Source organism: Herbidospora cretacea, from assembly GCF_001570605.1.
In the GTDB taxonomy this organism is placed as follows: domain Bacteria; phylum Actinomycetota; class Actinomycetes; order Streptosporangiales; family Streptosporangiaceae; genus Herbidospora; species Herbidospora cretacea.
Map to the genome: position 1 here is coordinate 1 of NZ_BBXG01000013.1, position 56,204 is coordinate 56,204.

General features: G+C 71.0%; 58 protein-coding genes (1 of these 58 running past the window's edge). 27 read left to right on the plus strand and 31 right to left on the minus strand.

Annotation, left to right across the window (positions count from 1 at the left end):
- The first annotated feature begins 67 nt into the window (after positions 1-67).
- Entirely contained in the window at positions 68-1,651 is a 1,584-nt protein-coding gene (locus tag AW270_RS24040) for an IS1182 family transposase (RefSeq protein ID WP_061297594.1), read from the plus strand.
- Positions 1,652-1,705: 54 nt separating this feature from the next.
- Here the strand turns inward: AW270_RS24040 and AW270_RS24045 are convergent, their stop codons facing one another.
- From AW270_RS24045 to AW270_RS24060, 4 genes are all read right to left on the minus strand, one after another.
- A complete protein-coding gene (locus tag AW270_RS24045; RefSeq protein ID WP_061297637.1) occupies positions 1,706-3,553 on the minus strand; it encodes a multicopper oxidase family protein in 1,848 nt (615 codons plus the stop codon).
- A complete protein-coding gene (locus AW270_RS24050) occupies positions 3,550-3,999 on the minus strand; it encodes a DUF6220 domain-containing protein (RefSeq protein ID WP_061297639.1) in 450 nt (149 codons plus the stop codon). The genes AW270_RS24045 and AW270_RS24050 overlap by 4 nt, the downstream gene beginning before the upstream one ends.
- Positions 4,000-4,146: 147 nt before the next feature.
- Complete coding sequence (locus tag AW270_RS24055; RefSeq protein WP_245674830.1) at positions 4,147-5,637, minus strand: MFS transporter; 1,491 nt, start codon at positions 5,635-5,637, stop codon at positions 4,147-4,149.
- 45 nt (positions 5,638-5,682) lie between these two features.
- On the minus strand, positions 5,683-6,252 hold the full coding sequence (locus AW270_RS24060; RefSeq protein WP_061297643.1) for a hypothetical protein: 570 nt from the start codon (positions 6,250-6,252) through the stop codon (positions 5,683-5,685).
- A gap of 191 nt (positions 6,253-6,443) precedes the next feature.
- Here AW270_RS24060 and AW270_RS40650 point away from each other — a divergent pair, with 191 nt between their 5' ends.
- Genes AW270_RS40650 through AW270_RS24070 form a run of 3 tightly spaced genes read left to right on the plus strand, consistent with a single transcriptional unit; the run spans position 6,444 to position 8,244 of the window.
- Complete coding sequence (locus AW270_RS40650) at positions 6,444-6,620, plus strand: hypothetical protein (protein WP_218009328.1); 177 nt, start codon at positions 6,444-6,446, stop codon at positions 6,618-6,620.
- Entirely contained in the window at positions 6,617-7,642 is a 1,026-nt protein-coding gene (locus tag AW270_RS24065; RefSeq protein ID WP_218009329.1) for a sensor histidine kinase, read from the plus strand. The genes AW270_RS40650 and AW270_RS24065 overlap by 4 nt, the downstream gene beginning before the upstream one ends.
- Entirely contained in the window at positions 7,639-8,244 is a 606-nt protein-coding gene (locus tag AW270_RS24070; RefSeq protein WP_061297645.1) for a response regulator transcription factor, read from the plus strand. The genes AW270_RS24065 and AW270_RS24070 overlap by 4 nt, the downstream gene beginning before the upstream one ends.
- A 10-nt stretch (positions 8,245-8,254) precedes the next feature.
- Here AW270_RS24070 and AW270_RS24075 read toward each other — a convergent pair whose 3' ends face one another.
- Together AW270_RS24075 and AW270_RS24080 are read right to left on the minus strand one after the other, a co-directional pair.
- Positions 8,255-8,887: an LppX_LprAFG lipoprotein gene (locus AW270_RS24075; protein ID WP_061297647.1), complete on the minus strand. Its 633-nt coding sequence runs from the start codon at positions 8,885-8,887 to the stop codon at positions 8,255-8,257.
- Positions 8,888-8,912: 25 nt separating this feature from the next.
- Complete coding sequence (locus AW270_RS24080) at positions 8,913-9,368, minus strand: MarR family winged helix-turn-helix transcriptional regulator (protein ID WP_061297649.1); 456 nt, start codon at positions 9,366-9,368, stop codon at positions 8,913-8,915.
- Between the two features lie 60 nt (positions 9,369-9,428).
- Here AW270_RS24080 and AW270_RS24085 point away from each other — a divergent pair, with 60 nt between their 5' ends.
- Positions 9,429-10,367: a cation diffusion facilitator family transporter gene (locus AW270_RS24085; protein WP_061297651.1), complete on the plus strand. Its 939-nt coding sequence runs from the start codon at positions 9,429-9,431 to the stop codon at positions 10,365-10,367.
- Here AW270_RS24085 and AW270_RS24090 read toward each other — a convergent pair.
- Positions 10,364-11,002, minus strand: coding sequence for a 4'-phosphopantetheinyl transferase family protein (locus AW270_RS24090; RefSeq protein ID WP_061297653.1), 639 nt, complete (start codon positions 11,000-11,002; stop codon positions 10,364-10,366). The genes AW270_RS24085 and AW270_RS24090 overlap by 4 nt on opposite strands.
- Before the next feature lie 84 nt (positions 11,003-11,086).
- Between AW270_RS24090 and AW270_RS24095 the strand changes: the two genes are divergently transcribed.
- Positions 11,087-11,755: a L,D-transpeptidase family protein gene (locus tag AW270_RS24095; RefSeq protein ID WP_169807369.1), complete on the plus strand. Its 669-nt coding sequence runs from the start codon at positions 11,087-11,089 to the stop codon at positions 11,753-11,755.
- Here the strand turns inward: AW270_RS24095 and AW270_RS24100 are convergent.
- Entirely contained in the window at positions 11,749-13,074 is a 1,326-nt protein-coding gene (locus AW270_RS24100; protein ID WP_061297656.1) for an aminopeptidase P family protein, read from the minus strand. The genes AW270_RS24095 and AW270_RS24100 overlap by 7 nt on opposite strands.
- Before the next feature lie 147 nt (positions 13,075-13,221).
- On the opposite strand from AW270_RS24100, the gene AW270_RS24105 reads away from it, so the two are divergent.
- Positions 13,222-13,650, plus strand: coding sequence for a CBS domain-containing protein (locus AW270_RS24105; RefSeq protein WP_061297658.1), 429 nt, complete (start codon positions 13,222-13,224; stop codon positions 13,648-13,650).
- 48 nt (positions 13,651-13,698) lie between these two features.
- On the opposite strand, the gene AW270_RS24110 is transcribed toward AW270_RS24105, so the two are convergent.
- Positions 13,699-16,998 carry a S8 family serine peptidase gene (locus AW270_RS24110; RefSeq protein ID WP_245674831.1) on the minus strand — a complete coding sequence of 1,100 codons (3,300 nt, stop codon included), beginning with the start codon at positions 16,996-16,998 and terminating at the stop codon, positions 13,699-13,701.
- 146 nt (positions 16,999-17,144) lie between these two features.
- Here AW270_RS24110 and AW270_RS24115 point away from each other — a divergent pair, with 146 nt between their 5' ends.
- Positions 17,145-17,399: a Smr/MutS family protein gene (locus tag AW270_RS24115; RefSeq protein ID WP_061297662.1), complete on the plus strand. Its 255-nt coding sequence runs from the start codon at positions 17,145-17,147 to the stop codon at positions 17,397-17,399.
- Positions 17,400-17,910: 511 nt separating this feature from the next.
- On the opposite strand, the gene AW270_RS38980 is transcribed toward AW270_RS24115, so the two are convergent.
- Positions 17,911-18,063, minus strand: coding sequence for a hypothetical protein (locus tag AW270_RS38980; protein ID WP_156045872.1), 153 nt, complete (start codon positions 18,061-18,063; stop codon positions 17,911-17,913).
- Positions 18,064-18,300: 237 nt separating this feature from the next.
- Here AW270_RS38980 and AW270_RS24120 point away from each other — a divergent pair, with 237 nt between their 5' ends.
- Positions 18,301-18,648 carry a hypothetical protein gene (locus AW270_RS24120; protein ID WP_218009330.1) on the plus strand — a complete coding sequence of 116 codons (348 nt, stop codon included), beginning with the start codon at positions 18,301-18,303 and terminating at the stop codon, positions 18,646-18,648.
- A gap of 132 nt (positions 18,649-18,780) precedes the next feature.
- Here AW270_RS24120 and AW270_RS38985 read toward each other — a convergent pair whose 3' ends face one another.
- Positions 18,781-19,125, minus strand: a complete 345-nt coding sequence (locus tag AW270_RS38985; protein WP_157522505.1) for a hypothetical protein — start codon at positions 19,123-19,125, stop codon at positions 18,781-18,783.
- 468 nt (positions 19,126-19,593) lie between these two features.
- Positions 19,594-20,430, minus strand: coding sequence for an alpha/beta fold hydrolase (locus AW270_RS24125; protein ID WP_061297665.1), 837 nt, complete (start codon positions 20,428-20,430; stop codon positions 19,594-19,596).
- Between the two features lie 411 nt (positions 20,431-20,841).
- On the opposite strand from AW270_RS24125, the gene AW270_RS24130 reads away from it, so the two are divergent.
- Both AW270_RS24130 and AW270_RS24135 read left to right on the plus strand, forming a co-directional pair.
- Positions 20,842-21,315, plus strand: a complete 474-nt coding sequence (locus AW270_RS24130) for a hypothetical protein (RefSeq protein WP_061297666.1) — start codon at positions 20,842-20,844, stop codon at positions 21,313-21,315.
- 484 nt (positions 21,316-21,799) lie between these two features.
- Positions 21,800-22,096: a VOC family protein gene (locus AW270_RS24135; protein ID WP_245674832.1), complete on the plus strand. Its 297-nt coding sequence runs from the start codon at positions 21,800-21,802 to the stop codon at positions 22,094-22,096.
- Here AW270_RS24135 and AW270_RS24140 read toward each other — a convergent pair.
- From AW270_RS24140 to AW270_RS24180, 9 genes are all read right to left on the minus strand, one after another.
- The gene (locus AW270_RS24140) at positions 22,093-22,482 is read right to left on the minus strand and encodes a cupin domain-containing protein (protein WP_061297668.1); all 390 of its coding nucleotides are present in this window, start codon (positions 22,480-22,482) and stop codon (positions 22,093-22,095) included. The two genes, AW270_RS24135 and AW270_RS24140, sit on opposite strands and share 4 nt — an antisense overlap.
- An 11-nt stretch (positions 22,483-22,493) precedes the next feature.
- Positions 22,494-22,874 (minus strand): dihydroxyacetone kinase phosphoryl donor subunit DhaM, encoded by a 381-nt coding sequence (gene dhaM / locus AW270_RS24145; protein WP_061297670.1) that lies wholly within the window; start codon positions 22,872-22,874, stop codon positions 22,494-22,496.
- Entirely contained in the window at positions 22,874-23,461 is a 588-nt protein-coding gene (gene dhaL / locus AW270_RS24150) for a dihydroxyacetone kinase subunit DhaL (RefSeq protein ID WP_245674833.1), read from the minus strand. Before dhaL ends, dhaM begins: the two co-directional genes overlap by 1 nt.
- The gene (gene dhaK, locus AW270_RS24155; RefSeq protein WP_061297672.1) at positions 23,461-24,453 is read right to left on the minus strand and encodes a dihydroxyacetone kinase subunit DhaK; all 993 of its coding nucleotides are present in this window, start codon (positions 24,451-24,453) and stop codon (positions 23,461-23,463) included. The genes dhaL and dhaK overlap by 1 nt, the downstream gene beginning before the upstream one ends.
- Before the next feature lie 55 nt (positions 24,454-24,508).
- Positions 24,509-25,060 (minus strand): class F sortase, encoded by a 552-nt coding sequence (locus AW270_RS24160; protein WP_061297675.1) that lies wholly within the window; start codon positions 25,058-25,060, stop codon positions 24,509-24,511.
- A gap of 11 nt (positions 25,061-25,071) precedes the next feature.
- Positions 25,072-25,473: a hypothetical protein gene (locus AW270_RS24165; protein WP_061297677.1), complete on the minus strand. Its 402-nt coding sequence runs from the start codon at positions 25,471-25,473 to the stop codon at positions 25,072-25,074.
- Positions 25,474-25,563: 90 nt separating this feature from the next.
- Complete coding sequence (locus AW270_RS24170; protein ID WP_061297679.1) at positions 25,564-26,226, minus strand: response regulator transcription factor; 663 nt, start codon at positions 26,224-26,226, stop codon at positions 25,564-25,566.
- Positions 26,223-27,599: a sensor histidine kinase gene (locus AW270_RS24175; protein ID WP_063819317.1), complete on the minus strand. Its 1,377-nt coding sequence runs from the start codon at positions 27,597-27,599 to the stop codon at positions 26,223-26,225. The genes AW270_RS24170 and AW270_RS24175 overlap by 4 nt, the downstream gene beginning before the upstream one ends.
- Positions 27,600-27,611: 12 nt before the next feature.
- The gene (locus tag AW270_RS24180) at positions 27,612-27,878 is read right to left on the minus strand and encodes a hypothetical protein (protein ID WP_157522511.1); all 267 of its coding nucleotides are present in this window, start codon (positions 27,876-27,878) and stop codon (positions 27,612-27,614) included.
- A gap of 120 nt (positions 27,879-27,998) precedes the next feature.
- Here AW270_RS24180 and AW270_RS24185 point away from each other — a divergent pair, with 120 nt between their 5' ends.
- The 4 genes from AW270_RS24185 (at position 27,999) to rox (ending at position 32,768) form a co-directional block, all read left to right on the plus strand.
- On the plus strand, positions 27,999-28,772 hold the full coding sequence (locus tag AW270_RS24185; protein WP_061297683.1) for a cyclase family protein: 774 nt from the start codon (positions 27,999-28,001) through the stop codon (positions 28,770-28,772).
- Positions 28,769-30,445 (plus strand): thiamine pyrophosphate-binding protein, encoded by a 1,677-nt coding sequence (locus AW270_RS24190; protein WP_061297684.1) that lies wholly within the window; start codon positions 28,769-28,771, stop codon positions 30,443-30,445. The genes AW270_RS24185 and AW270_RS24190 overlap by 4 nt, the downstream gene beginning before the upstream one ends.
- 28 nt (positions 30,446-30,473) lie before the next feature.
- Positions 30,474-31,229, plus strand: coding sequence for a lysophospholipid acyltransferase family protein (locus tag AW270_RS24195; protein WP_061297686.1), 756 nt, complete (start codon positions 30,474-30,476; stop codon positions 31,227-31,229).
- A gap of 132 nt (positions 31,230-31,361) precedes the next feature.
- Positions 31,362-32,768: a rifampin monooxygenase gene (rox, locus tag AW270_RS24200; RefSeq protein WP_061297688.1), complete on the plus strand. Its 1,407-nt coding sequence runs from the start codon at positions 31,362-31,364 to the stop codon at positions 32,766-32,768.
- 7 nt (positions 32,769-32,775) lie between these two features.
- Here the strand turns inward: rox and AW270_RS24205 are convergent, their stop codons facing one another.
- Positions 32,776-33,627, minus strand: coding sequence for a hypothetical protein (locus AW270_RS24205; RefSeq protein WP_061297691.1), 852 nt, complete (start codon positions 33,625-33,627; stop codon positions 32,776-32,778).
- A 418-nt stretch (positions 33,628-34,045) separates the two neighbouring features.
- Here AW270_RS24205 and AW270_RS24210 point away from each other — a divergent pair, with 418 nt between their 5' ends.
- From AW270_RS24210 to AW270_RS24230, 5 genes are read left to right on the plus strand one after another with little or no spacing between them, the layout of a single operon-like run.
- Entirely contained in the window at positions 34,046-36,241 is a 2,196-nt protein-coding gene (locus AW270_RS24210; RefSeq protein ID WP_218009332.1) for a discoidin domain-containing protein, read from the plus strand.
- A gap of 58 nt (positions 36,242-36,299) precedes the next feature.
- Complete coding sequence (locus tag AW270_RS24215; protein ID WP_061297695.1) at positions 36,300-37,583, plus strand: DUF1996 domain-containing protein; 1,284 nt, start codon at positions 36,300-36,302, stop codon at positions 37,581-37,583.
- On the plus strand, positions 37,580-38,125 hold the full coding sequence (locus AW270_RS24220) for a DUF305 domain-containing protein (protein WP_063819323.1): 546 nt from the start codon (positions 37,580-37,582) through the stop codon (positions 38,123-38,125). The genes AW270_RS24215 and AW270_RS24220 overlap by 4 nt, the downstream gene beginning before the upstream one ends.
- 10 nt (positions 38,126-38,135) lie before the next feature.
- Positions 38,136-38,996, plus strand: a complete 861-nt coding sequence (locus AW270_RS24225) for an LLM class F420-dependent oxidoreductase (protein WP_061297699.1) — start codon at positions 38,136-38,138, stop codon at positions 38,994-38,996.
- Positions 38,997-39,016: 20 nt separating this feature from the next.
- Complete coding sequence (locus tag AW270_RS24230; protein ID WP_063819318.1) at positions 39,017-40,054, plus strand: YihY/virulence factor BrkB family protein; 1,038 nt, start codon at positions 39,017-39,019, stop codon at positions 40,052-40,054.
- On the opposite strand, the gene AW270_RS24235 is transcribed toward AW270_RS24230, so the two are convergent.
- Positions 40,038-40,469 carry a DUF3592 domain-containing protein gene (locus tag AW270_RS24235; protein WP_061297702.1) on the minus strand — a complete coding sequence of 144 codons (432 nt, stop codon included), beginning with the start codon at positions 40,467-40,469 and terminating at the stop codon, positions 40,038-40,040. The genes AW270_RS24230 and AW270_RS24235 overlap by 17 nt on opposite strands.
- A 54-nt stretch (positions 40,470-40,523) precedes the next feature.
- Positions 40,524-40,907, minus strand: coding sequence for a pyridoxamine 5'-phosphate oxidase family protein (locus AW270_RS24240; protein ID WP_061297704.1), 384 nt, complete (start codon positions 40,905-40,907; stop codon positions 40,524-40,526).
- Between the two features lie 151 nt (positions 40,908-41,058).
- Between AW270_RS24240 and AW270_RS24245 the strand changes: the two genes are divergently transcribed.
- Positions 41,059-41,535, plus strand: coding sequence for a DoxX family membrane protein (locus AW270_RS24245; protein WP_174549888.1), 477 nt, complete (start codon positions 41,059-41,061; stop codon positions 41,533-41,535).
- Here AW270_RS24245 and AW270_RS24250 read toward each other — a convergent pair.
- From AW270_RS24250 to AW270_RS24260, 3 genes are read right to left on the minus strand one after another with little or no spacing between them, the layout of a single operon-like run.
- Positions 41,528-42,373, minus strand: a complete 846-nt coding sequence (locus AW270_RS24250) for an ROK family protein (protein WP_082801801.1) — start codon at positions 42,371-42,373, stop codon at positions 41,528-41,530. The two genes, AW270_RS24245 and AW270_RS24250, sit on opposite strands and share 8 nt — an antisense overlap.
- Before the next feature lie 15 nt (positions 42,374-42,388).
- Entirely contained in the window at positions 42,389-44,041 is a 1,653-nt protein-coding gene (gene pruA / locus AW270_RS24255; protein WP_061297706.1) for an L-glutamate gamma-semialdehyde dehydrogenase, read from the minus strand.
- The gene (locus tag AW270_RS24260) at positions 44,041-44,952 is read right to left on the minus strand and encodes a proline dehydrogenase family protein (RefSeq protein ID WP_061297708.1); all 912 of its coding nucleotides are present in this window, start codon (positions 44,950-44,952) and stop codon (positions 44,041-44,043) included. Before AW270_RS24260 ends, pruA begins: the two co-directional genes overlap by 1 nt.
- A gap of 83 nt (positions 44,953-45,035) precedes the next feature.
- Between AW270_RS24260 and AW270_RS24265 the strand changes: the two genes are divergently transcribed.
- Complete coding sequence (locus tag AW270_RS24265) at positions 45,036-46,049, plus strand: PucR family transcriptional regulator (protein ID WP_245674834.1); 1,014 nt, start codon at positions 45,036-45,038, stop codon at positions 46,047-46,049.
- Between the two features lie 304 nt (positions 46,050-46,353).
- Here AW270_RS24265 and AW270_RS24270 read toward each other — a convergent pair whose 3' ends face one another.
- The 3 genes from AW270_RS24270 to AW270_RS24280 form a co-directional block, all read right to left on the minus strand.
- Positions 46,354-47,397 (minus strand): glycosyltransferase, encoded by a 1,044-nt coding sequence (locus AW270_RS24270; RefSeq protein WP_061297714.1) that lies wholly within the window; start codon positions 47,395-47,397, stop codon positions 46,354-46,356.
- 116 nt (positions 47,398-47,513) lie between these two features.
- A complete protein-coding gene (locus AW270_RS24275; protein ID WP_061297717.1) occupies positions 47,514-48,314 on the minus strand; it encodes an MEDS domain-containing protein in 801 nt (266 codons plus the stop codon).
- 9 nt (positions 48,315-48,323) lie between these two features.
- Positions 48,324-50,099 (minus strand): SpoIIE family protein phosphatase, encoded by a 1,776-nt coding sequence (locus tag AW270_RS24280; RefSeq protein WP_061297719.1) that lies wholly within the window; start codon positions 50,097-50,099, stop codon positions 48,324-48,326.
- A 68-nt stretch (positions 50,100-50,167) separates the two neighbouring features.
- Between AW270_RS24280 and AW270_RS24285 the strand changes: the two genes are divergently transcribed.
- Complete coding sequence (locus tag AW270_RS24285) at positions 50,168-50,863, plus strand: GAF and ANTAR domain-containing protein (protein ID WP_245674835.1); 696 nt, start codon at positions 50,168-50,170, stop codon at positions 50,861-50,863.
- Here AW270_RS24285 and AW270_RS24290 read toward each other — a convergent pair.
- Entirely contained in the window at positions 50,860-51,201 is a 342-nt protein-coding gene (locus tag AW270_RS24290) for an STAS domain-containing protein (protein ID WP_245674836.1), read from the minus strand. The two genes, AW270_RS24285 and AW270_RS24290, sit on opposite strands and share 4 nt — an antisense overlap.
- A gap of 190 nt (positions 51,202-51,391) precedes the next feature.
- Between AW270_RS24290 and AW270_RS24295 the strand changes: the two genes are divergently transcribed.
- From AW270_RS24295 to AW270_RS24310, 4 genes are all read left to right on the plus strand, one after another.
- Entirely contained in the window at positions 51,392-52,168 is a 777-nt protein-coding gene (locus tag AW270_RS24295) for a SigB/SigF/SigG family RNA polymerase sigma factor (RefSeq protein ID WP_061297727.1), read from the plus strand.
- Between the two features lie 101 nt (positions 52,169-52,269).
- Entirely contained in the window at positions 52,270-52,686 is a 417-nt protein-coding gene (locus tag AW270_RS24300) for an ATP-binding protein (RefSeq protein ID WP_061297730.1), read from the plus strand.
- A gap of 20 nt (positions 52,687-52,706) precedes the next feature.
- Entirely contained in the window at positions 52,707-54,053 is a 1,347-nt protein-coding gene (locus AW270_RS24305) for an NAD(P)/FAD-dependent oxidoreductase (protein ID WP_061297732.1), read from the plus strand.
- Between the two features lie 6 nt (positions 54,054-54,059).
- A protein-coding gene (locus AW270_RS24310) for an AAA family ATPase (protein WP_061297736.1) crosses the window boundary here: on the plus strand, positions 54,060-56,204 show its 5' portion. 1,980 nt of this gene lie beyond the right edge of the window; the window shows 2,145 of its 4,125 coding nt (coding positions 1-2,145); the start codon lies at positions 54,060-54,062; the stop codon falls past the right edge of the window.

Here is a 56,204-nt window from a genome sequence, read left to right on the forward strand (position 1 = left end):
CTAGAAGGCCGCTGAAGATCTTGTGTTCTGGCCTCGTTCTTTCGGGACTGAGGCCAGAGTGGTTGACATGCAGGGTGAGTGGGCCGGAGAGCTGGTCGGGCCGGATGTGTGGCAGACCTGCCGGGAACTGATCCCGGCCGGGAGCGTGTTCGCGTTCCTGGCCGAGCATCGCCAGGCGCTGTTCCCGGCGGAGATGTTCGCGGACATGTATCCCTCGCGCAACGGGCGTCCGAGCATGCCGCCGGACATCTTGGCGGCCGCGGTGGTGCTGCAGACCTTGCAAGGGTTGTCGGACGTCGACACCGTGCAGGCATTGCGGTGTGACCTGCGGTGGAAGGCGGCCTGTGGGCTGGGGTTGCATGACACCGCGTTCGATCCGTCACTGCTGACCTATTTCCGGCGGCGGCTGGCCCGCTCCCGCAAGCCGAACCGCCTGTTTGAGGCCGTCCGTGAGGTGGTCGCGGCGACCGGAGTACTCAAGGGCAGGCAGCGGCGGGCGCTGGATTCGGCGGTGCTGGATGACGCGGTGGCCACGCAGGACACCGTCACACAGTTGATCGCCGCGATCCGGCGGGTGATCCGTCACGTGCCCGGCGCCGCGCAGGTCGCGGGCATGTCCTGCACCGCGCATGACTACGACGATCCGGGCAAGCCGCGCATCGCCTGGGATGACGGGCAGGCCCGGGCCGCGCTGGTGGACGCGCTGGTCACCGACGCCATCCGCTTGCTGGCCGGCCTGCCCGAACAGCCGCTGGGCGAGCGGGCGGCCACCGCGGTGGGCCTGCTGGCCCTGGTCTGCGGCCAGGACGTCGAACCGGCCGACGACTCCAACGGCCGCGACGGGCGCTGGCGCATCGCCCAGCGCACCGTCCCGGACCGGGTGATCTCCACCGTCGACCCCGAATCACGGCACGTGCACAAGACCCGGACCCACCGCCAGGACGGCTTCAAGGCCCACGTCGCGGTCGAACCCGAGACCGGCCTGTTCACCGCCGTGGCGCTGCGACCCGGATCGGGCGCCGCCCATCACGAGGCCGCCCTCGCGCTGGACCTGCTCGCCGCCGAAGACGGCATCCTGGACGTCTTCGGCGATGCCGCCTACTCCACCGGGCCTTGCCGCCACGCGCTGACCTCGGCAGGGCATCGCGCGGTGATCAAACCCGCGCCGCTACGGCCGGCCGTGCCCGGCGGGTTCGACCTGGACGACTTCGCCATCGACACCAACGGCAACACCGTGACCTGCCCGGCCGGGCACCGGGTCCCGCTGTCGGCGCCCTCCGGCCGCCACCTGCAGCGCAAGGCGTTCTTCGCCAGCCGGTGCGTCGGCTGCCCGCTGCGCCCGCGCTGCACCACAGCCAAAGCCGGGCGCATCCTGACCATCCGCCCCCACCACGACGAACTGGCCGCCGCCCGCCGCCAAGCCGCCACCGATCCGGCCTGGCAGCAGGATTACCGGCGCTGGCGGCCCCCGGTCGAACGCGCCATCGCCTGGATCGTCGCCCGGGGCAACCGCCGATTACGGTATGTCGGCGCCATCAAGAACAACGCCTGGCTCCACACCCGCGCCGCCGCTCTCAACCTGCGAACCCTGATCAACCTCGGACTCACCCACACGAACGGGTCCTGGACGCTGGCCTCAACGACCATCTGAGAAATCGCGAACCGCGCAACGTCGCCGCACGCGAACAAGATTTTCAGTGGTCTTCTAGGCGGGGTGGTTGCCCGCCGGGCCGCCGATGTCGTAGGGGGTGGTGATCCCCTCGTACGCGAGATGGAACTCCATGCCCTGCACGGCGTGGGCCAGGTCGTGGCAGTGGGACATCCACAGGCCCGGGTTGTCGGCGGTGAGCGCGACCTCCCAGACCTCGCCCGGCTCGACGTCGAACGTGTCGACCAGCATCCCGTTGGCCGGGCGGCCGTCGCGTGAGAGCACCTCGACGTGGTGCCCGTGGGGGTGCATCGGATGCAGGTCGCCCGAACGGTTAACAATGGTGATCCGGACGCGTTCGCCCTCCCGGACGACCGGCGTCGGGATGTTCGGGTAGCCCTTCCCGTTGACCGTGTGGGCCAGCCTCGGCACCCCGTCGACCATGGCGAACGTCTTGTCCAGCACCCAGACGATCTCCCGGTCGAACGTCTCGCGCGTCTGCGGCCGGCTGCCGTAGGAGGTCACGTCGAGGAGGTCGCCGGTCGCCGGGGCCGCCTGACCGTTGATCGCCAGGCCCGGATGGCCCTCGACGCTGAGCAGCACCGGTCCGTCGGGCATGGTGAAGGCCAGGTCGTAGCGTCCGCCGGCGGCGAGCCTGAGGCGCCGGTCGCGGAGGTCGGTGGCCCCGGCGACGTCCCGGGCGTCGACCGATCGGAGCCGAAAGGTCGTGCCGGACAGGCCCAGGGTGATCGGCAGGCTGTTGGTGTCGGCGATCCGCAGTCTGACCGGGGTGCCGGGCGGGATGGTGGCGCTGACCTGCCGGTCGGTGGCGGGTCCGTCGTCGAAGGCCATCGTCTGGACGTTCCCGTACGCGTGCAGCGCCACCGTGTGGTCGCCTTCGGCGGGCTCCACGACGAGCAGGCCGAACAGGCCCTTGGCCACGGCGACGCTGGAGTTCTGGTGGGAGTGGTACCAGTACGTCCCGGTATCGTCGGCCTTGAAGCGGTAGACGTGTTCGCCGCCCGGCTTGACGGCGTCCTGGGTCACGCCGGGCACGCCGTCCTGGGAGGCGGGCACGTCGTAGCCGTGCCAGTGGATCGTCACGCCCTGCCCGCCGGGCAGTTCGTTCCGCAGCGTCACCTCCAGGGTCTCGCCCTGCCTCACCCGCAGCGTCGGCCCCGGGTTCTGGCCGTTGAACGACCACGTCTCCACGGTCCGGCCCCCGACGGTCACCTCGGCGACCTGGGCGGTCAGGGTGAATTTCCGTGCGTCGGCGTCGGACGGCCCGCTGAGGGAGGCCAGCGAGACGCCGGGGCCCGCCGCGTCGTGGCCGGTGTGCATCGGCTGGCCCGACAGGCTGCCGGTGACCGCCCACACGACGCCGGTCAGCGCCACCGCGAACCCGGCGATCCGCCACCGGTCGCCGCCCCCGCCCGCGACCAGCCGCCATGCCAGCGCCGCCGCGCCGCCCCCGACCAGCATGATCACCACGACCGCCGACAGGGTCACCGGGTAGGAGACGATCACGTCGCAGGCCACCCCGGCGACCGCGCCGATCGCCGTCAGCGCCAGCGGGTAGGCCGCGCGCGGGTCCCGCCGCCTGCTGACCAGGGCCGGGACGGAGGTCGTGAGGGCGTACAGCATCGGGACCAGCAGCAGCGGCAGGGCCAGCACGATCTTCTCGGCGACGAACCACCAGCCGGCCCGCATGAGCACCAGCGTCAGCGCGACCCGCACCCCGCTCACGACGACCGCCCCGGCGCTCAGCGCCAGGGCGGCCAGGTAGAGGCGCCGGTCGTGCGGCGGCCGGAACGCGGCGTAGGCGAACCCGGCCGCGGCGGGCCACAGGACGGCGGCCACGACCAGGACGATCTGATCGAGGCCGCCGGCGAGCGCGGTGGTCACGCGACGGCGGCCGCGGGCGCGGGAGCGGCCTTGGTCAGGGCGCGGGCCTTCTTCAGCAGCACGACCGACGCCCACAGGATCGCGACCCCGTCGAGGGCGTGGAAACCGAGCACGACCAGGCTCGCGGTGCTGGTGCTGTCCTCCGTGGCGCCCAGCAGCCCGGCGAGCTCGAAGATCACGAACAGCTGCACCACGACGAGCAGCAGCGGGGTGATCGACAGCAGGATCAGCCGCCCCCCGGCCTTGGCGACGGCGGCCACGATCGTGGTCAGGATCGACAGGAGCGGCAGGACCATCGTGCCGTTGAGGATGTGCGGCATGATCGCGGCGTCCTCCGCGCCGAACGCGGGTGTGGGCCGCTCGAAGGCGCCGAAGGTGGCGAAGTAGAACTGGGCGATCACGGAGACGAACATGAGCACCGTGAAGCCGAAGAAGACCTTACGCATATGGGATCCCCCAGACAGAGTGGTGTCGCTGGCGCCAACTGTGGGCCAGGGGGTGTCCCGAGCGCATGGGACGAGCGTCCTGAACGCCCGGGATCACGGTCTTCTTCGATCCTTGACCGGGTCTGTTCGGGAGGCTTGAGTATCCCCCTACTCCATCGCGAGAGCCACCACGGCGCCGACGCCGCAGAGCACGGCGGTGATGAGGAAGATCTCCGAGTATTCGGTGTGCAGGGCCGCCTGCACCGCCTGGGTGTAGACCTCAAGCTGTTTCTGGTACGTCTCGGGCGTCACCCCGAACGGCAGCGGGGTGTCCAGGTCGGCGGTCAGCGTCTGGAACCGGTGGAACCCGTAGGCCGACAGCGCGGCCACCCCGAGCAGCATGCCCATCATCCGCGCCACCACGACGGCGGCCGAGGCGACGCCGTGCTGCACGGCCGGGACGGTCTTGAGCACGGCCGAGCTGACCGGCGCGATGACCAGCCCCAGCCCGAGCCCGGCGACGACGAGGTCGACGTCCATCGACAGCCCGCCCGGCACGACCGGCCATTGGCTGATCCGCACGTAACCGGCGGTCGCGACGACCATCCCGGCCACCGTGACCCACTTCTCCGGATATCGCCGCGCCAGCGCGCCCCCCGCGAAGGCGGCCACCGCGAGCGCGACCAGGAACCGCGTCAGCACCAGCGCCCCACCGGTCGCGTCGACGCCGAGGAGCGTCTGCGCGACGAGCTGCACGTCGACGAGCGTGACGAGCAGCGCCGCCCCCGCCAGCAGGCTCACCGTCAGGGTCGCGAACACCGGCCGTTTCCGGATGCCCGCGAGATCGAGGATCCGCGTCCGGGTGTGCCGCTCCCAGAGCACGAACACCACCAGCACGACGGCTCCGGCGATGATCGCCGGCACCCCCCATGAGGGCAGCACCTGTTTGCCGGGCTCGGGGTTGTAGAGCCCCGCCACGAGCAGCCCCAGCCCCAGGGCCAGCAGCACCCCGCCCGGCACGTCGACCCTGGTGGCGCCCCGGGTCCCGGCCGGTACGTAGCGGTGGACCGCCACCGCCGCCAGCGCGGTCAGCGGGAGGTTGATCCAGAAGATCGTCCGCCACCCGTCGAGGAACCCGACGTGGACGACCGCGAGCCCGGCCCCGTAGAGAGGCCCGAGCACCGCCCCGAGCTCCTGCGCCGCCCCGACCGCGCCGAGGGCGGTCGGCCGTCTGCGGGCGTCCCACAGGTCGCCGATGAGCGCCATCGTGATCGGCAGCAGCGCCCCTCCGGCGACGCCCTGCACCGCCCGCCCGGCGGTGATCAGCGGGATCGAGGAGGCCAGCGCCGTGACCAGCGACCCGAGCGCGAACCCGGCCAGGCAGGCCTGGATGACCGCCCGCCGCCCGAACCGGTCGGAGAGCTGCCCGAGAAGGGGCATCGCGGCGACGTAGCCGAGCAGGAACCCGGTGACGACCGGGGTGACCCGCTCCAGCCGGTTGACCGCCACCCCGGCCGAGGCCGCGATGTCGACCAGCACGGTGACCACCACATAGGCGTCGAGCGCGGCCAGCAGCACGGCGGCCCCGGTGACGCCGAGGATCACGCGCCGGTTCGCCGATCCCGCGACGACCCGGGACTCCTCCTCCACAGATTCCACGAGGCCGAGGCTAGCCCCTCAAATCGGGGAGGACGCACGCGCGAATCACCATTTGAAGATCAACTCGATCGCGATCACGACGTCGATGACGCCGCACCATTCGGCGAAGGACCGGGCCACCACCTCGTCCCGCCGGAGGTGGACGAAGTCCCAGACGCCATGGAGGAACCATCCGGCCGCCACCAGGTAGCGGCCCAGATCCGGATGCACGGCCAGCCCGATCAGCCCGAGCGCGCCGAAGGCGAGCATCCCCAGCGCCTGCACCTGGAACGTCCCGGACCGGAACACGTGTCCGTCCACGACACTCCAGAGCAGGACGACCAGCGCGATGGCGGAGAACACCGCGGCCGGTTCGACCACGTCCAGCCCGCGCAGCACGACGACGCCGGCTATCCCGGCCACGAGCAGCGGCCACGTCGCCCGGCGCGCCTCCAGCTTGGCGACCACCAGGTACAGCAACGGCAGGAGCACGAGGATCGACGCGAACGACGCCACCCCCTCGGCCGACCCGGTGCCGCCGAAGGTCGCCGCCGAGAGCGCCAGCGCCAGCGCAGTGGGCCAGCGGTCGAGCAGCCGGCGGAACCGGTGCCCGTGTCCTCGGGACACGCTCGCCATGGGGTTCCTCCTCGTGGGGTTCGTCGGGGCATCTCCGGCGCTCAGCCTGGTCGCTGGAGGCAGCCGCCAGTAGTGCCGGAACCGCAGGCGTGCGCGTGGCCATGTCACTCGATCTCATGACAACTGTCATCAACCGACCACGGCGGACATCGCGACCGGCCCGCGGTGCGGCGTGCTGTCACAATGACCGTGTGCGCGACCACGGGCCCGACGGCGAGACGGCGGCACTCCGGAGCTTCCGCCGCTACACCCGGTGGAGCCTCACAGTCACCCACACGGTCTTCCTGGTCGCCGTGGCCGGCGCGGGCCTCCTGGCCTCCGGCCTACCGGCCTGGGCAGGGGCGCGGGCGCCGTCGCGCTCGTCGTGACAGCCGTGTGCTGCGCGGTGCTGCTGCACCACCGGCTGGCGTCCGACCCCGCCGCGCCCGGCGAGCGCCCCGGGCGCCCGCCCGTGGCGTGGATGGCCGCGAGTGCCGCCGGTACGGCCACGCTCGGCGGCGTTCTGCTGGCCGTGCGGGACGACTCGCTGTGGGCGCTGGCCCCGGCGATGACGGTGGCGGTCGCCGCGACGTTCCTGCCGTCACCGCGCAGGTGGGCGCTGATCGCCGTGGCGATGGCCGCCGCGGCCGTGCCGGGCGCGATCGCGGGAGGCGGCGATCCGGTGCGCGCGGTGCTGTTCCCGCCGGGACTGGTCGCGTTCAGCGCCTGGGTCACGCTCGGCTCGCTGTGGGCGTGGGACGTCGCGGAACGGCTGAACGCGGCGCGCCGCCTGGACGGGGAACTGGCGGTCACCCGGGAACGGCTGCGCTTCGCCGCCGACCTGCACGACATCCAGGGCCACCACCTCCAGGTGATCGCCCGCAAGAGCGAACTGGCCGCGCGGCTGGCGGCGGCCGACCCGGCCCGCGCGATCGCGGAGATGTCGGAGGTGCGGCGGCTCGCCACCGAGGCGCTCTCGGACACGCGGGCCGTCGTGCAGGGATACCGCCGTACGACGCTGGACGCGGAACTGGCCAACGCGGGCCGGGTGCTCGCCGCGGCCGACATCCGGGTCCGGATGAACGTCGAGCCCGACGCGGGCACCGGGCCGCTCCCCGACGCCGACCGGCACCTGCTCGGTCTGGTCGTGCGCGAGGCCACCACCAACGTGCTGCGCCACAGCCGGGCACGCGCCGCCGAGGTCGACTACCGCCTCACCGGCGGCCTGGCCCGGTTACGGGTGTTCAACGACGGCACGAGCGGCCCGCCCGGCTCGGGGGCGGGCACCGGGCTGCGCACCCTGGCCGACCGGCTGCGGGCCGCCGGGGGCGAGCTGACCTGGGAGCACGAACACGGAAGCTTCGTCGTGACCGCCAGCCTGCCGGTCGACGCGAGCGCGGAGGCGCGATGATCCGGCTGCTGATCGCCGACGACGAGGAGATGCTGCGGAGCGCCCTGGCCGCGCTGCTCGCGCTGGAACCGGACCTCACGGTGGTGGCCGAGGCCGCGACGTCCACCGACGCGATACGGCTGGCCCTCGACCACCGCCCCGACATCGCGGTGCTCGACCTGGAGATGCCGCCCGCCGACGGGTTGCACGCCGCCGCGCGGATCATGGCCGGGCTGCCCGCTGCCCGGGTCGTCCTGGTCACCAGGCACGCGCGGCCGGGGGTGCTGCGCCGTGCCCTGGCGGCCGGAGTCAGCGGGTTCGTGCCCAAGACCACTCCGGCGTCCCGGCTCGCCGAGATCATCCGTGACGTCGCCGCGGGCCGGCGGTACATCGACGCCGACATCGCCGCATCCGCGCTGACCGAGGGCCCCTGCCCGCTCAGCGACCGGGAACTCGACGTGCTGCGTGCCTGCCGTGGCGGGGCGTCGATCGGGGAGATCGCCGCCCAGGTGCACCTCGCGCCCGGCACGGTGCGCAACTACCTCTCGGCGGCCATGGCCAAATTGGGCGTCGGCTCCTGCCACGCCGCCGCTCACCGCGCCTGGGAGGAAGGCTGGATCTGACCCGCGGGCGCTAGACCGCCGGAGGTTCGATCGTCACCGGGGCGTCGTAGTCGGTGAGGGCGACTTTGACCGTGCCGCCGTTCAGGGGCAGGTCGATGGAGGTCACCCGGCTGGTCGCCTTGTCGATCAAAAGGGTGCCGGGCTGGTCGCCGGTCACGCCGGGGACGATCTTCTTCAGGGGTTCGCCGGGGAGGGTGACCGCGACCTTGTAGGACTCGCCCTGCTCCTCGATCTTGGCCCCCGTCGCCGACGACAGCAGGGTCGGGACCGCCGTCACGACCGCGCTCGGGTCGTAGAGGGCGGCCAGCTGCTCGCGGCTCATGGACTTCTGGAAGCCGCCCGTCGGGCCCTTGATGTAGACCGCGTCGCCGGTGAGGACGAACTCCAGCTCCTGGAGCGCCCCGATCATGATCTGGAGCTTGCCCTTGGCGTCGCCCGCACGCGTCAGGTCGCCCTCGGCCGTCTTCACCGGGATGGGCGGGTTGCCCTCGGTGGTCAGGGAGAAGGAGACCGTCTTGACGGCGCCCATGGCCGTCGCCGACTTCTTCAGGACGTCGGGCGCCGCCGGGAGGCCTTCGGTCGTCGAGGAGGAGCAGGCCGTGACGAAAGCCACCAAAGCCGCCAAGCACAGGATTCTTCTCACGCCAGGGATGCTAGCCGCCCCGGCCCTACCTGCCCTGGAGATGTGTCACTACGGGTGTGTAGATCTCTTCCACGGCCGCGACCTGCTGGGGGGTCAGCAGGCCGATGAAGTGGGCGCGCACCCCGGCCACGTGGTCGGGGGCGACGCGCTCGATCGTGTGGTAGCCGAGGAGGGTCAGCACCGCGAACGTGCCCCGCCGGTCGTCTTCGCACAGCTCCCTGGTGACCAGCCCGGCGGCCTCCATGCGGGAGATCTGGTGGGACAGGCGGCTGCGCGACTGGACGGTCGCGTCGGCCAGGTCGCTCATCCGCATCCGGCGGTCGGGGTGTTCCGAGAGGTTGACCAGGATCTCGTAGTCGTTGAACGACAGACCATGTTCTTGCAACTCACGGTCGAGACGGTGGGTGAGGAGCCGATGGGCCGTCAGATGGGCCCGCCAAGCTCGCTGCTCGTCGGCCGTCAGCCAGTGGGGGTCTGCCATCACACCAGTCTAAAGATCGTCTGTCACAGTCGTACACACGAGCATGACACGATGTCGAGCATGAACGACAAAACCGATGGCGGTGACTCCCTCCTTACGGTCGTCGTCGCAGGTGGGGCCAATCTTGCCATCGCCGTTGCCAAGTTGGTGGCGGGCTTGGTCGGTGGTTCGGCGTCCATGCTCTCCGAGGCCGCCCACAGCGCGGCCGACACGGTCACCGAAGTGCTGCTCTTCACGGCGATCAAGCGGGGCGAGAAGCCCGCCGACCGGGCCCATCCGCTCGGCTACGGCAACGCCGCGTTCCTGTGGGCCCTGATCGCGGCCTGTTTCACGCTCGTCGTGGGCGCAGGCTTCTCGGTCACTCACGGGTTCCACACGATCTTCGACGGCGAGGAGCTGACCGACTTCACCCTGTCCTACATCGTGCTCGCGGTCTCGTTCGCGCTGGAGAGCGTGTCGATGTTCCAGGGGCTGCGGCAGCTGCGCCAGTCGGCCACGCGGTGGGAGACGCGGCCGTTCGCGCTGCTCAGGCGTACTTCCGACACGATGCTGAAGGCCGTGGTGCTGGAGGACAGCGCGGCGCTGGCCGGCATCGTGATCGCCGCGCTCGGGCTCGGCCTGACCCAGGCCACCGGGAACACCGTGTGGGACGGCGTCGGATCGGTGCTCATCGGGCTGCTGCTGCTCCTGGTCGCGGTGACGCTGATCCGCGCCAACGCCAGCCTGCTGCTGAACCGGGCGGCGTCGCCGGTGCTGGAGCGGCGCATCCGGGGTCACCTTGAAGTGCTGCCCGAGGTCGAGCGGATCGTCGAGCTGCTGACCGTGCTCATCGGGCCCAGCCGGATCCTGGTCGCGGCGCGGATCGACTTCGTCGACGAGGCGACCGGGGCCGCGCTCGAAGCGGCGTCGGCCAGGGTGGAGCGCACGCTGCGCGAGGAGTTCCCGGAGATCCGCGAGGTGTTCCTCGACCCCACCTCCTCGTCGGAGGACCGGTTCTAGCCGCCGATGATCTGCAGGTCCCCGGGCTCGTCGAAGATCGCGGTGGCGATCACGGTCCCGGCGGTCCACTCGACCAGATGACGGCCTTCCCATTCGTGCGTACGACCGTCGAACGGCACCTTCGACAGGTCGACCTCCCGTAACCGGTCGAGCGCCAGCTCACCCCGCTTGACCAGCGCCTCCTTGCGGACCCACTGCCGGATCAGCCGCCGGTTGTCCAGGCCGACCAGCCCGGCCTCGGCGGGCGTGAGGGCCAGCGCGACCAGGTTCTCGTCGGCCTGCCCGCCGGTTGCGTGCTCGGCGTCGACGCCGACCTTCCCGGCGCCGGCGGCGGCGGTGACGTAGCCGGCGGTGTGGGCCAGGCTGACCGACAGCTCCGGCGCCTCGGTGATGAAGGGGCGGCCGTGCGGACGGCCGCAGCGGTCACAGCGCTGTTCGAGGGTGAGCACGCACGCGCGCACGTCGAGGATCTTCGCCGCGCAGTAACGGACCAGCAGATGGGCCGCCACGAAATCGAGCCGGTCCTGCTCCCGGGTGAACCGGTCGGCGCGGGCCCGCTCGGTTCCGGTGAGCGTCCCGCCGACGGCGTCCAGGACTTCGTCGGTGTAACCGGCGACGGCCAGAGGGGCGCGCATCACCTCAGCGTATTGGAGGTATATGTCGATCAAGTGAACTACGGGGGGTAAGCAATGAGCCGGTCGAAATGTCTGGTTGTGCTGGTGGGAGCCACTCTGGGGGCGATGCCGGTGGCCGGGGCGCACGCCGATCGGGGGCCCTACGGGGTCACGCAGCGTGACCGCGCGGACGTCCCGAAGCCGGGGACGACGAGCGCGGCCAACCGGCGGCTGCAGAAGGATCTGTCCGCTCTGGGGTACTTCACCGGGCCGTGGAACGGCCGCTACGGGCCCGACATGGCGCAGGCGATGTTCGCCGTCCAGAAGGTCAACGGGCTCAAGACCGACGCGCGCTGGAGCGAGGAGGTGGCCAGGAAGATCCGCAAGGGATGGGCCCCGGCCGCCCGCAGCACGAGTGGCGACCTCGTCGAGGTCGACCTTCAGCGGCAGCTGATGATGGTCGTCAGGAACGGCAAGGTGGTGAAGGTCATCAACACCTCCAGCGGCAACGGCAAGCCGTACGGCGGCGGGAAGATCGCCACCACGCCCCGGGGCGTCTTCACCGTGCAGCGCCAGGTGAACAAGATGGAGAAGTCACCGCTGGGCGTGCTCTACCGGCCCAAGTACTTCCACGGCGGCTACGCCATCCACGGGTCGGCCTACGTCCCGCCGAAGCCGGCCTCGCACGGGTGCGTCCGGGTGTCGTACGAGGCCATGAACTGGCTGTGGAAGTCGGGCAGCCTGCCGATCGGGGGGAAGGTGTGGGTCTACTGAAGCCCCGCCAGCCAGGCCTCGATCTCGTGTGACGCGCGGGGGAGCGCGTCCGACATCAGCCGGGCGCCGTCGGCGGTGATCACCAGGTCGTCCTCGATCCGGACCCCGACACCGCGCAGCTCGGGGGGCAGCGTGAGGTCGTCGGGCTGGAGGTAGAGGCCCGGTTCGACGGTCAGCACCATGCCCTCTTCGAGCACGCCGTCGAGGTAGCTCTCGGCTCTGGCCCTGGCGCAGTCGTGCACGTCCAGGCCGAGCATGTGGCCGCTGCTGCAGAGGGTGTAGCGGCGGTGGAGGCCCGTCTCGAAGTCGGATTTCAGGCCCCAGTCCGCCAGGCCGTCGGCGATGACGCGCATCGCGGCCAGGTGGAAGTCGCGGAAGCGGGCCCCCGGCCGCAGCGTGGCGATGGCGGCGTTCTGGGCCTCGTACACGAGGTCGTAGACCTGGCGCTGGACCGGCGAGAACTCCCCCGACAGCGGGAAGGTGCGGGTGACGTCGGCGGTGTAGAGGCCGTCGCTCTCCACGCCCGCGTCCAGGAGCAGCAGGTCGGCGGGGTCGAGCGGGCCGTCGTTGCGGATCCAGTGGAGCACGCACGCGTGCGCGCCGGAGGCCACGATCGAATCGTAGCCGGTCGCGTTGCCCTCCAGGCGGGCGCGCAGGCCGAAGATCCCCTCGACGTAGCGCTCGCCCCGGGGGTGGGCCAGCGCCTGGGGGAGGGCGCGGACGACGTCCTCGAAGCCCCGGGCGGTCGCGTCGACGGCGTGCTGGAGCTCGGCCAGCTCGTGGTCGTCCTTGACCAGCCGCATTTCGGACAGGTACGCGGTCAGCTCGGCGTCCGCCTCCAGGGTGCGCCCGCCCGGCCGGAGGTCGTCGATGTGGGCGGTGTCCAGACCGTACAGGGAAGCGGCCTCGTGCAGATCGGGACGGCGGCCGACCCAGAACTCGCCGAACCGCCGGTCGCGGTAGAACTCCTCGCCCGCCGCCCTCGGCGAGCGGGGCCGCAGGTAGAGGACCGCCTCGCCGGAGGGCTCGATCACCAGCACGTCGCCGGGCTCCTGCGCGCCGGTCAGATAGGTGTACGCGCTGTGCGGCCGGAACCGGTAGTCGGAGTCGTTGCTGCGGACCTTCAGGTCGCCGGCCGGGATCACCAGCCGCTCACCGGGGAACCGCTGCGCCAGCCGGGCCCTTCTCTTCCGCGTGTACGCCGCCACCGGCACCTGGGGCAGATCGTCCTGATGCGTGTCGGCCCAGCCCGTCGTCATGAACGCGGCCAGCTCCGGGGTGATCGGGAGGTCATGGGAACCGGTGTTCTCGGTCGTCATGGCGTCCGATGTTATTTCACATTCCACCAGTACATTAAGAGGGATTTCGGCGAATGTGAAATTCCTTGGCCAGAACCACCCCCTCCCCTTGACGCGGCATCGTCACGGACTGTTGCCTGAGGGGACAGGCAAGAAGGGTGGTGTCGATTGCTCATCGGGACGATCGTGCAGGGAAAGGGCGCCCGCGTGGTGACCGTTCCGCCGGATGCGACTGTGACGGAGCTGCTCGGCCTCCTGGCCCAGCACAACATCGGCGCCGTGGTCGTCTCGGCCGACGGCCAGGCGATCTCCGGCATCGTGTCCGAACGGGACATCGTCCGGCACCTGCAGCAACGCGGCGGAGCGGTGCTCGGCGAGCCCGTCTCCAGCATCATGACGGTCGAGGTCCGCACGTGCGGGCCCGACGAGAACGTGGAAGATCTGCGCAAGACCATGACCGTCCACCGATTCCGGCACGTCCCGGTCGTCCAGGACGGTCGCCTCGTCGGCATCGTCAGCATCGGCGACGTCGTCAAGAGCGCGATCGAGGAACTGGAGACCGAACGCGCCCACCTCGTCGGCTATCTCCACGGCTGACCTCATCAACGATCGGAAGGCCCGGCGGAGACCGCCGGGCCTTCCGCCTTACTGAACGGTGATCCTGTCGACCTCGACGGTGATCCCCTTCACCTGCTCGGTGGAGGTCGCCGTCGTGACCGTGCCCTCACCCGCCGACACACCCTTGATCTTCAGCGTGTACGCCAGCGACTCCCCGGGCGCGCCCGGCGTGCTGGTGACCCGGTAGCCGGAGGCCGCGCCCGACCCGGCCGCGATCCGGCCGCCCCGGGTGCCGTCGGCGTTCTCCGCGCCGATCGTCAGCCCGTAGGCCGCGCCCGGATGGGCGATCGGCGACGGGTAGGCGAACGTGACGTCCTCCCCGCCGTTCACCCCGATCCACGCCTGGAAGGTCTTCAGGTCGCCGGTGCCGAAGAGGTTGACCCGCCACTCGACGACGATCCAGGTCGAGACGCCGTCGGTCAGCGTGGTCGCGTAGACGCCCGGCGCGCCGGTGCCGTCGAGGTCGGTCCAGAACGGCGCGAGCACCGCGTTGGGCCGGTCGGCGTCGGGGACGTCCTGCGGCGTGAACGCGATGTCCTGCGACCCGTCGGTGCCGCCCGCGACCAGATAGCCGTTGGACGTGACGCCCAGCCGGGTGAACGTCCGACCGGCGAAGCGGTAACCCGGCACGGTGAAGTTGAGCGCCTCCTCGTCGCCGATCGGGGTCGGCGCGACGCCGAACGCGTCGAGCGGGAGGTAGCCGAACAGCTCGCCCGGCGCGATGGCCGGGGCGTCGGGTTCGCGGCCCGCCAGCGTCTTCCTGGCCGTGGCGATCTGCGCGCCGACCTTGGTGGCGCCGGTGACCGAGGTGAGCCGCAGCCGGGAGTTGAGCGTGCTGAGCGCGGTGACCTCGGTGTCCTGGAGCGTGTCGTTCCGGACGGTCACCGTGCAGGTCGACTCGCCGGTGTCGCGCGCGACGGCGGCCGGGGCGCAGGTCTGCTCGACCGGCACCGCGCCCTCGCCGCGCACGAACGCCACCGGGAGGTGCTGCCGCCGGTCGCCGCCGACCTGCTTGAGGTCGACCTGGCCGAAGTACTGCCCGTCGGCCAGATCAGGTGCCGCGATGACGATCTGCACGGTCTGCTTCCTGCCCGGCTTGACGGTGAACAGCGGCGGGAGGACCGCGATGGACGCGCCGCTCACGGTCGTGCCGGTGGCCGTGTAGGTCAGGGTCTTGGCCGACGCGTTCGTGAAGACCCGCTTGGCGGTGATGACGCCGGGCATCGTGGTGGCGTTCACCGACGGCAGGTTGAGGTCTATCCGGTTCAGCGGGTCGGCCGCCGAGGCGGCGAAGTTCTCCGCCGACTCGTCCAGGGTGAGGGCGGCCTCACCCGCCTTGGCCAGGTCGATGCGGCCGCCGCCCATGTCGAACGGGTCGGCCGGGGTCGCGCCGTTCTGCTTGGTCACGCCGGTCCTGGCCGTGGTCTCCAGGGCGGTCTTGACCTGGCCGGGCGTCCACGCCGGGTGGAGCGCGAACAGCAGCGCCGCCGCGCCCGCGACGTGGGGCGAGGACATGGAGGTGCCCGCGATGGCCATGTAGAGGTTGCCGGGAGGCCCTTCGACGGGGGACTCGGGGGTGGGGGTCGTACCGGCGAGGATGTGCAGACCCGGCGCGGTCACATCGGGCTTGAGGAAGTCGCCGCCCGGCCCGCGCGAGGAGAACGTGGTCATGGCGTCGCCCTGCCACGTGGTCTTCGCGCCCCGGGTGAACGAGGCCGTGCCGGCCGGATCGGCCGCCTTCCAGGCGAGGAACTGGTCGGTGGCGGGCTTGTCGAGGTGCACGGCCGGCAGCCAGTGGTTGTCGGTCATCACGTCGAGCGGCTCGGCGTTGTAGAGGATCATCCCCGCCGCGCCGCCCTGCTTGACGTGGAACCCCTTCAACACCCGGTTGGGCCCGCGCTGGCAGGCCACGATCTTCCCGGTGAACAGCCCCGCGGGCGGGGTGGTCAGGCAGAGCGCGTCACCGTACGGCGGCGCCGACGCCAGCACCACCGGCAGCGCCGGGGCGACCCCCTCGGTCACCGACGCGCCCTTGACCGTGACCCCGCCCGACAGCGAGACCGTCGACTGGAACGTCCGCGCCTGCGTCGAGGCCGCGACGGTGGTCACCCACGGGCTGAGGTGCTCGGCGGTCGCCGCCCCGGGCCCGGAGTTCCCCGCCGAGGCCGCCACGAACACCCCGGCGGCGTAGGCGTCGAGAAAGGCCAGCTCGACCGGGTCGCTGTACGGGTCGGCGCCGCCCCCGATCGAGAAGTTGATCACCCGCACCCCGTCGAGGACGGCCTGCGCCACCGCCTGGGCGGAGTCGGACTGGTAGCACCCGTCGGCCCCGCACACCTTGTAGACCGCCACGTGCGCGGCGGGCGCGATGCCGTGGATCGCCCCGCGCGAGATGTCCAGCGGCCTCGCGTCCGCCACCGGCCCTCCGGCGGAGGTCGTCGCGGTGTGCGTGCCGTGCCCGTTGGAGTCACGCGCGCTGTCGGGGTAGACCTCGCCGCCGACGACGGCGTTGTAGGTGTCGAGGAACGGCTGCCCCGAGATCAGCTTGTTGCCGCACACGAACACGTCGGCGGCCGGGGTCAGCGGGTTGTCCCCGAAGTCACAGGTCCGGGGCGTGCCGTCGGCCTTGGCCGGGGGAGCGGGCAGCCCCGCCCCGCCGCCGAACTGCGGATGCTCCGGCCACGCCCCCGAGTCGAGGATGCCGACGATCACCCCCTTGCCGGAACTGGGAGCCCCGCCCAGCTTCGAGTACACGGCCGGAGCCCCGATGAAGGCCGCGCTGGAGTCGGTGAGCGGCTGGACCAGCTTGTCCTCCTGGACGGCCGCCACCCCCTTGATCTTCAACAGCTCGGCGGCCTTGTTGGCCGGGACGCTCAGCGAGAGGCCGCCGTAGACGGTCCGCAGCCTCTGGCCGACCTTCGCGCCGCCCACCCGCCGGGGCAGCTCGGCGAGGAAGGCGTTCTCGATGCCCTCGATGTGCCGGAGGTAGTTCTTCGCGGCGGTGCTCCGCAGGTCGAGGTCCTTGCCGGTGACCGACGGCGACGTGCCGGGGAGCCCGTCGATCCCGCCGTCGTAGGCGGCGAGCGCGTCGTAGTCGAGCTTGACCACGACGTTCACCGGATTCGCCGACCGCGACCGGATGAGGGCCTGATCGCTCCTGGCGAGCTGTCCCGAGGTGGATTTGGCGCCGGTGACCCGTTCGGGGTTGGTGAGCGGGGTGGCGGTGAACCGCCCGGGCGGCGCGGGGCTCGCGTTCGCCGCGGGTGACACCGAGACCACCAGGCATAACGCGGCGGCTGCGGCGGCTGACCGTGACTTCTTTGACACGTGACCTCCCATGGGGGCTGCTGGAACCGACGCTGCCATGGTGCCTGTGCGTGGTCGATCCGACTCGGAACGTGACCATTTTGGAACGGTCGAACCTGTCCCGCGGCCTGGTGCCCCGACGGGGCCGCTGACCTAGACTCCTGACCATGAAGCTGAAGCTTGACCTGCATGACATCTTCAACAAGGGCGACCAGATCGACCGGGCGCTGCGGGGGATCATCCAGGAAGCCATCGACAAGAAGGCGACCGAGGTCGAGATCATCCCGGGCAAGGGCTCGGGACAGCTGAAGAAGAAGGTGCTGCGCTTCCTCGACCAGAAGGAGATCAAGGCGCTGTACCACCGGATCGACAAGGACGCGAAGAACCACGGACGGCTGTTCGTGTACTTCCGCCACAAGTAGGCCGACAACGCGCTTTACCGCGGCCAATGCCTTGTCCGAGTTTCAGGAGGGACAAGGCGAGCGAGGATGGCACCCCTCCCCGGTGATGTCGGGGATCGAATACGACGGCACCCCGACCCGAGTGACTGCCTCGGCATCAGAGGTGCCGCATCTGGCCGTTCCCATCCTTCGGCTGAGGGTCACGCCGTACCCCGGCCTGCGCCAGGCCACGGGCGATCATGTATCCGAGGGCTCGACTTGCCCCGAAGGGATCACCGCCAGGCGCGCTAACGTTGCCGGTAGTCAGCAAGACCTGGTGACAGATCGCGGCCGCCGCTCTTATGCGGACGCCGGCCGCCCGGCCTCACATCGAAATCCCCGCGATGCGCGGGAACTCCCCGGTCACGGCGGAGTACAAATGGCGAGCCCCCGACCCAAGCGAGTTGGGACGGGGGCTCGTGTCCGCAGCTAACCGGCAATCGGTTCAAGTGGCCGAACGCAGGTTGGCCCGGATCGCCGGAGGCTCGGCCGTTTAGACGTCCATGCACCACATCGGCTTGCCGTCGATCGTGCAGGGATACCACTCGCCGCGCTGGGCGTTGGCGGGGGCCGCGAGGACGGCGAAGGTGGTGATGGTGACGGCGGCGGTGGCGGCGAGGGCGGCGGCGCGCTTGAGCGTGCGCATGGGGATCTCCTGTTGTCGAGGTGTCGTTGTGGACGGATCTCAGTAGACAGGGGAGATCTTGGGGATCACTTTTGCGTGACTTGGTGGGCGCTTGAGCCCCAACGCAGACGCAGGTCACAGAGGTAAGAGGGCGCCACGTCGTTGACGGGATGCCCTTTTTTCGTGGGCGTTTCGGGACACCGGGGTTGCGCGAACCCTTGACCCGCAGGCGATCCCGGACTGCACGCCGAGATGGTCGTGACCGCAGTGGTGGAGCACCACGCCCGCAGTCTCGGGCGGGATGAGGCCATGAGCGACACGCGACTCAAGGTCACGGCCATCGACTATCCCGGCTTCTACGCCGGCCTGAACGCCATGGCGACCCAGCTCGTCACGGTGGCGGACACGGTCGACCTGGAATTCGCTCGGGCCACCGTCGAAGCCTCAGGCGACCGAACGACCAACCCCGAAATCGACCAGCCTCACGTTCCTGGACGCCGCGATCGCCTATGTGAAGGCGCTGCGAGACCTGGACGACGCGTGAGCGCCGACCTCTCCCGGCAGGCCCGCACCCTCCGACTCTTTGCCGCGGGCCTGCGCGGCTGACCCCGCCGACGTCGTGGTCCTACACATGGCTGGGGATCACCTACGGGTGCGCGCCCGACAGGTCCGGGTCGACCCACTTTGTGCGCAGCCCTTCGTGAGATGGTTCGACGGAAAGGGCGGGGTGCCCCGCTTTCACGACGAAGTGCTCAACTGGCGAATTGCTCGTCGGTAGTAGGCCGCTTTCGATTCGAGATCGGATTTCTGTCGGCTGAGTTCCGCGACCCGTTCGGCTATGCCCGATCTATCACCGGTTACTGGGGCGGTGGCCAATGCCTCGATCTCGGCCTGTATCACTTCGACCCTGGCCGTCGTCTGGTGTTCCATCCACTGAAAGTACGGGAGCAGATCATTGTCGGGCGGCCCGTGGTGGGAGGGACCGGGCGATGGAGAGGCCGAGGGAGGTGGTGACTCGAAGAGCCCGATCATGTCCGCTACAAGAGAGCCCGAGGCCACGATCACGCCGAGAATGGTGATCACTAAACTTAGCGCCGAAGCGGCCGCTATCTGTTCTTGGGTTAGATGCAGGCCCCCGCGACTGGGGCGGCGGTGCCGGGGTTGCACGGCTTGATCGTAAATGCAAGAAGTGGGCGGCGGTCGTGGATTCGCTACAAGAGTGGCGATCTCGTGGATGCCGGCGCGGTAAGGCTCTGCTTTGGGGACGAAACTAGAGACGAGGTGCCGCAGATTCGTACCTGTTCGAACATGCGTTATGTAATCGTCCTACTAGGAACGATCCCGCGCGGAGAGCTTACGGGCCATCCCGATCTCCAGTTGCAGGCCGATCGGTCATCACCAGATGGGTGCTGAGCCGGGAAGATGCGGGAAGCGCCTCCCGGCCGAAAGATTCCCGGTACAGAACCTCCGCACAGCGGTGAGGTTTCCGACGGAGAGAGTGACGACTTCTCTCTCGTTCGGTGCTTTGACCATGATCGAAGCGCAGCCTGTTCAGAGCTGCCGGCCGAGCCAGTCCAGGCCCTCTTCGGCGTGGCCGGCGATCGTGAAGTGGCTGGCGTCCGTGTGGAGGCGTAGTTCGGCGGTGGGGCAGTGGGCTGCCAGCCAGGTTCCGTGGGAGGCGGGGATGACCCGGTCGGCGGTGCCGTGCAGGAGCAGGACGGGGGCGCTGATGGTGCCGGGGTCGCAGCCCCAGGCGTGGGTGTAGGAGACGTCGTCGTCGATCTGGCCGTAGGGGCCGGCGGCCAGGGCCGGTTCGCTCACCTTGCCCAGCCAGCTCCACGGGCCCTCGAAGAAGGCCAGATCGGCTGCGGTGAACTCGCAGTCGTAGGCGAAGTCCGCCTCCTCCAGCGCCGCCCGCACCTCGCGGCCCGCCGCCGCCGTGCCCAGGGCGGCCACCCCGGACGGGATCATCCCGGCGAACCAGTCCAGCCCGTCCGCGCCGTAGGGGGCGATGCCGGCCAGGCTCAGCACCGCCCGGACGCGGTCACCCAGGACGGCGGCGCAGCCCAGAGCGTATGTCCCGCCGCCGGAGTAGCCCATCACGGCGAACCGGCCGATGCCGAGGGCGTCCGCGACGGCTGCCGTGTCGGCGGCGACCGAGGCGACGGTGCGGCCCGGCGCGACGGCGGACCGGCCGTAGCCGGGGCGGTCGAACGACACCCAGCGCAGGCCCAGCCGGTCGGCGGCGGCGAACAGTGGCTCGGGGGGCGATCCAAGGCTGGGGGTGCCGTGATGCCACAGAACCGGCAGCAGCTCGCTCCTCGCCGGGGCGGTGTCGTACACGTGCAGGGTGCGGCCCTCGGCCACCTCGACGTCCAGCTCGATCATGCCGTGATGGTAACGACCGGGCCTTTCAGAGCGCGGGCGGTGGCATTGCGACTCGTGCGGTCAGCTCTCTGAGAGGGGTACGCCGAGGTCTTCCAATAGGTCATCGATGGCAGGCTCTGCGGCGTGGAGGACGACACCGCGCATGGCGCGAGTGGCCAGCAGGCGGTAGGGGTGTCGAAGCCGGGCGCGCTGTACTGGTCGCGGTGTTTGTCGGCAGATCGGACGGGGACCCAGCGGGGGTCCAGGTCAGGGCCGATGATGACACCGGCGTAGTCGAAATCGAAGCCTTGGGCACCTGAGAGCACGGGGCGCGATCCCGCTCAGCCGGCTCGCCGGGGCTTTCTCAGCATCGACGCAATGAGCGATCCGTGTTGTTGAATGGTGATCACTCGACGATCTCTGGAGAATGGCATGGTGCTGACCGAAACACCCCTGGAGGCGTTACCGAGGCAGCAAAGAAGGTGGCCGTTCTTCGTATGTCTCGCGCTCCTGGCTTCGATCGTCGCCTGCACCCTGGTGTTCGTCGTTCCGCAGTGGCGCAACAACGAGAAGCTGGCCAGGCTGCACGAACGAGTGAGCATGCTCTCCCTCCCACCCGACACCGAACATGATCTGCGGGCCGAGGCGAGTGTGGTGGGTCTTCTGTCAGGCAACAGCAACCACTGCGACTATCTGGTCCACCTGGCTCTGATCACGAAGCTGCCCGATGCCGAGCTTGTCCGCCACTACGAGTCCGTCACGGTCGAGGGCATCGAGGGCGAAGCGCTCTCCGGCACCGTATACGTCAGCCCGAGCGGATCATGGCGAGGAGACGGCTCGAAGGAGGTCATCGTGGAATTCTTCGACGGAGGACACGAAGCCGGGTCCGACCTGCGCTGCCGCTGACCCGAAGCCCCCGGCGATCGCCGCGACACGCCGGACAGCCCCCCTCAGAACCGAATGTGGTCACAGAGAGTTGAGCCGCCCGAGAGGGGACTCATGGTTCACTACCGAGATCAGTTCGGTTAAGCGTCCATTCGATGTGCATCTGCCTCACCAGTATGGTCTCCGCGCGATCGGTTCCAGCAACTGCGGCAGATAGTGTCTTCGCCGGAGGCAGGATCGCCGTGCTCACCACCGAGGGCTCCTTGCCGCCCATCCCAGGGTCGCATCGGGGCACATGGCTTGGGTACTTCCGGGGGCCTTGAGGAGACCGGTATTCGCAGGCCGACATGGGTGTTCGAGCGGATGTCCAAGCTCTGGAAGCTTCTCATCATTTCCGCCACCAGTGATAAGCGGCCGCGCTCCAGGAAGGCGGCGCGGGCCCCGCTGGTCGGGGGTGCGCGCGTACGAACCTTCAGACTCGGTGGCTTTTCCAGTGAGGAGACGTGTGATCCACGCCGACCTGATCGTCATCTACACCGACCGGCTCGACGCCTGTCACGCCTTCTACTCCGGCCTCGGGCTGACCTTCGAGAGGGAACGGCACGGCGCGGGCCCCGTGCACTTCGCCGCCACGCTCGGGACCACCGTCATCGAGCTCTACCCGGCGGGCGACCAGCCGCCGACAGGCCGGCTCCGCCTCGGACTGACCCTCCAAGCCGGGCCGGGACGGGCGCCCGGACACCACACCCTGACCGACCCCGACGGCAGGACCGTCGCCCTCACCGTCGTCGCCCAGGCCTAGAGAGTCCGGCAGCGATCGGGGGCAGCCGGGGCCTGGTAGCCCGGGACCGACGGCCATCGGACGGTCAGCACGACCGACTCCTCCTCGGCGACCCACGAGTGGTCGACGCCGTGGCCCCACACCAGGTAGTCGCCCTGTTTCTCCAGCACCACGCTCCGGTCGCGCAGTTCCATCCGGAACCGGCCGCTGATCAGGACGATCATCGCCGTGCGGGACTCGCCGGTGACCCATTCGGCGCGTTCCTCGCCCTTGGGGTGGACGCCCCACTTGATCTCGACCTCGTCGCTGTGCCTCGGGTCGCCCGACGGCTGGAAGTGGCCGAGGAGCCAGCCGCGGTCGAGCAGCGCGTCGGCGTTGGCGTTGCCCACGTACACCCGTTCTGTCACGAGCCGCGAGGTTAGCAGAGTTTGCCGATCGTCCTGGCCTCCTCCGCCGCCGCGACCACGGCCTCCAGGGTCGCGCCGGTTCCCGCTGTGACCAGGGCCGATATGGCGCCCTCGATGAACGGCGCGTCGGCCAGGACCACGTCGGGGCGGTCTTCGACGAAGGCGCGGGCGGTGAGGACGGCGCTGCCGAGGTCCATCAGGACGACCACGCCGTCGCCCTGGTCGACCTCCGCGACGGCGTTCTCCAGTTTGGTCAGGCTGGTGCCGAGGCCGCCCTCGTCGGTGCCGCCCGCCGGGCGGATCGGGGCGTCGTCGCCGGCGATGCCGACGGCCAGGGCGACCGCCTCCTCGGCCAGGCGGGCGCTGTGGGAGATGAGGACCAGGCCGACCATCACGCCGCCCGCAGGCTGTCGATCACGATGGCCATCGAGGTCGCGCCGGGGTCCTGGTGGCCGACGCTGCGTTCGCCCAGGTAACTGGCGCGGCCCTTGCGGGCGCGCATCTCCGTGGTGGCCCGGGCGCCGTCGCGGGCGGCCTGCGCCGCAGCGTCGAAGGACACCTTCAGGGCCGGTACGGCCGGGGCGAGCGCGTCGATCATCGTCTTGTCGCCCTCCGCGGCCGAACCCAGCTTCATGATCGCCCCCAGGGCGTCGGCGAAGGCGTCGGCCAGCGCCTCCGGCGACACCTCTGCCACGTCGCCGATCGAGCGGCCCAGGGTGCGGAAGAGAGTGCCGTACAGGGGACCGGACGCGCCGCCCACCTTGCGGATCAGGGTGGTGCCCGTGGTGGTGAGCACGTCGGCGGGGGTCGCCGGAGAGGTGGTGACCAGGGCCTCCTCCACCGCGGTGAATCCCCGGTCGAGGTTGGAGCCGTGGTCGGCGTCGCCGATGGCGCGGTCGAGGTCGGTCAGGTGGTCGCGCTCGGCACGGACGCGTTCGGTGACGGTCGCGATCCAGCGCAGGAAGAAGGCCGTGTCCATCAGCGTCCCCATCGCAGGCCCGGGGTCTCCACCGGGTGGTCCCAGAGTATCGTCAGCTCGTTGTCGAGCAGGCAGGTCGTGATCGAGAAACCGGCCATGTCCAGGCTGGTCACATAGTTGCCGACCAGGCACCTGGTGGCGGTCGCGCCCTTCTCCCGCAGGTACGCGTCCACCTCCCCATAGGCCAGATAGAGCTCCATCAGGGGGGTCGCGCCCATGCCGTTCACCATCACGAGCATGTCGCCGGAGAACGGGAGATCGGTGTTGAGGGCGTCGAGGGCCACCCGGACGATCTCCCTCGCCTCCCGGTAGGGCTCTCTCGACCGGCCGGGTTCGCCGTGGATGCCGATGCCGAGTTCGATCTCCGCAGGGCCCAGGTCGAAGGTCGGCTTGCCGGCGGCGGGGACCGTGCCCGCCGAGAAGGCCACGCCGAACGAGCGGCTGCGCTCGTTGACCGTGCGGGCCATCGCGGCGACCGCCTCCAGCGGGGCGCCCTGCTCGGCCAGGGCGCCGGCCATCTTCTCCACGAACAGGGTCGCGCCGGTGCCCCGACGGCCCGCCGTGTAGGTCGAATCCTGGACGGCCACGTCGTCGTCGACCAGGACGCTGATCACGTGCACGCCCTCTTCGGCGCAGAGCTCGGCGGCCATCTCGAAGTTGAGGACGTCGCCGGTGTAGTTCTTCACGATGTGGAGGACGCCCGCGCCGCCGTCGACGGCCTTGGTGGCCTCGATCATCTGGTCGGGGACCGGGGAGGTGAACACCTCGCCGGGGCAGGCGGCGTCGAGCATGCCGTAACCGACGAAACCGGCGTGGAGCGGCTCGTGGCCCGAGCCACCGCCCGAGACCAGGCCCACCTTGCCCGGAGTGGGGCCCGAGGCGCGCACCACGATCCGGTTCTCGACGTCGACGCGCAGCGACGGGTGGGCGGCGGCCATGCCCCGCAGCGTGTCGGGCACGACGTCGCCGACGGCGTTGATGAGTTTCTTCACGTGTGCCTCCACGGCGAAAGGGGAAGCCGGTGTCACGGCTTCCCCTTCCCGGTGATCAGCGGGCGAACACCACGATGTTGTCGCGGTAGGAGCGCCGGGCCCGGTCGAACGTGCCGCCGCAGGTGATCAGCCTGATCTGGGCGCCGGAGCCGGAGGAGTAGACGAGCCCGTTCGGGACGTCGTTCTTCGGATAGCGGGCGATCCGGTAGACGGTGAACGTCACGCTCGATCCGTCGGCCCGGTCGACGGTGACCCTGTGGCCCCTCCTCAGTTCGCGGAGCCGGTGGAAGACCGCCGGGCCCGATGTGGAGTCGACGTGCGCGGCGATGACCGCGACGCCCTTCTCACCCGGTTCGGGGCCGGACTTGTGCCATCCCGCGACGTCGAACCTCTTCGGGGCGATGAGCTTGCCCTTCTCGTCGAGCCTGAGCGGGATGATCGGCGAGTTGACCCTGATGGCCGGAATGCGGACCCTGGCCGGGTTCGCCACATCCTTGGCAGCCGGGACGACGCCCGCCACCCCGGTGGCCGCCTGAGCCGCCGGCGCACCCTCACCCGCACAGGCCGCCAGCAGCAGCGCCCCCGCCAGCAGAGCACCGGCTCTCATCGTGCACGTCCTCACGACGCCTCACCCTGACGCCGCCGCGCCAGCATCCCCAGCCCCGCCACGGCCCCGACCCCGGCCACACCGGCGATCCCGAGCGGCACCCACGGGTTCATCCCGCTCTCCTCAGCGGACACGAACCGCAGATCGGCCGCACCCCCCATCCCGGTCTCCACCCCACCGCTTGGCCGTTCGCCGTCGTCGTCCCGCGTCCCCCCGGCCCCGGTCTCGACGCCACCGCTGGGCCGGTCGTCATCGTCGTCGTCGTCGCGGCGGTCGTCGTCGTCGGTCACCGTGGTGGACCACGTCGGGGTGGCGTGGGCCGCTGCCGGGAGGGCGGCGGTGGCGGTGGCCACGGTGGCCACGGTGGCCAGGGCGGCGAGGGCCAGGAGGGCCCGGCGTGCTTCGAGGTTCATCTCAGCTCCCTGTCGGGTTCGGTTTCTCGGTGCTGAGATCAGCGTCGGGAGCGGGGGTTGGGCCTGTCTGAGAGGTGGGTTAGAGCGGTCTCATCGGGCCTTGAGGCGGTATCCGGTGCCGCGCACGGTCTCGATGCGGTCGGGGCCGATCTTGCGGCGGAGGTAGCGGACATAGACGTCCACGACGTTGGAACCCGGGTCGAAGTCGAAGCCCCACACCTGGCTGAGGAGCTGTTCGCGGGACAGGACCTGCTCGGGGTGGAGGAAGAACGCCTCGGCCAGGGCGAACTCCCGGGTCGACAGGTCGATGGACCGCTCTCCGGCGTGGGCGCGGCGGGTGCGCAGGTCCAGGGCCAGGTCGCCGACGCGCAGCACGGTCGCCTCGGGGGCGCGTTCGCCGCGCAGGCGCAGCCGGACGCGGGCCAGCAACTCCTCGAAGGCGAACGGCTTGGCGATGTAGTCGTCGGCGCCGCCCTCCAGGCCCGCGACCGTGTCGCCGACGCTGTCGCGGGCGGTCAGGATGATGACGGGGATCTCGGCGCGGGCGGCGCGCAGGCGGCGCAGCACGGTGAAGCCGTCGCTCAGCGGCAGGCCGATGTCCAGGATCATCAGGTCGTGGTCGCCCGTGCGGGCGTGCTCGTAGGCGGCGAGGCCGTCGGTCACCACGGTCGTCACGAACCCTCCGGCCCGCAGGCCCTTCTCCAGGAAAGCGGCGATGCGGTCCTCGTCCTCGGCGATCAGAATGCGGTTCACGCGGCCTCCTCAAGGACGAAGGGAAAGGTCAGGACGAACTGGGCGCCGCCACCGGGGGCGTCCATCACGAAGGCCCGGCCGTCGTGCGCCTCGGCGATCGACCGCACGATCGACAACCCCAGGCCGGAGCCCTCACCGGCGATGCGGGAGCGCTCGAACCGCTGGAAGATGCGCTCGCGGTCCTCCGGCGCGACCCCCGGGCCGCTGTCGCGGACCCACAGCACCACCTGGCCGTCACGGACCGCCGACCCGGCCGCGACCAGGTCGCCGTCGCCGGTGTGGCGCACCGCGTTGGCCATGAGCTGCATCAACGCCTGGGTGAGCCGCTGCTGGTCGGCGAGCGCGTACTGCTCGGCCACCTCGTCGACGCGCCACTTGCGGTCGGCCAGCGCCCGCGCGCGGGCCACCGCGCCCACGGTGAGCTCGGCGAGCTCGACCGGTTCGAGGGTGACGAAGTTGGGCTGGCCCGCCTTGGCGAGCGTCAGCAGGTCGTCGACCAGGCGGTTCATCCGGGCCAGCTCGTCGTTGACGAGGGCGAGGGTGTCGCGCTGGTCGTCCGGGTCGTCGCCCATCAGCTCCAGGTGGCCGCGGATGACCGTGATGGGGGTGCGCAGTTCGTGCCCGGCGTCGTCGGCGAAGGTGCGCTGCGCGGCGAAGGCGTGGTCGAGGCGGTCGAGCATGTGGTTGAACGTCGCCGCCAGCGCCGCCACGTCGTCGTTGCCGGTGACGTCGAGCCGCCGGGTCAGGTCGGAGCTGTCGGAGATCGCCTCGGCCGTCTGGCGCACCAGCCTGATCGGGGCGAGCACCCGCCCGGCCACGAACCACCCCGCGCCGCCAGCCAGCGTCAGCGCCGCCAGGCCGGTGATCGCCAGGGTCTGGACCGACGCCACGATCTCCTCGCGGTGGGCGTCGTAGAAGACCGCCACGACGAACTGGCCGACCTCGCCGCCGACCTGGACGGGAATGGCGGCGTAGCGCACCCGTCCGGCCGCGCTGTCGGTCCAGCCGGCCACCGGCCTCTGGGTGACCGCCCTGATCCTCCGGAGGAGGGCCTGGTCGTTCTCGACGGGGGCCAGCCGGTCGACGCCGCTGATCCTGACCTCGTCGCCGACGACCCGGAAGTAGGTCTCCCAGCGGTCGGGGGCGTTCACCGACAGGAAGAGGTCGAGCAGCGCCGCGGCGCTTCGCGGCGGAGAGTCCTTGGTCTCGTTGGCGACGAACCGGCGCAGTTTCTCGGTCTCGTTCTCCAGCTCGGCGCTGACGCGGGAGTCGAGCCTGCTGAGCAGGATGCTCCACGTCGCCGACAACGACACCGACAGGGCGAGCGCCACCAGGAAGAGCATCCAGCCCACGATCCGGGCACGGGCGCTCATCGCACCCCGCGCTCAGTCGTCACCGTCGTCATCGTCGTCATCTCCGTCGTCGTCGTCCCCGCCCTGCCTCGGGGGTGGCGGTCCGACCTTGTCGCCACGGTCCTGCCTGGCGGGGGACGCCGACGGGTCAGGCTTCGCCTCGGACGGTTCGGCGGTGACGACCACCGGCCCGCCCAGGTGCGGCCCGTCGTCGCCGAACGCCCAGAAGACGCCGGTCGTCGCGAAGGCGGCCAGCACCGCCCCGGCGATCAGCACCGGCACCGACGTCCTGCGAAGCATGGCCCCAGTCTCGGGCCGATTCAGGAGAACATCATGGGAGCAGGATGAGAAGACTCTTATCTTCCCCGCGCCGCCGAACCTGTAGGAAGATCACCGGAAGTTCGTCGAAAGGGTTCTGACATGTCGGTGCTGCGTGATCTGGTCGAGGGCATCAAGGGCGGTTCGATCGAGGTGGTCGACCTCACCGCGCCGCTGGCCGAGTCGACCCCGATCCTGATGCTCCCCGAGCCGTTCGGGAACACCGTCCCGTTCACGCTCCAGGAGATCAGCCGCTACGACGACCGCGGCCCCGGGTGGTACTGGAACAACATCTCGACCGGCGAGCACACCGGCACCCACTTCGACGCGCCGATCCACTGGGTCACCGCCCGCGACGGCGAGGACGTCTCCCAGGTCGCGCCCGCCAAGCTGCTCGCGCCCGCCGTCGTGCTCGACTTCGCCGCCGAGGCCGCCGCCGACCCCGACTTCCTGCTGGAGATCTCCCACGTGAAGGCCTGGGAGGCCGAGCACGGGCCGCTGCCCGACGGCGGCTGGCTCCTCTACCGGACCGGCTGGGACGTCCGCGCCCACGACCAGGCCGCGTTCCTCAACGCGAACGAGACCGGCCCGCACACGCCCGGCATCTCGGTCGATTGCGCCCGCTACCTGGCCGAGGAGACCCCCATCGTCGGGCTCGGCGTGGAGACCGTGGGCACCGACGCGGGCGCCGCCCACTCGTTCGACCCCGCGTTCCCGTGTCACTCGTTCCTGCTCGGCGCGGGGAAGTACGGCCTGACCCAGCTCCGCAACCTCGACCGGCTGCCGGTGACCGGGGCCGTGGTGGTCGCCCCGCCGCTGCCCATCGCGGGCGGCTCGGGTTCGCCCGTCCGGGTGCTGGCCCTGGTCGAGGTGTGAACGTCGACGAGGCGGTCGGGCGGGCGCTGGCGTCGCTGGGCGTGCGGACCGTGTTCGGCGTCGTCGGCTCCGGCAACTTCCACGTGACCAACGCCCTCGTGGCCGGGGGAGCGCGCTTCGTCGCGGCCCGGCACGAGGGCGGCGCCGCCACCATGGCCGACGCCTACGCCCGGATGTCGGGCGAGGTCGGGGTGGTGACCGTGCACCAGGGGCCGGGCCTGACCAACATGATCACCGGCCTGGCCGAGGCGGCCAAGAGCCGCACGCCGCTGCTGGTGCTGGCCGGTGAGGTGACGTCGCGGCTGTCCAACTTCTGGGTCGACCAGGCCGCGCTGGCCGAGGCCGTCGGGGCGGTGCCGCTGCGGATCGCCTCGGCGGAGACCGCCGTCGCCGACGCGGTCGCGGCCTATCGGACCGCGCGGGAGGAGCGGCGGGCGGTGCTGCTCAACCTGCCGCTGGACGTCCAGGCTCAGCAGGTCGGCGAGGGCTTCGATCCAGGTGCCGGCGGGAGCGCGAAGCCGCAGGAGCCCGGGTCCGCATCCGACGACCGGGCGGACGCGCTCACCGGTCCGGCGCGCCTGCCCGACGACGGGTCGCTCGATCGGCTGGCCGAGGCCGTCGCCGCCGCCGAGCGGCCGGTCTTCGTCGCGGGGCGCGGGGCCCGGCACGCCCGGCGGGAGCTGGAGGCGCTGGGAGAGAGGGCCGGGGCGCTGCTGGCGACGTCGGCCGTCGCGCGCGGGCTGTTCAAGGGCAGCCCGTGGGACCTCGACGTCTCCGGCGGGTTCGCGACGCCGCTCGCGGCCGAGCTCATCCGGGACGCCGACCTCATCGTGGGGTGGGGGTGCGCGCTCAACATGTGGACGATGCGGCACGGCGCGCTCATCGGCCCCTCGGCCACCGTGGTGCAGGTCGACATCGACGCAACGGCGATCGGGGCTCACCGGTCGGTGGACTTCGGCGTCGCGGGGGACGTCGCGGGGTGTGCGACAGCCGTAAAAGAAAAACTCCCAGGTCAGCGCGGCGGATACCGGAACGATGCGCTGGCCGCCCGCCTGGAGGCCGGGCGGCGCTGGCAGGACGTCGCCTACCGGGACGAGAGCGGCGAGGGGCGCATCGACCCCCGCACGCTGACGATCCGGCTTGACGAGCTGCTCCCGGCCGAACGGATCGTGTCGGTCGACTCGGGAAACTTCATGGGATATCCGGCGATGTTCCTGGACGTCCCCGACGAGTTCGGGTTCTGCTTCACCCAGTCGTTCCAGTCCATCGGGCTCGGGCTGGCCACCGCGATCGGGGCGGCGCTCGCGCGGCCCGACCGGCTGCCCGTGGCGGCGCTGGGGGACGGCGGCGCGCTGATGGGCGTGGCCGAGCTCGAAACCGTCGTGCGGCTGGGGCTCCCGATGGTGGTCGTCGTGTACGACGACGAGGCCTACGGGGCCGAGGTCCACCACTTCCACGGCGCTCCGCACGGCACCGTCACCTTCCCTCCGGTCGACATCGCCTCGATCGGGCGGGGGTTCGGCTGCGCCGCCGTCACGGTGCGCTCGGCGGCCGATCTGGATGCGGTGCGTGAGTGGGTCGACGGCCCCCGTGACCTGCCCCTTCTCATCCACGCGAAGGTGACGCGCGAGCGCGGCTCGTGGTGGCTGGAGGAGGCGTTCAGAGGGCACTGACCGGGGGTTCGTAGGTTACGGTTCTCGCATGGCTGAGATCGTGTATCCCCCGGTGATCGGGGCCGCAGTGACGATGTTCAAGGTCCTCGGGATGAAGATCAACATCGAGGGTGCCGAAAACATCCCGACCACCGGCGGGGCGGTCCTCGTCAGCAACCACATCAGCTATCTCGACTTCCTCTTCGCCGGGTTCGGCGCGCGGCCGGCCAACCGGCTGGTGCGCTTCATGGCGAAGAAGGAGGTCTTCGACCACCGGATCTCCGGCCCGCTGATGCGCGGCATGCACCACATCGCGGTCGACCGCGCCGAGGGCGCCGGGGCCTACATCGCCGCGCTCAAGGCGCTCAAGGCGGGCGAGGTGGTGGGCGTGTTCGCCGAGGCGACCATCAGCCAGTCGTTCACCGTCAAGGAGATCAAGAATGGCGCGGTGCGGATGGCCGCCGCCACCAACGTGCCGCTGATCCCCATGTCGCTGTGGGGGACGCAGCGCCTCTGGACCAAGGGCCGCCCCCGCAAGATCATGCAGCGGAACATCCCGGTGACGATCTCGATCGGCGAGCCGATGCGCCCGCAGCGCCGCGAGGACATGGACGCCGCCACCGCCGAGCTCCACCGCCGCCTGTCGGAGCTCGTCGACAAGGCCCAGCGGTCCTACCCCGACGACGGCGCCGGAACCTGGTGGCAGCCCGCCCACCTGGGCGGAACGGCCCCGACCCCCGAAGAGGCGGCGGCCCTCGACGAGGCGGAGCGCAAGGAGAGGGCCAACCGGGGCGAGAGCGAGTGAGCCCGGAGACGACGAAGGCAAGGAGATCGGATCTCCCTGCCACTACCAAGCTATAGCGCACCCCGGGGCTTGCGGCAAGACCCCGGGCGTGCAGCAGAATCTCCCACTGTTCACGCGAACAGGGGGATTTCCATGACAGACGTGATCATCGTCGGCGCAGGTCCGACCGGTGTGATGCTGGCCGCCGAACTCCGGTTGCACGGTGTCGGCGTGGTCGTCCTGGAGGCGGCGGCCGAACCGGCGGACATCGTCAAGGCGCTCGGCCTGCACGTGCGCAGCATCGAGATCATCGACCAGCGGGGCCTGCTCGACGCGTTCCTCGCCGAAGGCCAGCGGCATCCGCTGCGGAGCCACTTCGCCGCCATCGTCAAGCCGGGCGAGGTGACCCTCGACACCGCCCACCCCTACATCCTCGGCATCCCGCAGTCCGCCACCGAGCGCCTGCTGACCGAGCACGCCGTCAAGCTTGGCGCGGAGATCCGGCGGGGGAACGCGGTCGTCGGGCTGACCCAGGACGACGACGGGGTGACGGCCGAACTGGCCGACGGAACCCGGCTCACCGCCCGCTACCTGGTCGGGTGTGACGGCGGGCGGAGCGCGGTCCGCAAACTGCTCGGCGTCGCCTTCCCCGGTGAGCCCAGCAGGGTCGACACGCTGCTGGGGGAGATGAAGCTCACCGCGCCGCCCGAGACGGTGGCCGCCGTGATGACCGAGATCCGCAAGACCGAGCTGCGGTTCGGGGCGGGGCCGCTCGGCGACGGGAACTACCGGGTGCTCGTCCCCGCCGACGGCGTGGCCGACGACCGTGCGGTCGCCCCGACGATCGAGGAGTTCAGGCGTCAGCTGGTGGCGACGGCGGGGACCGACTTCGGCGCCCACTCCCCGCGCTGGCTGTCGCGTTTCGGCGACGCGACCCGGCAGGCGGAGCGCTACCGGGTGGGACGGGTCTTCCTCGCCGGGGACGCCGCGCACATCCACCCGCCGACCGGTGGGCAGGGCCTCAACCTGGGGATCCAGGACGCGTTCAACCTGGGCTGGAAACTGGCCGCCCAGGTGAACGGCTGGGCCCCCGGCGACCTGCTGGACACCTACCACTCCGAGCGCCACCCGGTGGCGGCCGACGTGCTCACCAACACGGCCGCCCAGATGCACCTGCTGGCGAACGAACCGGGAGTCCGGGCGGTCCGCCACGTGCTGTCGGAGTTGATGGACTTCGAGAACGTGGCCCGGTTCCTGCTGGAGAAGGTCACCGCGATCGGGGTGCGCTACGACCTCGGCGACGGCCACGAGCTGGTGGGACGCCGGATGCGGAACCACGGTGACCTCTACGCCTCGATGCGCGACGGCCGGGGCCTGCTCGTCGACCCGACCGGCCGGCTCTCGGCCGAGGGCTGGGCCGACAGGGTCGGCCGGGTCAGCGAGGAGGTGGGCGTCCCGGCGGCGCTGCTCCGGCCGGACGGCCATGTGGCGTGGGTCGGCGACTCCCAGGACGACCTGACCGGTCAGCTGACCAGATGGTTCGGCGAACCGGCGTCGTGAAGGCCGGTCAGTCCCACTGGACGAGTTCCTCGGGGGTGGCGACCGTGAAGGCGCGTTCGAGCCACTTGCGGGTGACGGCGGGGTCGGTGCAGGCGAGGATGCGCTCGCGGAGCTGGTCGCTCACCTCGAAGTCGCGGCTTTCGAGGATGAACAGCACCGCCTCCGCCTCACCTTGGGCCTTTCCTTCGGCCCTGCCCTCTGCGACGTACCGGCGGGCCCACTCGCTCTTGTACTCGTACTTCGCCACACCCATCATTGTCCTCCACAGCTCCGAAGCGGTCCTGCTCAAGGCTTCCGAGAGATAGTCAGCGTACATTTTGGCGTTTTCCTCTTTTTCCCCCGCTGCCTTGCCCAGCGAGAGGACGCCGGCCGAGACCGCCGCCAGAACCTCCTTGCCCCGTGGGCCGTCCGCGTGGGCGAGGGCCGAGAGGGTCGCCAGCTCGGGGTTGGCGATGGCCTGTTCCTCGTCCGTCACCAAAGGGAGGGCGGACATCCCGATCACGTGTGGCGTCACCACGGAGGAGGGGCCCAGCACGATGGGCGTGGCGAGATGTTCGGCTCCATGGGCGTGCGGCCACATCACCAGGAGGATGGTCTGGCAGTCATGCCGCGCGTAGGCGGCGGTGACGTTTTCGGCCCAGGTCAGGCGTCGACGCGGATCATGGTCGCGCTGCACCTCGACCACGCAGGCGAGAACCGGCCGGCCTCTGTAGCGCAGGACGATGCCGGGTGACTCCACGCTGGCCTCGTCGTACGAGGGGACCGGCATGCCGAAGGTCTCCGATAACAGGTCGGGGGCCAGGCGGGGGTTGTTGGTGAACAGGTCCAGCCACATCTCGTGCTCGGTGGTCGGGGGCATGCGGAAGACATTACGCACCGCGATCGGGAAATCGCGGCGTGTTATCGAAGCGTTATAGGTCTAGTGGACGTACAAGCTGGTCCAGGCGTCTACGGCGTCGACGTAATGGATCATGAAGAGAACGTTCCCTCATCAGGGTGACCCGGCCTGGCTGCCCTCGTCAATGGCCCGTACCGGCCCGTGTCAGTCAATCGGCCCGCGACCTCGCCTGAAACCGTTCCATCGGATATTCAAAGCTCAAACGTGCCGCGCGGCTCTCATGATCAGTTCCGGAGAGCGCTCTCCGTAGCTGTTCACCCTTTCGTCTTCGTTACGTCGGAGTTAATTTGATACTTGACAGATATCCGAACAAAAGGGGAACCTCAGGGCCCAGGGAGCGCTCCCCGAACTTCACCCCCCGCCCTCCCGAGGAGACACGTTGAGTTCATCGCGCAGTCCGGGCCGGTTACGCCTGGGCGTGCTCATCGCGGCAGCGCTGGCGCTGCTCGCCTCCTACGTCGCCATCCAGCCGGCCCAGGCCGCCGACGCCCTGCTCTCGCAGGGGAAGACCGCCACCGCCTCCTCGGTCGAGGGGGCCTTCACGGCGTCCGCGGCCGTCGACGGAAGCACCGGCACCCGCTGGGCCAGCGCCTTCTCCGATCCCCAGTGGATCCAGGTGGACCTGGGCGCCTCGGCCAGCATCAGCCAGGTCGTGCTGAACTGGGAGGCCGCCTACGGGCGGGCGTTCCAGATCCAGACCTCCGCCAACGGCACCACCTGGACGACGATCCACACCACCACCGCCGGAACGGGCGGCGTCCAGACCCTCAATGTGACCGGCACCGGGCGTTATGTCCGCATGTACGGCACCCAGCGCGGCACCGCCTGGGGCTACTCCCTGTGGGAGTTCCAGGTCTACGGCTCGACCGGCCCGACCGGCACGTGCGGCGGCAACGCCGCCCTCGGCAAGCCGATCACCGCGACCTCCACCGAGGGAACCTTCGTCGCGTCCAACGCCGTCGACGGCGTCGCCGGCACGCGGTGGGCCAGCGCCTACGGCGAGCCCCAGTCGGTGACGATCGACCTCGGCGCCACCACGTCGATCTGCGGCCTGACCCTGGTCTGGGAGGCCGCCTTCGCGCGGACGTACCAGATCCAGACGTCGGCGAACAACACCACGTTCACCCAGATCTACGCGACGACCACCGGGGCCGGTGGCACGGAGAACATCACGGCGACCGGTTCGGGCCGCTACCTGCGGATCGTGATGAGCAACCGGGCGCTGCCGTTCGGCGTCAGCCTCTTCGAGATCCAGGTGCGGACCGGGAGCACGACGACGAGCCCGTCGCCCAGCCCTTCGCCCAGCCCTTCGCCCTCGCCCTCGCCGTCGCCGAGCCCGAGCCCGTCTCCCAGCCCGTCACCTGACCCGGGTGGGACGCGCCTGCTGTCGTACAACAAGCCCGCCGTCGCCTCGACGTCGCAGAGCGACGTGAACTGCTACGAGTGCACGCCGGCCCGCGCCTTCGACCTCGACCCGGCCAGCCGCTGGGCGACGAGCTCGACCACGGGCTGGGTCGACCCGGGCTGGATCTACGTCGACCTCGGCGCGGTGGCCCAGATCAGCAGGGTCGTCCTGCAGTGGGACCCGGCCTACGCCAGGGCCTTCCAGATCCAGACCTCCAACGACGCCACCAACTGGACCAGCATCTACTCCACCACCACGGGGACCGGCTTCAAGCAGTCGATCAACGTGACGGGAAGCGGGCGTTACGTCCGGATGTACGGCACCCAGCGCGCCACCGCCTACGGCTACAGCCTGTGGGAGTTCCAGGTGTACGGGACCGGTGGCGCCCCCAACACCCCGCCCGCCGCTCCGCCCGACCCGCGCAACCCCCCGCAGCTGGTCTGGAGCGACGAGTTCAACGGCGCGGCGGGCACCAAGCCCGACGCCACCAAGTGGCGCCCCGACGTCGGCACCGGCCCGAACAACGAGCTGGAGTACTACACCAACAACAACAACGCCAACATGAACGGCGCGGGCCAGCTGGTCATGGAGGCCCGCCAGGAGGTCACTCCCGGGTCGGCATGCCCGGGGGGCACCTGCCAGTACACCTCGCACCGGATGAACACCGGCACGAAGTTCCACTTCACCTACGGCCGCATCGAGGCCAGGATCAAGGTTCCCAAGGGCAACGGCCTGTGGCCGGCGTTCTGGATGATGGGCGCCGACTTCCTGACCGGGCGTCCGTGGCCGTACAACGGCGAGATCGACATCGTCGAGGTGCTCGGCAAGGACGTGAAGACCTCCTACACCACGATCCACGCGCCCGCCTACAACGGCGGCGCGGGCATCGGGGCGCCGAACACCCTGCCGAACGGCGCCGACTTCTCCGACGACTTCCACGTGTGGGCCCTCGACTGGAACAGCCAGGGCATGACGTGGAGCGTCGACGGCCGCCAGGTCTTCACGCTCAGCAAGGCCCAGGTCGAGGCGACCCGCGGGCCGTGGGTCTACGACCACCCGTTCTACGTCATCCTCAACCTCGCCGTCGGCGGCGACTGGCCGGGTCCGCCGGACGCCTCCACCGGCTTCCCGAAGCAGATGCTCGTCGACTACGTGCGCGTGTACCAGTGATCCACCTCCCCGGGGGCCGCACGCCCCCGGGGAGCACCCCCCACCATTGGAGTACGCGATGTCCCTGACCATCACGTGGGCCAGGATCGCCGCCATCGGCGCGCTCATCCTGGCGATGCTCACGATCGTCACCCAACGGGCCGAAGCGGCCCCCATCTCGCAAGGAAAGACCGCCACCGCCTCGTCGGTCGAGGGCGGGCACGTCGCCGCCAACGCCGTCGACGGCAACGCCGGCAGCCGGTGGTCGAGCCTGTTCTCCGACCCGCAGTGGCTGCGCGTCGACTTCGGCGCCGCGACCTCGATGAACCAGGTCGTGCTGCGCTGGGAGGCGGCGTACGCCACCGCCTACCAGCTCCAGACCTCCTCCAACGGCACGAGCTGGACGACGGTGGCCACCCGCACCGCCCAGACCGGCGGCGTGCAGACGATCAGCTTCACCCAGACGTCGGCCCGCTACATCCGCGTCTACACCACCGCGCGCGCCACCGGCTACGGCGTGTCGCTCTGGGAGTTCGAGGTGTACGGCCCCGGCGGCGGCCCCACCCCGACCCCGACGCCCACGCCCTCGCAGCCGCAGGGCCCGATCGTGCGGGTGTCGGAGTTCCTGGCCGACTGCCCGTTCACCCACCGGCTCCCCGACGACCCGATCATCTTCCCGGGCCTGGCGGGCGCCTCGCACATGCACTCGTTCTTCGGCAACCTGACGACGAACGCCAACTCGACCGTGGAGTCGCTGCTGGCCGGCGACTCCAACTGCAACCCGCGCATCGACCTGTCGTCGTACTGGGTGCCGACGCTGTACGTCAACGACCAGCCCGTCGAACCGGTCATCACGACCTTCTACTACCTCGGTGAGGGCGTGCGGCCCGAGATCACCGCGCAGATCCAGCCGCTCCCGCTGGGCCTGCGCATCGTCGCGGGCAACGCCAAGGCCACCGCGCCCGACAGCACGACGATCGCCCGGTGGTCGTGCCTGCACGCCAACGAGGCGGGCGCGTCGAAGGACTTCGTGAACTGCCCGGCCGGGACGATGCTGGAGTCGTACCTGGACTTCCCGCAGTGCTGGGACGGGGTGAACCTCGACTCGCCCGACCACAAGAGCCACATGGCCTACCCCGTCAACCAGGCGTGCCCGTCGACCCACCCGGTCCCGGTGCCGAAGCTGCGCCAGGTGCTGCGCTACCCGGTCAGCGGCGATCCGTCGCGGATCCGCCTCTCGTCGGGCCGGGGCTTCACGATGCACGGCGACTTCTTCAACGCCTGGCCCGAGGCGGAGATGTGGCAGCGCGTGCGTGACTGCATCCGTCCGGTCATCAAGTGCGGGGCCAACGGCCGCCCATGAGAAGACTCGTTCTCGCCGTCGTGCTGCTGCTTTCCTCGGCATGTACGCCCGAAGCACCGCCGCCGGTGAAGCAGGTGGTGGCGGAGGCGTCGTACAACCCGACGGATCTGGCGTGGGCGCAGCTCATGGCGGCGATGAACGAGCGGGTGCTGCGACTGACCGACCTGGCCCCCGGCCGGGCCGCGGACCCCGCACTCGCCGACCTGGCGGGGTCCGTCGGCCAGGGTCACCGGGCTGAGCTGGCCCGTCTTCGCGCGATCCTGACCAGCGCGAAGGCGGGCCCCAACCCGCACGAGGGCCACGACATGCCCGGCATGCCGACACCGATCATGATCGAGGCGGCGGCCAAGGCCAAAGGGAAGAGGTTCGACACGATGCTGGTCGCCGCCCTGAAAGGGCACTTCGACCAGTCGGCCATGGTGACCGCCGGCGAGCAGAAGGCGGGCGCCTCGCCCGAGGCGCTGGGCCTGGCCGCCGACATGACCGCGGCACGGACCGAGCAGCTCGCCGCGTTGGCCGGGCTCGCGAAGGGACGCCGGTAAGAATGTGACCATGAAGGTTGGACTGCAAATCCCGAGTTTCACCGTGCCCGGCGACGCGGCGCTGCGCGACCAGCTCGCCCTGGTCGTCCAGACCGCCGACCGGGGCGGGTTCGACACCATCGCGGTGATGGACCACTTCTGGCAGATCCGCGGCGTCGGCCCGGCCGAGGAGCCGATGCTGGAGGCCTACACCACGCTGGGCTGGATGGCCGCGCTGACCACGCGGGCGCGGCTGCTGACCCTGGTCACCGGCGTGGTCTACCGGCAGCCCGGCCTGCTCGCCAAGATCATCACCACCCTCGACGTGCTGTCGGGCGGCCGTGCCTGGCTGGGCATCGGGGCCGCCTGGAACGAGGAGGAGTCGAAGGGGCTCGGCTTCCCGTTCCCGCCGGTGGCCGAGCGGTTCGAGATCCTCGAGGAGGCTCTCCAGATCTGCCTGCAGATGTGGGCGGGCGACGAGAAGCCGTACACCGGACGGCACTTCACCCTCGACCGGCCGCTGAACTCCCCGCAGTCCGTCACCCGGCCGCACCCGCCGATCATGGTCGGCGGCGGCGGTGAGAAGAAGACGCTGCGCCTGGTCGCGCAGTACGCCGACGCCTGCAACCTGTTCCCGGGCGACCAGCTCCAGCACAAGCTCGACGTGCTGCGCGGCCACTGCGAGGCGGTCGGCCGCAACTACGACGACATCCAGAAGACCGTCTACTACGTCTACGACACCTCGCAGGGCACCCAGAAGATCGTGGACGATCTGGGTGCCTTCTCCGAGATGGGATTCGGTCTGGCCATCGGCCAGGTGAAGGACGCCTACGAGATCGCCCCGCTGGAGCAGATCGCGTCCGAAGTGATCCCGGTCGTCCAGTTGATCTGACCTTGGGCTAATTTGGCGGCGTGGGCTCAGCGACCCTCGTCCCCCAGACCCGATCGATGACCGGCGACGACCTGTCCGCCGACGACGCCTGGGCCGCCCTGCGCGCCTACGGCGCCTGGCGGCTCGCGCGCGACTCCGTCGTGCGCTTCCGCTACGGCGACGGCATGAGCCACTCGCGCGCGCTGGCGTTCCAGATGTGCCTGTCGATCATCCCCGGCGCGATCGCCCTGGTCGGGCTCAGCTCGGTGGTCCACACCGAGCGGCTCGGCCGGGTCCTCGCCCTCACCCTGAGCTCCCTGAGCCCGGGACAGGGCGTCGCGGCCGTCCGCGACATCCTCGACGGCGGCTCGCGCTCCGACGCGGTCGCCCTGTGGCTGGGCCTGGTGACGGCCGTGTTCTCCCTGGTCAGCACGATGGCCCAGGTCGAACGCGGGGCCAACCGCATCTACGGCATCGAACGCGACCGCCCCTTCCACCGCAAGTACCTGCGCGGCCTGGTCCTGGCGACCACGGCCGGCACGTTCATGGTCGCCGGGTTCATCACCATGGTCGGCGGCGGCGCGCTCAAACACGCCCTCGCCGAGGTGTACGACTGGGGCCCCGGCCTGCGCTTCGCCTTCGACCTGGTGCGGTGGCCGCTCGGCTTCCTGCTGGCCCTGGCGGCGACCTCGGTCATCTTCCGCGCCTCCCCCCGCCGCCGCCAGCCCGGCCACACGTGGCTGGCCTTCGGCGCCCTGGTGACGCTGGTCCTCTGGACGGTCTTCACCCTGGGCCTGGCCGTCTACACGGGCCTCAACGAGAGCTTCGGTGAGACCTACGGCCCGCTGACGGCCGTGATGGCGCTGCTGCTGTGGGCGTTCCTGACCTCGATCGCCCTGTTCATCGGCCTGGCCGTGGCCGCCCAGCTGGAGGCCTCCCGCACCCACCACACCGAACCCGCGCTGCCCGACCCCGGTCCGACGAAGGAAGAGGAACGGGAACCGCTGGTGGGAGCGGTCGGCATGGCCCTGCTGGCGGCGGTGCTGGCGCTGGTCGACCGGGTCAGAAAGCGGCGCTGACCACGGTCCCGAACGCCACGACCAGGATCACGGCCCCGATGCCGACGAGCCACCGGCCGGTCGTCACGCCGTGCCCCCTCACGTCGTCGATGCGGACGTCGGCGGGGTCGGCGGGGTTGTACAGGACCCTCACCCGATCGCCCTTCGCCGCCGGAGCGGGGTTGGCCCCGACGGGGGAGCGCGCCTCGACGGTCCGGCCCTCGGCCGTGCGGAACCGGAGAACGGGCAGGTAGACGTGGGCCGGGCGGGGCCGCTGGGCCACGCCCCTGCGGCTGACCTCCAGCTTGACCACCTCGCCGTCGGCCCGGACGGCGGTGGCGAGAAAGGCCCGGCTCGCCCGCAGCACGCCCCGGCCCTGGGCCAGCAGATGAAGGCCGACGAACTCCAGGATCAACCCCAGGACGACGCGTTCCACCCCGGCAGGCTAGTGAGAAAGCGCCATTCCGGGAACAGGCGGCCTGCGGGCCCGTCAGGACTCCAGCCGGCGGCCGGTGATCCGGTGGGGCCTGATGGTGATCAGATGGTCGCGGCCGTCGGCCCATGAGTCGCCCCGCGCGTTCCCCGCGTGGTGGCAGGGGCCCTGGATCAGCACGCTCCAGCCCTCGCGGTGCACGGGGTCGATCGCGTCGACCTCGAAGGCGACCACGATCTCCAGGTCGTCGACGTGGGTGCGCAGGTCGTCGTCCATGGCGCCGCCGGTGCGGGTGGTGAACTCGATCAGGCCGTCGGCGAGGCGGTAGGTGACCGGGAGGATCGTCGGTCCGCGGGACCCGGTGAAGGCGATGCGGCCGATGCCGCCGGGGGCGATCAGGGCGAGGCATTCCTCGTCGGTGAGTGCGCGCAGGGTGCTCATGGCCCTCACTCTGCGCGGTCCGGGGGCCCGGGACCACGGCCGATGGACCCTGCCGAAGGTCCTCACCCGAAGGGCCGTCGTGCTCTGCCGCCCGGACGGCCGAGGGCGTGTGATGGGGGGCGTGATCCCCTCGTACACAAGGAGCCCTTCGATGACCACGACCCACATCTGGGCGGTCGCCCGGATCATGCTCGGCTGGGTGTTCCTCTGGGCCTTCCTCGACAAGCTGCTCGGCCTCGGCTTCGCCACCCCCGGCGAGCGGTCGTGGCTGAACGGCGGCAGCCCGACGACCGGTTTCCTCAAGGGCGCCGCCGACGGGCCGCTCGGCGGGCTCTACGGGGCGCTCGCCGGGCACGGGTGGGTCGACGTGCTGTTCATGGCCGGGCTGCTGGGCGTCGGGGCGGCGCTGATCCTCGGCGTCGGGATGCGCGTGGCCGCCGCGGCCGGGACGGTGATGCTGCTCCTGATGTGGGGTGCGGCGCTGCCGCTGACGACCAACCCGTTCCTCGACGACCACGTCGTCTACGCCGTCGTGCTGATCGGCCTGGCCGCCTCCGACGCGGGCGACACGTGGGGGTTCGGCCGCCGGTGGGCCGAGCTCACCGGCGGCGTCCCGGTCCTCAGGTAGCGTTCAGCGCCATGCGGGCCAGCTCGGCCGCGCCCGTCACGCCCGACAGGTTCCCCAGCCCCGGCGCGAAGATCGGCGTGTCGAGGGCGTAGCCCCCGGCCAGCTCGGCCGCGCGGGCCCGGACCAGGTCGAGCAGGCCCGGCCGCCCGCCGACCCCGCCGCCGATGATGACGGCCTGGGGGGAGAGCGTCGAGGCCAGGTTGTGCACGGCCAGCGCCAGGTACTCCGCCTCCAGGTCCCACGGCTCGCCGTCGGCGAGCTCCTGGGCGGGCCGTCCCCAGCGGGCCCGCATCGACGACCCCGAGGCCAGGCCTTCGAGGCAGTCGCCGTGGAAGGGGCACATCCCGGGGAACGGGTCGCGCTTGGTGTCGTGGGGGACCAGCATGTGCCCGGCCTCCGGGTGGGTCCGCCCGTGGAGGGGACGCCCGTCGACGATGACGCCCACCCCGATGCCGGTGCCGACCGTCATGTACGCCAGGGTGTGCAGCCCCCGGCCCGCGCCGTAGCGCAACTCGCCGATCGCCGCCCCGTTCACGTCGGTGTCGAGCCCGACCGGCACCCCCAGCCCCTCGCGGAAGGGCGTCACCACATCGGTCCCCGACCACCCCGGCTTGGGCGTCGCCGTGATGTGCCCGGTCGACAGGTCGACCGGCCCGAACGTCGCCACGCCGACCGCAGCCGGCGCGGGATGCCGCCGGAAGAAGTCGACGGCGGCCGGGATGGTCTCGTCGGGGGTCGTCGTCGGGACCACCTCGGTGGCCACGACCTTTCCGTCGGTGTCGGCGAGCGCGCACACCCATTTCGTACCGCCCGCTTCGACGGCTCCGTACCTGATCACCCCTGTAGTCTGCCGTTAGAGCTCCGGCTGCTGCCAGCCGGTCTGCGGGATGTCTCCCCGGTACGGCGGCACGACGACCGGCGGGACGAAGGTCTCCTTGATGGTCCGGGCGTTGACCCAGCGGATCAGGTTGAGGATCGAGCCCGCCTTGTCGTTGGTGCCCGAGGCCCGCGCGCCGCCGAACGGCTGCTGGCCGACCACGGCGCCGGTGGGCTTGTCGTTCACGTAGAAGTTGCCGGCGGCGTAGCGGAGCTTCTCCGAGGCCGAGGCGATGGCGTAGCGGTCGCGGGCGATGAGCGCGCCGGTCAGGGCGTACGGCGTGGCCGATTCGAGCTGGGTCAGGGTCGTGTCGAAGTCGTCGTAGACGTGGACCGAGAGGATCGGGCCGAAGTACTCGGTGGTGAAGATCTCGTCGGTCGGGTCACCGCACTCCAGCACGGTCGGCTTCACGAAGTAGCCCGTGGAGTCGTCGTAGGAGCCCGTCAGGACCGAGATGCCGTCGGTCGCGCGGGCCCGGTCGATGGCCGCCTTGTGCTTGGCGAACGCGCGGTCGTCGATCACCGCGCCCATGAACGTCGACAGGTCGCCCGCCACGTCGCCCACGGTCAGCGACTCCGACAGCGACACGAAGTCGTCGCGGATGCGGTCCCACATCGCGCGCGGGACGTAGGCCCGCGAGGCCGCCGAGCACTTCTGGCCCTGGTATTCGAACGCGCCCCTGATCAGCGCGGTGGTCAGCGCCGCCGGGTCGGCCGAGGGGTGGGCGAGGACGAAGTCCTTGCCGCCCGTCTCGCCGACCAGCCTCGGGTAGGCGTGGTAGCGGCCGATGTTGGCGCCCACGGTCGACCACAGGTGCTGGAAGGTCGCGGTCGAGCCGGTGAAGTGGATCCCGGCCAGCGCCGGGTGGGTCATCGCGACCTCGGAGACCGCCGACCCGTTGCCCGTCACCAGGTTGATGACGCCCGGCGGCAGCCCGGCCTCCTCCAGCAGCGCCATCGTGAAGTGGGCCGAGAACTGCTGCGTCGGGGACGGCTTCCAGACGACCACGTTGCCCATCAGCGCCACCGAGGCGGGCAGGTTCGCGGCGATGGCGGTGAAGTTGAACGGCGTGATCGCCAGCACGAAGCCCTCAAGCGGCCGGTACTCCATCCGGTTCCACACGCCGGGCGAGGAGATCGGCTGCTCGGTGAGGAGCTGGCGCGCGAACGAGACGTTGAACCGCAGGAAGTCGATCAGCTCGCACGCGGCGTCGATCTCGGCCTGCTGGGCCGACTTCGACTGGCCCAGGATGGTCGCGGCGTTCAGGGTGGCCCGCCACGGCCCGGCCAGCAGCTCGGCCGCGCGCAGGAAGATCGCGGCCCGCTCGTCGAAGCTCAGCGAACGCCACGCGTGGGCCGCGCCCAGGGCGCTGGAGACGGCCGCCCGCACGTCGGCGGGGGTGGCGTCGTTGGTCGTGCCGAGCACCGATGCGTGGTTGTGCGGCTGGACCACTCGGATCGGCGCACCGCCCGCCATCCGGCGCTCGCCGCCGATCGTCATCGGCAGGTCGATGCTGGTGGCGGCCAGTTCCTTCAGCCGCCCCTCCAGCATGGCGCGGTCGGCGCTGCCGGGGCCGTAGGACCGGACCGGCTCGTTGACCGGTGCCGGGACCGTGGAGACGGCGTCCATCACTTACCCCCAAGAGAGCGCAGGAAGAATGCCACGTTGGCCGGTCGTTCGGCCAGGCGGCGCATGAAGTAGCCGTACCAGTCGTCGCCGTAGGGGACGTACACGCGGACCAGGGCGCCCGAGTTGGCGAGCGCCTGCTGCTTGTCGGTACGGATGCCGTAGAGCATCTGGTACTCGTAGGTGTCGCGGGCCCGGTCGTGCCGGTCGGCGAGCAGTTCGGCGATGGAGATCAGCCGGTCGTCGTGGGTGGCCACCATGGGGTGTCCGGCGCCCGCCATCAGGACCTTCAGGCAGCGCACGTAGGCCAGGTCGACGTCGGTCTTCTTCTGGTGGGCGACCGAGGCGGGCTCGCGGTAGGCGCCCTTCACCAGCCTGACCCGCGAGTCGCGCAGGTCGTGGCAGTCGGCCTCGCTGCGGAACAGGTAGGCCTGGATCGCCACCCCGACGTCGGGGAAGTCGGCCCGCAGGTCGCGCAGGATGCCCAGCGTGGAGTCGACCGTCGTGTGGTCCTCCATGTCGAGGGTGACCGTGGCGCCGGCGTCGCGGGCGGCCGAGCAGATCTCCCGGGCGTGCTCCAGCGCCATCGAGTCGTCGAGCGCCTGGCCGACGGCCGACAGCTTGACCGACACCTCCGCCCGGTGGCCCAGGCAGAGCGGGGCGAGCGCGCCGAGCAGCTCCACGTAGGCCTTGGCGGTCGTCACGGCCGCCGAGGTGTCGCGCACCTCCTCGCCCAGATGGTCGATGGTGACCATGAGCCCCGACCGGGCGAGCTGCCGGACGGCGGCGACCGCGTCGGCGGTGCCCTCCCCGGCGACGAACCGGTCGACGACGCGCCGGGTCGGCGGCAGGGCCGTGACGGCCTTGCGCGCGAGCGGATTCCTCGACACGGCGAGGAGCGTGGAACCGAGCATGCACACAGCGTAATTCGCCCGGAAAGTACCCTTCCACGGACATCCGGCCAAGTCTCTTCAGACAAATGCACAATAATGGCTCCATGCAAGACCTGGTCGACGAGATCGCCCGCCTGCTCGACGCCTCGGTGACCGTCGAGGACCGCGCGTTCGAGCTGGTCGCCTACGGTGTCCAGAGCGGGGTCGTGGACGAGGTCCGCCAGGAGTCCATCCTCCGCCGCCGCGCCACCGCCGCCACGAAGGCGCATTTCGAGGCCTACGGGATCGCCACCGCGGATCATCCCGTACGCATCCCGCAGGCCCCCGGCTTCCTCGCCCGCGTCTGCGTCCCCCTGCGGCACAAGGGCGTCACCTACGGCTACCTGTGGCTCCTGGACAGCGGCAAGCTCCCCGACGCCCTGCTCGACCGGGCCGGACCGCTGTTCGCGAGCCTGGCGGCGGCGCTCGCCCACGAGGCCCAGATCCGCCGGGCCCCCCTCGACGACCTGTTCTCCCCGAACCCGCAGGTCCGCGCCGAGGCCGCCCGGGGGATCGAGGGCCCTCTGGTCGCCCTGGCCGTCGCGGCGGGCCCCGCCGAGGTCCCCATCTCGTGGTCGCTCCCCCGTGACGTGCTCACCGGCCGGTCGGGCGCCCACCCGGCCTTCCTCGCCCCCCTGGTCCGCGCCCGCGAGGCCGCCACCAGCCTCCACGCCATGTACGGCGTCCCCGTCGGCGCCGGCGACCCCCGTCAGGGCCCGGAGGACGCCTGGGAGAGCTGGCGAGAGGCCCTCAACGCGCTGCGCGTGGCCGAGAAGACCGGCAGCCCCGTCGCGCACTGGTCGGAACTGGGCGTCTACCGCTACCTGGTCAGACTGCCCCACCACGAGCTGGCCGAGCTGGCGGGGGAGTCGGCCGCCCTCCCGGATGAACTGGCCACGACGCTGGAGACCTACCTCGACCGCGCGGCCCACGTCCAACGAACAGCGGGAGAACTCGGCATCCACCGCCAGACCTTGTACTACCGCCTCGGCAAAGCCGCCCAACTCACCGGCAAGAACCTGTCGGACGGCCAGGACCGCCTCCTCCTCCACCTGTCACTGAAGGCCCGGAGGCTGTAAAAACCGGACCTTGCCCGCCATGGGAGGAACCGGCCAGGTCCCGCAAGGGTGGCGTGGCCGGTTGATGTCGGTTACGGCGGGGAGAGACGCGGCCGGTTGGCGCCGGTTACGGCGCGGACCGGGGCGGCGGGCGGTGCCGGCCAGGCGGAGCCGTAACGGAAGCAAAAAACACCATGAGCGGGGCCGCAGGGGAGATGAGGGGCCGCAGTGGTGCGGAGAGGCCGGAAAGAGTGATGAAACGGGCCGAGCGTCCGCGAAGGCCGGAGCTTCGCGGACGCTCGGTTGTTTCCCTCAGGGGAGAGGTTCAGGCGCAGGCGCTCTCGTAGACGCGCAGGAGCTCCTGGCTGACGCGCTCCAGCGAGTAGCGGGAGCGGGCGCGGTCGGCGCCGGCGAAGCCGAGGGCCGAGCGGAGGGTGCGGTCGCCGAGGAGGTCGCGGATGCGGGCGGTGACCTCGACCGGGCGGCGGACCAGGAAGCCGGTCACGCCGTCGACGACCGAGTCGAGGTGGGCGCCGGAGGCGGAGGCGATCACCGGGATGCCGCAGGCCATGATCTCCAGGGCGGCGGTGCCGGTGGGCACGGTCGGCTGGAGGGACAGGGCCACGTCGACGCTGCGGATCAGCTTGGGCATCGCGTTGTGGGGGACCTGGCCCAGCAGGGTCAGCCGCTCCTGGACGCCGCGGGCGCGGGCCAGCATGCGCAGCCGCTCTATGGCGGGCTCGTCGCCGCCGGCCACGACCAGCTCGGCGTCGGGGACGGAGGTCAGCGCGTTGACCACGGCGCCGGCGCCGGTGGCGCCGATGTGCAGCAGGCGCGGGTGGCCGTCGCGGGGGAAGGCCGGGCCCTGGCGGCGGAACCGCTCGATGTCGACGCCGCCCGGGACGATCGAGATGTTGCGGCGCGGCACGCCCATCTGGATGAGCTCCGACTCCTCGCCGGCGCAGGCCGCGATCACCGCGCGGGCCCGGCGGCCGATGGCCCGCTCAAGCCGCAGGACCTGAGCCGAGGGGCGGTCGTCGTGGTGGAAGGTCTGGGTCACCGGCACGTCGAGGCCGTCGGAGCCGGCGATGGCGGCCAGGCCGCCGCTCCACGAGTGGGCGTGGATGACGTCGGGGCGCTCGGCGTTCCAGCGCTGCTTGAGGCCCGCGCTGAAGTCGGAGATGTAGGGGAGGAGCTCGTTCTCGGCGAGGTCGCGGTCGGGACCGGCGGGCACCCGCTCGACCCGGACGCCCTTGATCTGCGCGTCGTCCCGGGTGTAGACGGTGACTTCGTGGCCCCGGCCCAGTTCACGGGCGACGGCGGGGGCGGCGGCGGAGAGGTTGTTCGTGGCGACGATGGCGATATGCATGACACACCTCATGGCGAGTAAGCGCGATGAAAGGGGTGTGCCTGCGTCTTAGGCACGAACTATGTTGTGGTCTTTACCGTACACCTAAGCGGTCTAAACGCAAGTTTTTGAGAGAATTATTCGTCGATCCGCAGGCCCGGCGAGGTGTGCCAGCCGATCAGCCGGACGAGCTGGCCGACGTGGTCGGGAATCGGGCCGAGAACGAGTTCCCGCTGGTCACCGAGGTGTTTGGCGGCCTCGACCAGGGCCCGCAGCCCGGCCAGGTCGATGAACGTCACGCCCTGGAGATCGACGTGAAGATCGCCGGAAACCGTCTGGCCCGCCTCGAACAGCCGCCGGGCGAGCTCGGCCGAGGAGGTCGCGTCGATCTCGCCCTCGACCCGGATCCCGGCGGGCTCGAAGGTCCGCCGGATGCGCAGCAGCCCGGTCTCCAGCATCAGGTCGTGGTCGTGGTCGTCGGGCCGGTGGAGCCGGAGCAGGTCGGCCAGCACGCCCGGCGCGAACAGCCGCTTGTCGAACTGGCACACCCCGAGCGCGGCGCCGGTGTCGAAGACCTTCTGCAGGCCGTTCTCGAACTCGGCCAGCCGCTTGTGGCCGGCCCGGACGGCCCAGCTCATCTCGCCGGTCACCCGCAGCGCCCGGTAGCCCTCCGACAGCGCGCGATCGGCCTGGACGGCGACGTCGGCGGGGGTGAACTCCTCCAGCCGCCGGATCTCCAGCCGCCCGGAGCGGGCGGCGCCGGCGGTGTCGACGCCCCAGCCGCGCAGCAGCCCCGTCACGACGGCGGGGTGGGTCACGTCGGTCAGGTACAGCACCTTGTCCGCGCCGGCCAGCCCTTCGCCGATGAAGGGGGCCAGCACGGGCTCCAACTCGGCCTCGTCGGAGTAGGCGACGGACCTGTGGTCACCGGGCTGCACCTGCCAAGGCTAGCGGGAACGGCGCAGGGTGAGAACCGTGACCTCGTCGACGACGTCGTCGTAGCAGAAGGCGCGGTGGTCCTCCTCGATGGCTTTGACCACCGCGGCGGGCGGCTGGTTGACGCACCGGGCGAGCACCTCGGTCAGCCGGGCCTCGCCGTAGTTCTCCCCGGCGGCGCTGCGGGCGCCGACCAGGCCGTCGGAGTAGAGCACCAGCGTCTCGCCGGCGGTCAGGGTCAGCTCCTCGGTGGCCGGCACGGCGCCCTCCTCGAAGCCGAGCGGCACCCCGCCGCCCTCGGTGAAGCGCACCCCGCCGTCGGGCTGGAGCAGCGCGGCCGGGTGGTGCCCGGCGGACGCGAGGCGGACCTTCCGGCCGCGCACGAACCCGGCCGCGGCCATCACGAACAGGCCGGTGTGCTGGGCGAGCAGGGCGTCGTTGACCTTGCGGAGGGCCTCGCCGGGGTCGCGTTCGAAGGCGCTGAGCACCCGGATCCCGTTGCGGACCAGCGAGGTCACCGAGGCGGCCTCCTCGCCGCGCCCGGCGGCCCCGCCGATGACGAAGCCCCAGCCGCCCTTCATCGGGAAGACGTCGTAGAACTCTCCGCCGATCGCCCGCATGGCCGAGCCGGGGTGGTAGATCGCGGCGGTCTCGAACCCGGCGACCTCCGGCAGCGACCGGGGGAGCACGCCGCTGCGCAGCGCGTCGGCGGCGTTGGAGCTGCGCTGGAAGCTCCGCTGGGCCCGCAGGGCCAGCCCCAGGTGGCTGCCGATCTCCTCCAGGAGCCCCAGATCGGCCAGTCCGAACGGGGGGCGGTCTCTCAGCCGTACGAGGGTCAGCACCCCGGCGAGCTCGTCGTCGGTCTGGATGGGCACCGACAGCAGGGAGCCCGCCTTCATCTGCGTCAGCACGTCGGGCCCGAGCAGGGAGTCGTCGCTGAGCATCTCGTGGACGACCCCGGTCCGGGTGGCCATCACGCGCTCGACCAGCGGCGACTGGGCCGGGTCGCGGGTCTCGACGGCGCGCTGGAGCTTGGCCACCGGCTGGGTCGAGGGGGCGATCACGGCGGCCCGGTGGAGGTGGCCGTCGCGGACCATGTCGGCGATCACCCAGTCGGCCGTCTCGGCCCCCAGCAGGCGGGCCGCGCGGATCAGCGCGACCGGCTCGCGGAGGCTCTCGTCGTCGAGCAGCAGCCGGGTGAGCTGCGACGACAGCTCGTGGCGGCGGGCCGCCTCCAGGAACAGCGACTCGTCGGGGGTGTCCTTGAGGCTGCCGGGGCCGGTGAGCTGCACGTCGGTCGGCAGGGCGACGGCCGCGACCATCTCCTGCGGCTCGCCCGGCATTCGCAGGCGGCTCAGCACCAGCCGGACCGTGTGGGCCCGGCCCTGGTGGGCCAGCCGGGTCTCGAAGGTCGTGCTCTCCTCGCTGCGCAGCGCCTCGGCGAACCGCGACCGGAAGACCGCCCGGTTCGACGACTCGATGAGCAGGGGGAACGCCCTGCCGATCAGATATCCGGCCGGGCTGCCGAGCAGCCGCGTGGTCTCGTTGTTGATCCGGCGGACGGTGCCGCCGGTGTCCATCACGATCACCGGGATCGGCAGTGTGCGGAAGATCTGCCGGAGCAGTTTCTGCTCGCGCTGAGGGCCGCCGTCGCGCCGCCGCTTCGCCTTGGCCAGCTCGGCCAGCGCCTCGCGGACCAGGCCCTCGGCGGTCTCGAGCTCGGGGCTGCGGGGCAGGTCGGCGACCTGCGTCGCGAACTCGCCCAGCCGCTGCTCCAGGTCGGTCACCGGTGTGCGCTCCCTCTCACGTCCATCATCGGATGATTAGACCCCAAACTAGGGGAATGGTCTTCCCTGTGATTCCCATTCTCGCCCGTGATCTCGCCGCCCTCGGACGAGTGACCGAGGGAACCTCCGCCGAGAGCGTGCTGCGCGGGGTTACCGAGGCCATCGCCCGGGGCGTGCCCGGCTGCGCGGGTGGCACCGCCGAACTCTGGATGGACGACCGGGTCCTGCTGGCGTCCTCCCACAGCGAGCTCATCGCCGTCACCGACCGGGAGCGCGACCTGCGCGAAGGGCCCTCGCGGGAGGCCCTGCGCAGCGGCCGGCCGATCGTGGTGGGCGACGTCATGCGCGACCAGCGCTGGCCACGTTACGCCGCCGCCGCGGTTCGCCACGGGGTGCGCTCGATCCTGGTGCTGCCCGTGGAGGTCGACGGCGCGATCGTGGTCATCGGGCTCTACGGGGTGAGGCCGGGGATGTTCGCCGACCACGTGGCGCTGAGCGAGCTGCTCCGCGAGCAGGTCACGGTCGCGCTGGCGAACATCTGGGAGTTCGACGACGTGCTGACCGGCGCGGCCCAGATGCAGGAGGCGATGGCCGGCCGGGCGCTGATCGACCAGGCCAAGGGCATCATCATGCAGGCCAGCGGGGTCAGCCCCGAGGAGGCTTTCGACGAGCTGCGCCGGATCTCCCAGCACCATCAGGTCAAGGTCGCCGACCTGGCGAAACTGCTGGTCACCGAGCACCAGCAGAAGAACGCCAAGAGCTAGGCCGCCGCGACGGCCTCGTCGACGGTCTCGAACATGGGCAGCCGCTGCGCGAGGCCGGTCACCCACATCACCTTCGAGGCCGGATATTGCACGTTGACCAGCGCGAAGTGACCACCCGCCGCGGTCGCCCGCTGCCAGTGGTGCACGATCAGCCCGAGCGCCCGAGAGTCCATGAACGTCACGCCGCCCAGATCGAGGATCATGTCGGGCCCGTGGTCGTCGACGACCGCATCGAGGTGGTCGGAGAACTGCTCACGGGTGGTGGCGTCGAGGATCCCGTCAATGTGGACCACCACGTATTCCGCCACGGCACTCGATCGCATCGTCAGGGTTGCCACCGCCTCGCCTCCTTCGACGCAACCTTACTGTTCTCGCGGGAGTTGTGTAACGCCCCGATTAGGGGCATTATGTTCGCAGAGGTCCAGCAGAGGGCTTCGTCTCGTGTTCTTGAGTGAGACGTGCCTGCCTGCGGACCTTTCTGGTTTTCCGGGGGCGGTGGTCTCGCGAAACCCCCTAGGAGACGGCGACATGCCTGCCTACCTGATGGCCGACCCCACCACCGAAGTCACCGCCGAAGACCTGCTCGCCGAACTGGGCGAGCCCGGCACCACCGACGAGCGCGCCGCCCGGCTGCGCGAGCTCATCGTCGAGATGCACCGCCCCATGGCCCGCGACATCGCCCGGCGCTACCTGCACCGGGGCGAGCCGATGGAGGACCTTCTCCAGGCCGCGTACGTCGGGCTGATGAAGGCCATCAACGGCTTCGACCCCACCTTGGGCCACAGCTTCCGCGGCTACGCCATGGTCACCATGACCGGCGAGGTCAAGCGGCACTTCCGCGACCGCACCTGGGCCGTCCGGGTCCCGCGTCTCTACCAGGAGCGCCGCTCGGAGCTGAACCGCCTGGTCGCCGACATGACCCAGGAGAACGGCCGGTTCCCCACGGTCGCCGAGCTGGCCGAGCGGATGGGCATCTCCGAGGAGGACATGATCCTCACGCTGGACGCCTCGGCGGCGTACAGCACCCTGTCCCTCGACGCGCCGATGGGCGCCGACGACGACGCGGCCGCTCTGGGTGACGTGATCCCCGACAGCGACGACAGCCTCGCCACCCTCGTCGACCGCGAGGCGGTCAAGCCGCTGATCGACGGACTGCCGGAGAGGGAGAAGAACATCCTCCTGCTACGGTTCTATGGCAACATGACGCAGGCGGAGATCGCCGCCGAGTTCGACATCTCCCAGATGCATGTGTCGCGGATTCTGAGGAAGGTTCTCGACCAGCTCCGCGCGGAGCTTGTCGCCTAATGGCGGTTTTCCGCCCGATTCTCCGGGATATCGGGCAACCTGCCACGATGACCCGGGGTATCTTTCTTCGGAGTGCCGCCACTAGTGGAAGGCGTTAGCGGGTGAACGAGGACGGCGTCGCGCCGCCGCCCGCACCGGGTGGCGCGAAGGAGATCACCTTCTCCCTCGCCGATCTGCCCGACGTGCGGGAGTTCGCGGCTGCGCTCGCCCGCCGTGGCGGGATGCCGGAAGACCGGGTGAACGACTTCCTGGTCGCCCTCAACGAGGTCACCACCAACGCCGTGACCCACGGCGCCACCAAGGCCCGGTTGAAGATCTCCTTCGAGCCCGGCTCTCTCGTGGCCGACGTCCACGACGAGGGCCGGCACTGGTCGCCGGAGTCGCCCCCCGGCTTCACCCCGCCGCGTGAGAACGCGACGAGCGGGATGGGCCTGTGGGTGGCCCGGCGGCTCAGCAGCCACATGAACGTCGTCACCGGCCCGACGGGATCGACCGTGGTGATGCGTTTCCCCCTCTGATTCGAGGGGACGGGGATGAAATGACCCCAATATCCAGAATTCTGGTGGTCGGCGGGGGCAACGTCGGCATGTTCGTCGCCCTCCGGCTCCAGCGGCGGCTGCGCAGGGAGCTCCGGGAGGGCAGGGTCGCCATCACCGTGGCCGACCTCGACTCGTACATGACCTATCAGTCGTTCCTCCCCGAGGCGGCTGCGGGCAACCTGGAGCCCCGGCACGTCGTGGTCTCGTTGCGGAAGGTCCTGACCCGCTGCAAGATCCTCAGCGGCCGGATCTGCGACATCGACCTGGCCGGCAAGTCGGCCAGGTTCGAGCCGCCGGAGGGCCCTCGGCAGGTGATCGACTACGACTACCTGGTCTTCTGCCCGGGGTCGATCACCAAGACGCTGCCCATCCCCGGCCTCGCCGAGCACGGCATCGGCTTCAAGACCGTCGAAGAGGCCATCCACCTCCGCAACCACATCCTCGGCAAGCTCGACCTGGCGGCCTCGACCAGTGATCCCGAGGTGCGGGCCCGCGCGCTGACCTTCGTCTTCGTCGGGGCCGGGTTCGCCGGGGTGGAGGCGCTGGCCGAGCTGGAGGACATGACGGCCGACGCCTGCCGCTACTTCCACGGCATCAACCGCGACTCGATGCGCTGGATGCTGATCGAGGCCAGCGACCGCATCCTCCCCGAGGTCGGCATGTCGATGGGCGAGTGGGCAGCCGACGAACTGCGCAAACGCGGCGTGGACGTGCGGCTCAACACGAGGGTCAAGTCGGTCGAGCACGACGTGGTGGTCCTCGACGACGGCGAGTCCTTCCCCTGCGAGACCCTGGTGTGGACGGCCGGAGTGAAGGCCAACCCGCTGGTCCAGCACCTGCCCCAGGGCGACCGGGGCCGCGTGGCGACCTCGGCCGAACTGCTGATCGAGGGCACCGACTACGCCTTCGCGGCCGGCGACTCGGCGGCGGTCCCCGACCTGACCCAGCCCGGCCAGTTCTGCCCGCCCAACGCCCAGCACGCCGTCCGGCAGGGGGCCAGGCTGGCCGACAACCTGGTCGCGCGGATCCGGGGCCGGAAGCTCACGCCCTACCGGCACAAGAACGCCGGATCGGTCGCCTCGCTGGGCCTGCACCAGGGGGTCGCGAACGTCTACGGGCTCCAGGTGCGCGGCTTCCCGGCCTGGTTCATGCACCGGACCTACCACCTGACCCGGATGCCGACCTTCAACCGCAAGGCCCGCATCCTGATGGATTGGACGCTGGCGCTGTTCTTCAAGCGCGAGGTCGTCGCGCTGGGCGCGCTGGCCCGTCCGCGCGAGGAGTTCGAGTACGCGATCAGGACGGAGGAGGCCGGGAGTAACCCCCGGCCACCCGCGAACCGATAAGGGGTTGTGGATCAGACCGAGGCGCGGACCGAGGCGATGCGCGCGGGGCTCCGGTCCCGCGTCGCCCGCCTGGCCCGGCGCGCGGGCGGCTACAGCGCGCCCGTCCTGCTCGCCGCCATCGCGGCGGGCGTCCTCGCCCCGCTGATCACCTCTGGAGTGGGGGCCGCCGCGATCGGCGCGGTGGCCGCCGTCGGCGGCAACGTGCTCACCGACCTCGTCAAGGCGGCCGTCGACCGCCTGCGCCCCGGGGAGGCGGTCGAACCCGCCCTCGAAGCGGCCCTGCGTGAGGCGCTGACCGGTGAGGACTCCGCCGTCCTGCGGGCCGAGATCGCCTCGGTGCTGCGCGAGGTCGGCGCGGTCACCGTCGCGCTCGACGCGGCCGGCGACGACGTCAGGGCCGACCTCGCCACCGGGTTCGCCGACCTGGGCGGCCGGTTCGCGGAGTTCGCCTTTCTGCGCGCCGAGCTGCGGGAGGCCCTCGACGACCTCCAAATCGGCCTCGACCGGCAGGGCGCCGCCCAGCAGGTCATCATCGACCTGCTGCACCGGCAGTCGACGGAGGTGCGCCTGGTCAGATCGGCCCTGGAGCGCCGCGCCGCCGAGGAGGGGCCGAACTCCCGCTGGCCCGGCCCGCCCTATCGCGGCCTGCAGCCCTTCACCGAGGACCAAGCCGAGGTGTTCCACGGCCGTGAACGCCTGGTCGCCGACCTGACCGGCCTGCTCTCCCGCCACGGACGCGGCCTGTACGTCGTCACCGGCGCCTCGGGCGTGGGAAAGTCGTCGCTGGTCCAGGCCGGGCTGCTGCCCGCGCTCGCCCGCGAGCGGCCCGGCCGCCCCTGCCGGGTGATCACGCCGGGCCTGCTGCGCCTCGCGGTGACACTCGCCGCGATGGCCTCCGTCGACGCCGTCTCGGTCTTCGACGCCCTGGTCGAACGGCCCGCGTCGGCCGGGGTGCTGGCCGACCAGGCGGCCGGGGACGACCTGGTGCTGGTCGTCGACCAGTTCGAGCAGATCTTCGCCACAGGTGAGGCCGAGGCGTTCGTCACGGCGCTGGCCGCGATGACCGCGACCGTGGTCGTCGTCGTCCGGGGCGACTTCATCGACCGCTGCGCCGCCCATCCCGCCCTGGTCGGGGCGCTGCGCGACCGCCAGTTCGTGGTGGGCCCGATGGAGCCGGGCGAACTGCGCCGGGCGATCACCGGCCCGGCCGACGCGGCCGGGCTGGAGATCGAGCCCGGCCTGACCGACACGATCCTCGCCGAGCTCTCCGGCCCCGGCGCGCTGCCGCTGCTGTCCCAGGCGATGCTGACCACCTGGGAGCACCGCGACGGCAACCGCCTGACCGCCAGGGGATACGCCCTCAGCGGGGGAGTGGCCAAGGCCGTCGAGACGGCGGCCGAGGCGGCCTACGCCGAGCTCACCCCCGACCAGCAGACCGCCGCCCGGGTCCTGTTCACCGACCTGACCGGCGTCGACGACGAGATCAGGCTGGTCAGGAGGACGATCGACGCCCCGGCCGACGCGGTGGCCGGGGCGGTGGCCGAGGCGTTCGCCCGCCGCCGCCTGATCACGGTCGGCGACGGGGTCCAGATCTCCCACGACGCGCTCCTGACCACCTGGCCCCGGCTGCGCGGCTGGCTGGAGGAGGACCTGGCCGGGCACCGGTTACGCAGCCAGTTCCTCGACGACGCCCACGACTGGGACGACCACGGGCGCGATCCCTCGTTCCTCTACCGGGGCGCCCGCCTCACGGTGGTCCAGCGCGCCGCCACCACCTGGCACCTGCCCGCCCCCGCCGACGCCTACCTGCGCACCGCCACCCGCGAGGCCACCCGGGGCTCCCGGATCCGGCGGAGCGTGGCCGCCGTTTTGGTGCTGCTGCTCGTGGGGGCGGTGACGGCGGCCGGATGGGCGATCACCTCGGCGCGGCAGGCCGACCGCCTGGCGGCCCGCGCGGCGACCGGCGAACGGGTGGCCACCGCCCGCGCGCTGACCACCCAGGCCGGGACGGTGCGCGGCAGCGACCCGGGCGGCGCGCTGAACCTGGGGCTGGGCGCCTACCGGCTCAGCCCGGGGCCCGAGACCCGCGCCGACCTGGTGTCCACCCTCGCCGGGCCGTTCCTCGGCGAGCTCAGGAACGAGGGCGGAGCC

Excerpts from the sequence above, each read along its gene's own strand:
- AW270_RS24220 (WP_063819323.1), top strand. The coding sequence starts at position 37,580 with ATGAGAAGACTCGTTCTCGCCGTCGTGCTGCTGCTTTCCTCGGCATGT.
- AW270_RS24125 (WP_061297665.1), bottom strand. The coding sequence starts at position 20,430 with ATGATCGAGCTGGACGTCGAGGTGGCCGAGGGCCGCACCCTGCACGTG.
- AW270_RS24090 (WP_061297653.1), bottom strand. The coding sequence starts at position 11,002 with ATGCGCGCCCCTCTGGCCGTCGCCGGTTACACCGACGAAGTCCTGGAC.
- AW270_RS24195 (WP_061297686.1), top strand. The coding sequence starts at position 30,474 with ATGGCTGAGATCGTGTATCCCCCGGTGATCGGGGCCGCAGTGACGATG.
- AW270_RS24175 (WP_063819317.1), bottom strand. The coding sequence starts at position 27,599 with ATGAGCGCCCGTGCCCGGATCGTGGGCTGGATGCTCTTCCTGGTGGCG.
- AW270_RS24295 (WP_061297727.1), top strand. The coding sequence starts at position 51,392 with ATGCCTGCCTACCTGATGGCCGACCCCACCACCGAAGTCACCGCCGAA.
- AW270_RS24185 (WP_061297683.1), top strand. The coding sequence starts at position 27,999 with ATGTCGGTGCTGCGTGATCTGGTCGAGGGCATCAAGGGCGGTTCGATC.
- AW270_RS24305 (WP_061297732.1), top strand. The coding sequence starts at position 52,707 with ATGACCCCAATATCCAGAATTCTGGTGGTCGGCGGGGGCAACGTCGGC.
- AW270_RS24215 (WP_061297695.1), top strand. The coding sequence starts at position 36,300 with ATGTCCCTGACCATCACGTGGGCCAGGATCGCCGCCATCGGCGCGCTC.
- AW270_RS24245 (WP_174549888.1), top strand. The coding sequence starts at position 41,059 with ATGACCACGACCCACATCTGGGCGGTCGCCCGGATCATGCTCGGCTGG.
- dhaM (WP_061297670.1), bottom strand. The coding sequence starts at position 22,874 with ATGGTCGGCCTGGTCCTCATCTCCCACAGCGCCCGCCTGGCCGAGGAG.
- AW270_RS24225 (WP_061297699.1), top strand. The coding sequence starts at position 38,136 with ATGAAGGTTGGACTGCAAATCCCGAGTTTCACCGTGCCCGGCGACGCG.
- AW270_RS24205 (WP_061297691.1), bottom strand. The coding sequence starts at position 33,627 with ATGCCCCCGACCACCGAGCACGAGATGTGGCTGGACCTGTTCACCAAC.
- AW270_RS24240 (WP_061297704.1), bottom strand. The coding sequence starts at position 40,907 with ATGAGCACCCTGCGCGCACTCACCGACGAGGAATGCCTCGCCCTGATC.
- AW270_RS24160 (WP_061297675.1), bottom strand. The coding sequence starts at position 25,060 with ATGAGAGCCGGTGCTCTGCTGGCGGGGGCGCTGCTGCTGGCGGCCTGT.
- AW270_RS24070 (WP_061297645.1), top strand. The coding sequence starts at position 7,639 with ATGATCCGGCTGCTGATCGCCGACGACGAGGAGATGCTGCGGAGCGCC.
- AW270_RS24265 (WP_245674834.1), top strand. The coding sequence starts at position 45,036 with ATGCAAGACCTGGTCGACGAGATCGCCCGCCTGCTCGACGCCTCGGTG.
- AW270_RS24115 (WP_061297662.1), top strand. The coding sequence starts at position 17,145 with ATGAAGCTGAAGCTTGACCTGCATGACATCTTCAACAAGGGCGACCAG.
- AW270_RS24130 (WP_061297666.1), top strand. The coding sequence starts at position 20,842 with ATGGTGCTGACCGAAACACCCCTGGAGGCGTTACCGAGGCAGCAAAGA.
- rox (WP_061297688.1), top strand. The coding sequence starts at position 31,362 with ATGACAGACGTGATCATCGTCGGCGCAGGTCCGACCGGTGTGATGCTG.
- AW270_RS24060 (WP_061297643.1), bottom strand. The coding sequence starts at position 6,252 with ATGGCGAGCGTGTCCCGAGGACACGGGCACCGGTTCCGCCGGCTGCTC.
- AW270_RS24080 (WP_061297649.1), bottom strand. The coding sequence starts at position 9,368 with ATGGCAGACCCCCACTGGCTGACGGCCGACGAGCAGCGAGCTTGGCGG.
- AW270_RS24260 (WP_061297708.1), bottom strand. The coding sequence starts at position 44,952 with ATGCTCGGTTCCACGCTCCTCGCCGTGTCGAGGAATCCGCTCGCGCGC.
- AW270_RS24040 (WP_061297594.1), top strand. The coding sequence starts at position 68 with ATGCAGGGTGAGTGGGCCGGAGAGCTGGTCGGGCCGGATGTGTGGCAG.
- AW270_RS24270 (WP_061297714.1), bottom strand. The coding sequence starts at position 47,397 with ATGCATATCGCCATCGTCGCCACGAACAACCTCTCCGCCGCCGCCCCC.
- AW270_RS24165 (WP_061297677.1), bottom strand. The coding sequence starts at position 25,473 with ATGAACCTCGAAGCACGCCGGGCCCTCCTGGCCCTCGCCGCCCTGGCC.
- AW270_RS38980 (WP_156045872.1), bottom strand. The coding sequence starts at position 18,063 with ATGCGCACGCTCAAGCGCGCCGCCGCCCTCGCCGCCACCGCCGCCGTC.
- AW270_RS24085 (WP_061297651.1), top strand. The coding sequence starts at position 9,429 with ATGAACGACAAAACCGATGGCGGTGACTCCCTCCTTACGGTCGTCGTC.
- AW270_RS24180 (WP_157522511.1), bottom strand. The coding sequence starts at position 27,878 with ATGCTTCGCAGGACGTCGGTGCCGGTGCTGATCGCCGGGGCGGTGCTG.
- dhaL (WP_245674833.1), bottom strand. The coding sequence starts at position 23,461 with ATGGACACGGCCTTCTTCCTGCGCTGGATCGCGACCGTCACCGAACGC.
- pruA (WP_061297706.1), bottom strand. The coding sequence starts at position 44,041 with ATGGACGCCGTCTCCACGGTCCCGGCACCGGTCAACGAGCCGGTCCGG.
- AW270_RS24050 (WP_061297639.1), bottom strand. The coding sequence starts at position 3,999 with ATGCGTAAGGTCTTCTTCGGCTTCACGGTGCTCATGTTCGTCTCCGTG.
- AW270_RS24100 (WP_061297656.1), bottom strand. The coding sequence starts at position 13,074 with ATGACGACCGAGAACACCGGTTCCCATGACCTCCCGATCACCCCGGAG.